Here is a 52,115-nt window from a genome sequence, read left to right as displayed (position 1 = left end):
ACACGCTTTAGTCCGTTGCCCTAAGAGTGTGGAAGGATGACCAACTACTACTGCCCTGTAGTCAAACACCGAAACACATGAACTCTCATCTGTCATTGGCAAAAAGCGAAATTCTCCGAAAGGATGGCTGGTCAGAGATGACTAAAAATAAAAACAAAGAATATTGTTTTGTATTGGATGTAGAAGGAGGAAAATTAGCTCCTACAAGTGTCAACAATGGATGGTACTTAATTAGGAAGAAAAGAGCAAGACTTGTTGCAAAATACCCAATGGTAATTCAACTTCATAAGTCAGTGGAAGATGTAGATTATAAAATGAGGTTGGGGATAGACGATGGTAGTTTACACGTTGGGGTTGAGTTAGTACAAGAATGTAAAACAAAAAACAAGCCAATCTTTAAAGCTACTATTGAACATCGAAAAGATGTATCAAAGCTAATGGAGCAAAGAAGAAAAGTTTGTTGATAAGTATCAAAAAATGATTAACGGAAAGAGTTTACGGCTAGACTTTGCTCAACACGTTATGCAAGGTAAAAACTGGTTACAACAACACTTATCTCAGTATGGTACTTTGCTTTTAACAAGTGGTGGAGATACTGCAAATAGGAGAATAGATCGGGGTATTGAAAAGTCACATTCTAATGACGCTTTAGTTATTTGTGGGTTAGAGATCAATGATACAAACATAAAAGACTGGGGCATTAAACCAATCAGAAAGAAAACGAAAGCAATACATTCTGAAACTTATGGGTTTAGGCATAGAGATAGTGTACAATACACAGACACCAAAAAGGTAACTCATGTTGGCTATATTACTGCAATGTACCCAGATAAGTTGCAAATTAATATCCAAACAAAGGAAAAACACCTAAAAAGAGTAAATGCAAGGAAAAGTGTACTAAAGTGGAGATTTAGAGGGTTGTATTTCCTATGAATGACCACACATGAATACTTTTGTGTATATTTTTGAAGGAGGATTTTTTTATGCATATTCCAACAACAACACTTCATAACGGCGTGAAAATGCCAATGCTCGGTTTAGGCGTATATAAAGCGAAAGAAGGAGAGGAAGTAAAACGAGCGATCCAGACTGCGCTTGAAATCGGTTATCGTTCTATTGATACAGCTGCCATTTATGAAAATGAAAGCGGTGTCGGAGAAGCGATTCGTGAATTTGGAATTGCGCGCGAAGAGCTGTTTATTACAACGAAAGTATGGAACGATGAACAAGGGTATGAAACGACGTTAAAAGCTTTTGATACAAGTTTAAAGAAATTACAGATGGATTATGTTGATTTATATTTAATTCATTGGCCGATACGTGGGAAGTATGTGGATACATATCGTGCGCTAGAAAAATTGTATGAAGAAGGTAAAGTGCGTGCAATCGGTGTGTCAAACTTTCATATTCATCATTTAGAACACTTATTAGCAAATTGTCACATTAAACCGATGGTGAACCAAGTTGAGCTTCATCCAATGTTGGCACAATTTGAACTTCGTAATTTTTGCCTGCAAGAACAAATTCAAATGGAAGCATGGAGTCCGCTTATGCGAGGCGGAGAGGTGTTTGAACATCCTGTGATTCAAGAAATTGCTAAGAAATATGGAAAAACACCTGCACAAGTTATTTTACGCTGGGACATTCAAAGCGGCATTGTAACTATTCCGAAATCTGTTACACCGTCTCGTATTGCAGAGAATTTCCATATTTTTGATTTTTCATTAACAGAAGAAGAAGTGCGCCAAATTGATACATTAGATTGTAATAAGCGTTCAGGAACGAATCCAGATAAATATGATACGATGTAAAAAGCTACCGATTTTCGGTAGCTTTTTCAACGATGAGATTCATATGTATCCAATTTCAAAAGCGCTTGAATGTGTTTATATTGTTCGTCTGTCAATGAATGGGCAGTGCCTGCTTTTACGTTTTCGCGTAATTGGTCAATTGAGCTAGCACCTGGAATGAGAGCTGCAATTGCAGAAGTATACAGGCAATATTGAAGCGCAGTTTCTGTTAGAGAGCGCTCATCTGTTATTTCTTTAATACAAGATACAGCGTGTTTTACTTCATCAAAGTTGTAAGAGAGATAGCCTTTTTCTTTCATCTTAGATAATTTTTGGTTATTGTTGTTAGTTAATAAGCCTTTTGCAAGTGGGCCGCGAGCAATAACGCTAATATTGTGTTCTTGCAAGAATGGGAACCATTCTTCTGGGCGGCGATTGAACATGTTGTATTCCATTAAAATACTTACAATATTAGAGTGCTCTGCATATTGGCGAATGACATTGGGACGGATGGAAGAAATACCGTAATGACGAATGAGCCCTTCTTGTTTTAGTTCTTCAAATGTTTCAATGACTTCGTCGATATTATCTTCAATTGTTCCGCCGTGCAGCTGATATAAATCGATATAATCTGTTTTTAATCGGCGCAGGCTTTCTTTTACTTCCTCTTTTATATATGCCTTAGAAGGATCCCAAGACCACCCATTTTTTTCTTCTGTCCAGCGGTTCCCAACTTTTGTGGCAAGAATGATTTGCTCTCGTTTTCCTTGCAGTGTTTTTCCGATAAACTCTTCATTTAATCCATAATTGTATAAATCGGCTGTATCCAAAAAATTAATGCCTAAATCTAACGCTTCATGAATGATTTGAATGGCCTCTGTTTCATTTGTCCCAAGTGACATGCACCCAAGTCCAATTTCACTTACATATAAATCTGAATTTCCTAATTGACGTGTTTTCATAATGCCCTCCTTACTTTTATTTTACGAAAGCGTAAGGAGTTTCACAAACACTTTACATTTGTCTATTTGTAATCCAGTCATGAACAGTTTTATAACGTTGTTCATATTGTTTTAGCATATGACGAATTTCCCAAGCTTTTCCGACTAGCGTTACTCGATTTGGTAAAATATACACTTTCATTTTTATCTGGCTCCTTTCAATGTGATAGAATGTATGAAGAAAGGCTAGGAAATAGAACAGGAGATGAAGTCTTATGAGTAATCTTGAAGAAAGAACGATTGCAACTGAGCCTATATTTGATGGAAGAGTCATTAAAGTTCGTGTTGATGAAGTAGTATTGCCAAACGGTGAGACGAGTAAACGTGAAATTGTGACGCATCCTGGTGCGGTAGCGATTATTGCAATTACAGATGACGAGAAAATTGTGTTAGTTGAACAGTATCGTAAAGCAATGGAAAAAGAGCTTGTAGAAATTCCTGCTGGAAAGTTGGAGCAGGGAGAAAAACCTGAAGTAACAGCAATTCGGGAATTAGAAGAGGAAACAGGGTACATATGTGATAATATGGAGCTCATTACGTCATTCTACACTTCACCAGGATTTGCAGATGAAATTGTATACGTATATGAAGCGACTGGCTTGAAGAAGAAGGAAGATAAAGCGGATCTTGATGAAGATGAGTTCGTTGAGTTAATGGAAGTATCATTAGAAGAAGCGCTGCAACTAATAAAAGAGCAGCGTATCCATGATGCAAAGACAATGTTTTCCATTCAATATTTACAATTGAAAAAATAAACACTCGCTTTATGCGAGTGTTTATTTTTATTGTATTTTTGCGTATACACATGTATCACATAAACTACCATCAGGAGCAAGGAAATCATTTTCGAGCGTACCTTCTAGAATAAACTCTAGGCGCTCTGCAACTAATCGTGCGTTTGTATTATTCGCATCACAGCGAATTTCAAGACGTTTTGCTCCAAGTTTATCGAAAGCGAATTGAACAGCTCCTTTTAATGCTTCTGTCATAAAGCCTTGTTTTGTATAAGAGCTATGAAGCCAAAAGCTAATAGAAAACTTTGGAATATCCCAATTTTCTGGATGGAGAGTGAGTGCACCGATGAAAGTACCCAATGTTTTCTCGTATAGATGGAACGGTAATGTTTCACGAAGTAAAAACTTTCCATGTGCAGCTCTAACTGCTGATTCTGCTGTTTCTTCAGTTTCGTGTGTAATCGCCATCCATGGCTGCAAGTCTTCTAAAGAAGCTTGGATTGCTTCGTAAACTTCCGCTCCATCACCAGGGAACGGTTTCCGCACTTGTAAGCGCTCAGTCTGAAATAATGTTGGAAAATCTAATAATAGTTGTTTCAAACGAAATCCCTCCTATTCTCTTCTTTAAGTTTAGCAAAGTGGCGTGGAATTTCAATGTTAATTCGTCATACTTTTTTCTTTCTCTCATACATTTTAGTAAGAGAAAGAACGGAGGGACGTAATATGCTAAGGAAATCATCTTGGCAAGATCGTGTAACATATCATGTACAAGAACATGCTTCACTATATGTATTTGTAGCGGTTCTTTTATTAATGGGAGTTATCTTTGGAGCTATTCTTGTGAATAGTTTACAAGTAAGTCAAAAGCAAGACTTGTACTTTTATTTGAGTCGTTTTTTTGGACAAGTTTCCAAAGGGCAATTTGCAAATGCAGGTGAAATGTTTCGAGAAAGTTACTTATCGCAACTGAAATACATTGGCTTTATTTGGATTTTAGGTATTTCCATCATTGGTTTACCACTTATTTTCATTTTATTATTTTTAAAAGGAGTTGTTGTTGGGTTTACAGTAGGTTTTTTAGTGAGTCAACTCGGATGGAACGGCCTATTATTAGCATTTGTGGCTGTGCTTCCACAAAATGTAATTATCATACCGACGTTTCTTATTATGACGACGATTGCAGCTAGCTTTTCATTGCGGATGATTCGTCATCAATTTATTCGGAAAGTAAATGAACCATTGCTACCACTTTTTATGCGCTACACTTGTTTTTTTCTTATTATCGGTGTGGTGTTAGCAGTTGCTTCAGGGATTGAAGCGTATGCATCACCAACTTTTATGAAACAAGTCATGGACACTATTAACAAAAAGTAATTATACTTTGAGAATTATTATCAAATAATCTTGATTATTTTTGTTTTGACAGTTGCCCTTCTTCTGATATAATGGGGTAAGAGTGGCGAGGGAGGGAGTAGTACCGAATGGAAGAGAGAATTGATCGAATTAAGAAGCAATTACATGCAGCGAGTTATAAATTAACTCCACAACGTGAAGCAACGGTTCGCGTGCTGCTAGAAAATGAAGAAGACCATTTAAGCGCGGAAGATGTTTACCTCCTTGTAAAAGAAAAGTCGCCAGAGATCGGACTTGCAACCGTCTATCGGACTTTGGAGTTATTATCCGAGTTAAAGATTGTCGACAAGATTAATTTCGGTGACGGTGTTTCGCGCTATGACTTACGCCAAGAAGGAGCATCACGTTTTCATCATCATTTAATTTGTACGGAATGCGGTGCAGTAGAAGAAATTCAAGAAGATTTACTTGGCGAAGTAGAAAAAAGAGTAGAACAAGAGTGGCGCTTTAAAGTAAAAGACCATCGTTTAACGTTCCACGGTATTTGTGAAAATTGTCAAGAAAAATTAACAGAAGAAAATTAACCTTTTCCTATTTAATTAGGAAGAGGTTTTTTATTTATCATTAGGTATAAATGGTGAAAAGCTTGGCATATGTTGTAATAACATATATTTTGGAGGAATTTACAATGCGCCGAGCAATGAAAGTTATTTTTGATGGCATGAAAGTATTTTTATTGTTTACCAGTTGTACCATTATGTTTTATTTCGCTATACTATGGATAAATGAAGAATATGAAAGTTATCATCGTTATGAAAAACCGAAAGAAGAAATGGTAGAAAAAGTATCTGGAACAGAAGAACCTGTGAAAGATGCTTTCGTAAACAGAATGATTTTTTTCTATGAAAATGGGGAGTAGAGAAGATTGGAAGATCAATTACAAGATTTTATTCATTATATGGTTGTTGAAAAAGGATTAGCTAAAAATACAGTTGTATCATATGAACGCGATCTAAAAAGTTATATGAAGTATTTACAAAAAGTAGAGGAGATTACATCGTTTCATGATGTAACGCGAATGCATATTGTAAACTTTTTGCATCATCTAAAAGAGAATGATAAATCTTCGAAAACGATGGCGCGTCACATTGCATCTGTACGATCGTTTCATCAATTTTTATTACGTGAACGTGTTGTAGAACATGACCCATCTGTACATATTGAAACGCCTCAAGCTGAACGTAAATTACCGAAAGTGCTATCTATTGATGAGGTAGAAGCATTATTACAAACGCCAAAAGCAAAGAGTGCCTTTGGAATCCGTGATAAGGCTATGCTAGAGTTATTATATGCAACAGGATTACGTGTTTCTGAGTTAATTGAATTAAACATAGCTGATGTACATTTAACAATGGGTTTTGTTCGTTGCATTGGAAAGGGGAATAAAGAAAGAATTATCCCTCTTGGCAGCTTAGCGGCCGAAGCGATTCAGCATTATATTGAAAAGGGAAGACCAGAACTATTAGGAAGGAAAACGGCCGAAGCACTCTTTTTAAATCATCATGGCAATCGTTTATCGCGCCAAGGGTTTTGGAAAATTTTGAAGAGACTTGCAAAAGAAGCGAACATTCAAAAAGAACTTACACCGCATACGTTGCGTCATTCTTTTGCAACGCACCTATTAGAGAATGGGGCAGATTTAAGGGCGGTACAAGAAATGCTTGGTCATGCTGATATTTCAACAACACAAATTTATACACATGTTTCAAAAACTAGATTAAAAGATGTATATAAACAGTTCCACCCAAGGGCATGAGTTTTCATGTCCTTTTGCTATTATTGTGAATATACTTCACAAAAACTTCACAAACATTTCGTACATTGTTTTCAGCAGAAGGCTAGAATGTGAACGCATATTTCCTCTATACTAATATAGGACGAAGGAGGAAGTATAATGAAGAAACTTTTAATTACATTATTTATCGCCATGCTAGCTTTAGCTGGTTGCAATACGAAATCGGACGAAAAAGCGAAAAAAGATAAGCCGCTTGAAGAAGTAAAAGTAGCGGTAAAAACAAACCCTGAAACGATAAAGCCAAATGAAAAAGTAGAAGTGCAAGCAATTGTTACACAAGGGAAAGAAAAAGTAACAGATGCAGATGATGTGAAATTTGAAATTTGGAAAGATGGCGAAGAGAAAAAAGAAATGGTAAATGCGAAGCACAAAGGGAACGGTGTTTATACAATCGATAAAACATTCCCATCTGACGGTGTTTACCATATTATTGCACATACAAATGCACGTGATATGCATGTGATGCCAGAAGTAAAAGTAGCTGTTGGAAATGCAAAAGTAACAGAGGAAAAGAAAGCTCATGATAGTCATGAAGCAGGTCATGGTGATCATAAAAGTGAGACAATGATTCATCTTATGGCAGATGGTGTAAAAGCAAATACAGAATCTACAATGAAAGTACACTTAAAACAAAAAGAAGAAGCATTAACTGGTGCGGAAGTTCAACTTGAAATTTGGAAAGATGGTGCAGAAAAGCACGAGTTTGTTCCAGCAAAAGAAGGTAACAAAGGTGAATATACAAGCACTCATACATTTAAAGAAGCAGGCACATATAAAGTGAAGGTTCATGTACGAAAAGGTGATCTTCATGACCATAAAGAAGAAACGGTTGAAGTGAAATAAGGAACAGCTCTTTGAAAGAGCTGTTTTTTTATTTATTATTGATATATATGCCAATTAAAAAATAACAAAAGCCTTTCTTTTTAGGTAGACGAGAGCATCTGGCCATGCATAGAAGCGGTCAGTGCCTTTTCCTGCCACATGCAAGAATTAAAACAAAGGGAGAAAATGAATACAGATCACGTTTTGTTCTGCATAGCGGCGACTTATATGTTGAAAAAACCAATATGGATTAATATATTAGTTTTATTCGCACTTCTGTGCAGAATAGATTACAATGAAAATGTGTAGAAAATATGAAATGTGATAAAAATCCCTTAAAAAGAAAGCGTAAACATGTTATAGTAGCTGTAGGAGATGTCTGACATCTGACTTAGAAGAAGAAGGAAGTTTTTACAGCGATTTGAACATACTACATTAGTAGCATATATAGGAGGTTACAGTTGTGAGTAAATATAAACGTATTTTCCTTATCGTAATGGACTCCGTAGGAATTGGAGAAGCACCGGATGCTGAGAAATATGGCGATAAAGGGTCTGACACATTAGGTCATATTGCAGAGCATATGAATGGATTACAGATGCCAAACATGATGAATTTAGGTCTTGGTAACATCCGTGAAATGAAAGGGATTTCAAAAGTAGAGAAGCCGCTTGCGTATTATACAAAAATGCAAGAAAAATCTACGGGTAAGGATACAATGACAGGACACTGGGAGATTATGGGCCTATACATTGATACGCCGTTTCAAGTGTTCCCAGAAGGATTCCCAAAAGAATTACTGGATGAGCTAGAAGCAAGAACAGGACGTAAAATCATTGGAAATAAACCAGCTTCTGGAACAGGGATTCTAGATGAGCTTGGACAGGAGCATATGGAAACAGGCGCATTAATCGTGTATACATCTGCCGATAGTGTACTGCAAATTGCTGCTCATGAAGAAGTTGTACCACTTGAAGAATTATATAACATTTGTAAAATTGCACGTGAGTTAACACTCGATGAAAAATATATGGTAGGTCGTGTGATTGCGCGTCCATTCGTTGGGGAGCCAGGAAACTTCACACGTACGCCAAACCGTCATGACTATGCTTTAAAACCGTTTGGACGCACAGTTATGAACGAATTAAAAGATTCCAATTATGATGTAATTGCAATCGGTAAAATCTCTGATATTTATGATGGAGAGGGCGTAACAGAGTCTCTACGTACAAAATCCAACATGGATGGCATGGATAAGCTTGTAGATACATTAAACATGGACTTTACTGGTTTAAGCTTTCTAAATCTAGTTGACTTTGATGCACTATTCGGTCATCGTCGTGATCCTCAAGGATATGGAGAAGCATTGCAGGAATATGATGCACGCCTTCCTGAAGTGTTTGAAAAGTTACAAGAAGACGACTTATTACTTATCACAGCTGACCATGGTAATGACCCAATTCACTACGGTACAGATCATACGCGTGAATATGTACCATTATTAGCGTATAGCCCAAGTATGAAAGATGGCGGACAAGAATTGCCACTTCGTCAAACATTTGCTGATATCGGCGCAACAGTTGCAGAAAACTTCAATGTAACAATGCCAACATACGGAAAAAGTTTCTTAAACGAGCTAGGTAAATAAGGAGGAATATAAAATGAATCGTGAATTAATTTCAAAATCTGCATCATATTTAAAAGGTAAATTTTCAGAAAGACCAACAGTAGGACTAATCCTTGGTTCAGGTTTAGGTGTATTGGCGGATGAAATCGAAAATGCAGTAGCTGTACCTTATAATGAAATTCCTGAATTTCCTGTATCTACAGTTGAAGGTCATGCTGGCCAATTAGTATTCGGTACACTTCAAGGAGTTACAGTTGTAGCAATGCAAGGTCGCTTCCATTACTATGAAGGATACGATATGCAAAAAGTAACATTCCCAGTTCGTGTTATGAAAGAATTAGGTGTAGAAACAGTTGTTGTTACTAACGCAGCTGGTGGTGTAAATACATCATATGAGCCAGGCGATTTAATGTTAATTTCAGATCACATTAATTTCATGGGCTACAATCCATTAATCGGACCAAATGATTCTGAAATGGGTGTACGTTTCCCTGATATGTCTGAATCTTATAGTAAAGATCTTCGTGCAATGGCGAAACAAGTTGCAGCTGATTTAAATATTAAAGTACAAGAAGGTGTATATGTGGCGATGACAGGTCCTGTATACGAAACACCTGCAGAAATTCGTATGATCCGTACAGTTGGCGGCGATGCTGTCGGAATGTCAACTGTACCAGAAGTTGTCGTAGCACGTCATGCTGGTATGAAAGTACTTGGTATTTCTTGTATTTCAAATATGGCAGCGGGTATTTTAGATCAGCCGCTTAATCATGAGGAAGTAATTGAAACAACAGAACGTGTAAAAGCAAACTTCTTAGCACTTGTAAAAGAAATTGTAAAACAAATGAAGGGATGAGTTTACAATGAGAATGGTGGACCTAATTGCGAAAAAACGTGATGGCAAAGCATTAACGACAGAAGAAATTAAATTTATCATTGAAGGATACACAAATGGTGATATTCCAGATTACCAAATGAGTTCACTTGCAATGGCAATTTTCTTCCAAGATATGAATGAGCAGGAACGTGCTGATTTAACGATGGCAATGGTAAATAGTGGTGATACAATTGATTTATCAGCGATTGAAGGCGTAAAAGTAGATAAGCATTCAACAGGTGGTGTTGGTGATACAACTACACTTGTATTAGGTCCATTAGTAGCTGCTTTAGGTGTACCAGTTGCGAAAATGTCTGGTCGTGGTCTTGGGCATACAGGTGGTACAATTGATAAACTAGAAGCGGTTCCAGGATTCCATGTAGAAATTGAAAACGAGGAATTTATTCGTCTTGTAAATGAAAACAAAATTGCTGTTATTGGGCAAAGCGGTAATTTAACACCTGCTGACAAAAAGTTATATGCGCTTCGTGACGTGACGGCAACGGTAAACTCTATCCCGTTAATTGCCAGCTCTATTATGAGTAAAAAAATTGCAGCTGGTGCGGATGCAATCGTTCTTGATGTAAAGACAGGTGCGGGTGCATTTATGAAAACGGATGAGGATGCGAAGCGATTAGCAGAAGCGATGGTTCGTATCGGTAACAACGTTGGACGTAAAACGATGGCTGTTATCTCTGATATGAGTCAGCCGCTTGGTGAGGCAATCGGTAACGCTTTAGAAGTGAAAGAAGCGATTGATACATTGCAAGGAAAAGGACCAAAAGACTTAGAAGAGTTATGTTTAACACTTGGAAGTCAAATGGTATACTTAGCGGGACAAGCTTCTTCTTTAGAGGATGCACGTGAAAAGCTAATTGAAGTGATGAACAATGGCAAGGCATTAGAAGCGTTTAAAACATTTTTAGCAGCACAAGGCGGCGATGCTTCTGTTGTGGATGATCCAACGAAACTTCCGCAAGCGCAATATATGATTGAAGTAGAAGCAAAAGAAGATGGTTATGTATCTGAAATTGTCGCAGATGAAATTGGTACAGCAGCGATGCTTCTTGGTGCAGGACGCGCAACGAAAGAATCTGAAATCGATTTAGCAGTTGGTCTTATGCTTCGTAAAAAAGTTGGCGATAGCGTGAAGAAAGGCGAATCACTTGTAACGATTTACGCAAACCGTGAAAATGTAGAAGATGTAAAACAAAAAATTTACGAAAACATGAAAGTGTCTGCAGAGCATCTAGATGCACCGAAGTTAGTACACGGTATCGTCGAGAGATAAAGTGACAATTTGTCCACGAATTATGAGATAAAGAAGCTAAGGAGTTTTCTCCTTAGCTTTTTTTGCATATAATAATAATGGGTGAAACTATGATAAGAATTTGTGCAGTAACAAAAGAAAATGAAGTATTATATGACGTGTCATTAGAAGAAACGAAGCGAGAAGATATCGTATGGTTTTGGCTGGATTTATGTAAACCGACGAAAGAAGAGTATACATATATTTTACAAGATTATTTTAAATTCCATCCCCTTGCGATTGAAGATTGTTTGGAGTACGTACAGAGACCGAAAGTGGATTTTTATGAAGGATATAATTTTTTAGTTCTTCACGCTTTTAGTGAAGAGGGATTAGAGCCGCATGAAATTGATTTATTCGTTAGTGATCAGTTTGTTGTATCTTTTCACTTTTCACATAATAAGGCGATTGAACGGGCGTGGAATAAACTTGGGGAAAAACAGCGCATAAAGAGAAGTACTCTTCATGTGACCCATATGATTATTGACCAAATTGTTGATGATTATTTTTCTCCTGTATATTACATTGAGGATCATTTAAATGCCATTGATGATAATTTAACGGGAGATACAGCTGGTGTTGTATTAGAAGAGGTATTTGATATTCGCTCTGATTTATCAAAATTACGACGAACAATTGTACCAATGCGTGATTTATTGTATCGTATTTTAAATTCAACGCGCTTTTATGGTGTAAATGAACATGAAATTTATTTTAAAGATATTCATGATCATCTTTTAAAGCTTGCCGAAATGATTGAAGCAAGCCGAGAGCTGACAGCTGACATTCGCGATAGCTACTTTTCGCTCAATTCTCATCATATGAATAACATTATGAAGACATTAACGGTTTTTTCAACTATTTTCATGCCATTAACATTTATTGTTGGTGTATATGGAATGAACTTTGATCATATGCCAGAATTAAAGTGGGAGTATGGCTATTATATTTGTTTAGCCATAATGGCCTTTATAGGTGGCGGCATGATGGTCTGGTTTTATAAGAAGGGTTGGTTTAAATAAAAAAACGCCGGAAATTCCCGGCGTTTTTGCTTTAGCCAATGGCATGTAACACAAACATGGCTAAGAAAAGACATGTGATAACATAAAGCGGTTTTGCAACTTGTTTATGTTGACCAAGTGCTACTTTTAAGATTGGATATGCAATGAATCCAAAAGCAATACCATCAGCAATGCTATATGTGAGCGGAATCATAATAATGATTAAAAACGCTGGAAATCCTTCTGAAAAATCGTTCAGAGGAATTTGTTGAATGTTTGTAATCATTAAACCGCCAATAATAATTAAGATTGGAGCGATTGCGCTATCTGGAATCAATTTTACAAACGGCAAAGCAAATAATGAGGCAAAGAATAATCCGCCAGTAACGATAGACGTCAGACCTGTCTTGCCGCCCGCTGTAATACCAGCAGCACTTTCTATTGTAGAAACAGTTGGACTCGTGCCAAATAGACCGCATGTCATCGCTGAAATTGCATTTGCTTGATAAGCACGAGGGAATTTACGCTGATCTTCTAATAAACCGTGCAAAAGTCCCATGTTTTCAAAAATGAGTACCATACTCAATGAGAACGTTGCAATTAAAAATGGTAAAGAAGTCAGTTTTCCGAACGACATTGCGCCAAAAACATCACCATAGTTAGCAAATGAAAATGAGCTATTACCAATTTGACTTGTATCAACAATACCAAATAACCAAGAGATTCCCGTTCCAATTGCAATCGTCCACAAAAAGTTTCCACGTACGTTACGAATAAATAAAACTAAAGCAACGATAAGAGTAAGAAGTGTTGCTAGAACAACTGGACTACTTAATTTTCCCAATGCAACAGCAGTATTCGAATTCGCAACGACAAGGCCGCCCTTTTGCAAGCCGATAAATGCTAAAAAGAGTCCGATACCAACCGTTATCGCTTCTTTTAAAGACTTTGGGATTGCGGTAGAAAGTGTGCGAGCAATTGGTGTAAATGCGGCAACCATAAAAATAATACCAGCGACAAATACCGCTGCTAATGCTTCTTGCCAAGTTAAGCCAAGTGTATGCACAGCAGTGTACGTGAAAAACGCATTTACTCCCATACCTGGTACAAGAATCGCCGGTGCATTTGCCCAAAATGCCATCAATAGACATCCGACAAATGAGCTGAATACTGTTGCTAAAATTCCTGCTTCAAGAGGAATGCCGGCATCTGATAAAATGGATGCATTCACAATCATAATATAAACAATCGTGAAAAATGATGTTACACCAGCGAGCACTTCTTGTTTTGGTGATGTTTGATGTAAGTCTAATTTAAATGTTTTTTCAAGAATTCCTTTCATGTTAAACCTTCTTTTTCATATCCCTCTCCCACCCGTGATATCCTTATGTAAGGTTCACCGTCTATTATTATAACAAAACAATAGTTTTTTACAACAATTAAATGAGAACGTTTTCTTTTTTGCTAGATATATAATTACATATAGGTAAAAACAGCACGTACAGTTGAAATGATTTCTATTTCGCCTGATTGAATAGGGGGAGCACCGCCATGAACAGTAGAATAAGCAACAAATTCTCGCGGCATATGAGAAGACTCTTCAACGAGAGACAAAGGAACGGGATTTATATTTAGATTATATGTACTAGCAATTGTCCTTGCTTTTTCTTGCGCGTTTTGCACAGCAAGTACTAATGCTTGTTTGTAGTAAGCATTCGGTGCAGAAACGCGAAATACAAGTCCTCTGGCGACATTAGCTCCGTTTGCTACTGCTGCTTCTAATACTTCGCCTGCTTTTTGGACATTGAGTACAATAATTTCATATAAATGCTCAACTTGATAACCTCGCAAGACAGGCTTTTCGTTCACGTATTCATACTGCGGTGTAATCGTGTAAGAAAGTGTTTTAATATTTTGCTCTGTAATTCCAAGCTGCTTTAAAGAAGCAAGTAAATTAGTGGAAAGAGCAGCGTTTTCTGCTTGCGCCTGTTTTATATTTTGATCTTCAGTACGAACACCGATTGTAAGTACGACAACATCCGGTTTTGCTTTTACAACGCCTTCACCTTGTACAGTAATCGTTGCTTCTTTGCCATTACGTAACTCATGTGGATAGGGGGGTATACCCATTTGCATGACTGTTCACCTTCCTTTCTTTATTTATATGAAAGAAGGAAGTCCATTTTTTCCTTAAATTTAGAAATATATATAGAAAATCTAAGTAGAAAGAAAACATATACAATTATGGTATTCATGCATTATAATAATGTGTAAATATTATAAAAAAGGATCGAGAACATTGAACGAAAAACGAGAAGCACTAATTTTAAACTTATCTACTTCCTTTCGAAGAATGCTTCGCTTATTACAAACTGATATTAATGAACTTTTTTCTGAATATATGCCATGGAATGAGTTTTCTGTACTGCGAGCGTTATATTGGAAAAGCCCGCAGATGGCATCGCAAATTGCAAGTGAAGTGAATGTTACATCCAGTCATATTACAGCAGTTACAGATCGTCTTGCTCGTAAGGGCCTTGTAATAAGAAAGCGATCTAATTCAGACAGGCGCATTGTGTATTTAGAAATCACCGATAGCGGGAAAGAAGTTGCTGAAAAACTGGAAAATGTTCGAAAAGAATACTATAGAGAGAAGTTTCAGGACTGGAGCGACCAAGAAATTGAAATGGCATTAGAGCTCTTTGATAGAGTCCTATGAAAATAGAAAAGCAAAGTTTGCTTTTCTATTTTTTTATGTGTAAATATATAAATACAAATTTAAAAAATCGACATAAAACCCTCTTTTTTTTAGGCGGGCGAGAGCATCTGGCCATGCATAGAAGCGGTCAGATCCTTTTTCTGCCACATGCAAGGTTTATGAGCGCAGGTCATACTGTATTCTGCATAACAGCTACTTATATGTCAAAAAATAAAATGGATTTATATATTGCATAAAAAAGGGCCTATATTCCTATACTTTACGTACATGGAATAGGAGGCAGACAATGAAGCGTATTGTTTTTTTTGGCATTATCGGTATATGTTTATTATGTTACGGCACTGAGATACGTGCAGCGTCTCCAAATCAAATTGTCCAAAAAGAACTGGAATATATCTCAAATCATAAACCTGTTTTATATTCAAAGTTATGGATACGTTCGATGCAAACGTCTGTATTATTTCATCATAATGATCGCGTTCATCATCAAAATACTTTACATAATATAAAGCATTCATCTCTCGTCGGTATAAAACAAATGTCGCTAACGAAAGCTTCAATTTATATGCCACGAGTTTCTCAATATGTATCAAAATTCGGAAAAGAAAATGTACAAGTATACTATTTAGCTGTGCAGTATGATGTGAAAAAAGAAAACACATATCAAATGAATGGAACGAACTACTTCTTACAAGTGTTTGTACAAGAGTATGGAGATTGGAAAATTGCCGAAAGTATTGTCGCACCGACCGATCAAATTGTGACAAACCACGATGGATTTGGGACAGACGAAGAGAAGAATTATAGTGAAAGAAGAAAGAATATAAAATAGCCTCCGAGGAGGCTATTTTGCATATAAAGAAAGTTTATGTTTTAACACCCATTGTAAAATAGCATATGTCAAAATGCCAAATCCTATAAAATACATATAGTGAAGTGGGATAGATTTACTGCCATCAGTGAACACTTCGCTGCCAAGAAGTCCGAAACAAATAGAAGTACATATTGAGAAATAGATATGAAGTTTTTGATATAGCAATATCTTTCCATTCTGTTCATTAGGTGAACGTGCATACAAATAGGCTCCTAGTGGCAGACAAATAAGTATATAAATTGCCGGACTTAATAGTGTCCATGCAGACGGAATATGGTGATAAGCAGGTCCTGCTTGTATATTTTCTCTATTTGGATCATAAGCGTAGTCAATTGTAAAATGAACAAGTGGAGCTACAGCACTTGTATTTTCTGTATACGCGGAACTTTTATTATAAACATTATTATATTCTATTTGTGATAATTCAACATGCAACGCAAAGAGCGGAAACGCAAGTTGAAAAATATAGAGAGGAAACACTACCATAATATAACTTAGTGCTCCTTGTGAGATTATATTTCCTGTAATCGTTCCAATAAAAAGTGCTAATGTGTATACAGCAATCAGTGTAATAATCGTATACACGAAATAGAGATGAAATAGCGTAAAGGACTGATACTCGGCATGTATCGTTGTGTTGTAGACAATATACATAAGAATCCAATTTATACTTAGTGTACTGACAATATGAATCGTACCAAACAACCATTTTGATAAAAATAAGTGCGAGCGTTTAAATGGCATAGACCATAAAAAATCATTTGTTTGATTATGACGCTCCCAGCCTATTAATATGACAGCTAATCCAATTAAAAGTAGAGCAGGGAAGAATATAGGATTTTCTCCGCTTAAATGATAGGAATAATACGTATCTGTCGTTTCACGTAAATACTTAGCTCTGTACAGCGCGTCTCTATAATATTGATATGGTAAGAGATATAATGTACTAAGCCAGAATAATATAATGACATATTTGCCTTGCTTCCAGTTTCGCATCCACAATGCTTTATGGAACATGTAATTCACCTCAATTTATACGTGTATTTTTATTGGTTAAAACAGTATCGTTATCTTCCTAAGAAAGAAAATTTCCATTTTAACAGACGAGATAGAATGAGATAAGTGATAACTCCTGTGCCTAGAAAACCGATATAATAGCTTCCAAGCGAATTGATTCCTCCTAGTAAACGAGCACCAAGTAAGGCAAAGCACGTTACTGTACAAGCGATAAAGAGCTTTTGTAACTTTGGAAAAAGTAGTATTTTTCCGTTTTGTTCGTTAGGTGACCGAGCATATAAGTACGTACTTAATGGTAATAAAATCAGTGTATATAGAATAGGGCTTATTAATGTCCATGGAGACGGAATAGAGCTAAAGTTAGGCTCATTGATTCTTTTTCCTGTTTTATCTGTATAGGCACGCTGTGGATCGTAATTAAAATAAATTTGAAAATGTATCATAGGTGAAAATGTAGTAAGTTTTTCAACTTTATTCATATATGCATTTTCCTGTTCGTATGTTTTAGAATAAGAGTTATTCGTATGAACGGAAACGAATCCAGCAATCAAAATAGACAATAAGAAAGGTAAAATAAGAACAATTGCAGTTAAAAAGCCTTGTGAAACAACATTTCCAGCAATGGTTCCAATACATAGCGTTAACGTGTAGATTGCAATGAGTATGATGATCGCGTATAAAAAATAATAATGAAACGGTGAAAATACTTGATATTTATTATGAAAAGTTGTCTTTTTCATAATGGCGAAAAGCCCCCAGTTTAATACTAGAACACTCATAATATTACAAACACCAAAAAGCCATTTTGTAAGAAAGATATGTGTTCGTTTGAATGGCATCGACCAAAGGAGATCGATAGATTGATTGTGACGCTCCCAGCCAATGAGTACACAACCTAAAACAATAACAAGTGCCCCTTGTATTACTATAGTTTCTTCCGGGAAAATATAGTTGTAATGAAAACGATAATTCCATTTCATATTATCATGCAAATAGTGTAGTTGTTTTGCACCGGCTAAATAATATTTGCATGATAATACATAGAAGTTAACGAGCCAAAATAACCATATGATATATTTACTTTGCTTGTATGTTTGAAGCCATAATGCTTTCTGAAACATAGGATCGCTCCTTTAAAAAATTTTATATTTGGTAACACGAGATAGTATGAAATAGGTGATGCTCCCAAATAAAAAGAAACCAACGTAGTAATTCAATAATAAGCCAAACGGATTTGAAACCCGCCCACCTATTAAAGCAAAGTAAAGTGTAGTCCCCCATATCCATAGCAAGCGATGTTTTTGAAAAAGAAAGATTTTCATATTATTTTCATTTCGTGTCCGTGTAAAAAGAAATGTGCCAAGTAGTAAGCAACAAATTGCATAAAAGACAGGAACCAGCATTGCTTTGGCAGAATAAAATTGATGAAATGCAGGACCTTTTAGAGTATTTTCAGTATCATCAGTACGACGATGTTTTGGATCATAATCGTAACCAATAGTAAATTTGTTTATAGGAGCGGAAATACTTGTTTTGTCTTTGAGTTCATAAATTGTGTCAACCCTTTTCCCATAACTTTCTTTGTCAATTGCATTCCAATGAGTAGTTAGAAAAGAGAGTCCTAGTGAAAATACGCTACACCCCATAATTAAAAAAGTGATGCTAAAGATACTTTGTGAAATAATGCTCCCTGTAAATGTTCCAATACATAAGGTAGCTGTATAGATTGCTATATACGAAACAATTGCATAGAGAAAGTATCGGTGAAATGGATAAAATGATTGATATTCAAAGTGAATTGTTGAATTATAAATGAGATACATAAATATCCAACTTATGAAAAGAGAACCTGCAATATGAACCACTCCAAAGAGCCACTTTGATAAGAAAATATCACGTCGCTTATACGGCATGGCCATAAGCATATCCTCAGATTGATTTCTACGTTCCCAACCTATTAAAAGACATCCTAAAATAATTACAATAAAGGCTATCCAAAAACTATTAGAGGAATAAAAAGTATATTCATAATAGAATTTTCCTTCCGTATGAAGTTTATGATAAGAATTAAGCTGTTGCTCTGCTGCTTGATAATATTCGTATGGAAAAAAGTAGAGACAACTAAAAAAGAATAGCAATATAATATATTTCCCTTGTTTCCAGTTTCGCATCCATAATGCTTTATGGAACATGTAATTCACCTCTATTTGTATGTGTTCGCTTCGTGATTAGAAATATCGCTATCTTCCATTAAAAGAAAACTTCCATTTTAGTAAGCGAGTTAAAATCATATAACTAATAAATCCTGCTCCTAAAAACGTTATATAGTAAATCCATAAAGCATTTATTGCAAATGTTCGTCCAGCGAGTAATGCAAAGCAAAGGACTGTACAGCCAATAAACCATTTCTGTAGCTGTGGAAACAATAGGATTTTTCCGTTTTGTTCATTAGGAGAGCGTGTATATAAAATGATCGCTAATGGTAAAAATAGAATTATATAAACGAATGGGTTTAGCAATTTCCAAACAGGTGGAATCCATGTTTTCTCCATAGGGTCTACGGTAGGTGATTCCGAGATTTTATGACCGTCACGATCAAATTTCATTTCAGGATGGTAGCTGTAACTAATATGAAATTCATGGAACGGTGCAATGATACTTACTTGTTCTAAGTAATATCTAGTTTTACTCTCAATTTTATACCTATCTTCGGTTGCCCCTCCAGTATGAACAAAAATAAATCCAGACACTAATAAAATTAACCCGTACGGAAGATATAAAATGACCGCAGTTAAAGTGCCTTGTGAAAAAATATTTCCAGTAATTGTTCCAATGAATAAAGAGAATGTATAAATAGCAATTAGCACAATTGTTAGGTAGACAAAATAAGTATGAAACGGACTAAAATCCTGATAAGCATTATGAAAAGATACTTTTTTAATTCCCCACATACTAATCCAGCAAACACAATTTACGATTACAATATTAAAAACACCAAACAACCATTTTGTCAGAAAAATATCTTTTCGCTTAAAAGGCATAGAGAAAAGAAAATCCGCTGATTGATTGTTGCGTTCCCATCCAATTAAAACACAAGCGAGTGCGATGAGCACAATGCCTTGTATTAGGATAGGTTCATCTATTTGAAAAGAATAGGAATAATAATATACATAATCATCCCATTTCATTTTCGACTGTCGAAGCTGTGATTGTGCAGCACTATAATATGCATAAGGAAGTATATATAAACTACTTAACCAAAAGAGTAGCAGTACATATTTCCCCTGTTTAAACGTCCGCATCCACAACGCCTTATGAAACATGTGACCCCTCCTCAAAAGCTGTAACAAATACATCCTCAAGTGACATTGGTAATTCTTCTAATAAGAGCGGTTGTTCTTTATGAAATTTTTCTAACGTAGTTGATACATTGCCTTCGATTAAAACGGTGTATACTTTTCCGGTTTGTTGTAATACTTTCACATTCTTTAAGTTTTCTAGCTTTTGTGGTAGTGAACGTTCATAAGCGACTTGAATTTTTGCATATCGTGATTTTGTATCGTCTAAAGCTGTAATCGATGCGATTGTATGATCTTTTAAAATGATGACTGTGTCTGCGATTTTTTCAATTTCATCTAAGTGATGCGTCGAAATGAGAATGGTAATTTCGCGTTCTGCTACTTCTTCAATTAAAAATTGTAGAATTTGTCTTTTGACGATTGGATCGAGTCCGTTTGTTGGCTCATCTAAAATTATGTATTCTACGCCAGTAGAAAAGGCTAAGATTATTGCTAATAATGCTTTCATTCCGCGGGAGTAGCTGCGAATGCGTTTGTTTGGTAAGTTAAAACGCTCTAGTAATTCATAAAAATAGTCTGCATTGAAATTATGATAGACTGCTTTATAGAATTTTACGATTTCTTTTACTGTATATCCGCTTAATACATTTGTAGAGTCTGGAACAAATACAAATGTTTGTTTCACTTCAGGGTGTTTGTGCACGTCAACTTCGTTATAGGTAACAGTGCCTTCATCTGGATTTAAGATTCCAACGAGTGTCCGTAATAATGTTGTTTTTCCGGCTCCGTTTCTTCCGAGTAAGCCAGCAATGCTCCCTTTTTGTAAAGTAAATGAAATATCTTCTAATATCGTTTGATTATCAATTGTTTTCTTTATGTTCGTCACCTTTAACATGCGTATTTCCTCCTAATTCTTTATAGTATGAATCAATCCAATCGTGAATTTTTTCTTTTGAAATACCAAGATACGAAGCTTCTAGTAACAATTGATGGAATTGTTTTTCTACCATAGCGATTTTCCTTTCATCTTGTGCGGGAGTAATGGATTGCGAGACGAATGTTCCTTTGCCGCGCAGCGTTTCGATAATTCCTTGTCGCTCTAATTCTTGATAAGCCTTACTCACTGTGTTCGGATTAATTACAAGTGAAGAGGCAAGTTCACGAACGGAAGGGAGTTTATCGCTAGATTCGAGCATCCCTCTTAGAATTAGCTCTTTAACATTATGAACAATTTGTTCCCATATCGGAGTGTTGCTTCTTGGATCTAGTTGAATGTGCAAGAGCAAAGTCTCCTTTCTAATAAAAAGTATGAGTGTACTAATAGGTGTAATACACTTAATACAATATATAGTACATTATCATTTGTCAATCATATTTTTAGAAAATTATGGTATAAAACCCCTTCGTTTGGAAAAAATAGGTGTGATATAGAATGGAGGGTTAGTCATGAAGCGATTAATAGGAATACTTGTTTGTTTCATGTTATTGCTTTCCGCTGTTCCAGTTGGTTTTGCACAGTCTGAGAAAAAAGAAGTGGAAGCGGAAACAAAACCAAAGCTAGCGGAACAAGCATCGTCAGCAATTGTGATTGAGCAGGATACAGGGAAAGTTTTGTTTGACAAAAATCCAAATGAAAAGTTGCCGCCTGCTAGTATGACAAAAATTATGACCATGTTACTCATTATGGAACAAATTGAAAAAGGAAAATTAAAACTGACAGATAAAGTGAGAACAAGCGAACACGCTGCTTCTATGGGAGGTTCACAAATTTTCCTTGAACCTGGTGAAGAGATGTCAGTCGATGAAATGTTAAAAGGCATTGCCATAGCATCTGGAAATGACGCATCAGTTGCCGTTGCTGAACACATTGCTGGATCAGAAGAAGGATTTGTAGATAGGATGAATAAAAAAGCAAAAGATTTAGGACTAAAAAATACTCATTTTCAAAATCCAACAGGTCTTCCGGCAAAGGATCATTATTCAACGGCATATGACATGGCCGTTATGGCAAAGGAATTGATGAAATACCCATTAATCCGTAAATATACAGGGAAATATGAAGATTATTTACGTGAAGATACGGATAAGAAATTTTGGCTTGTAAATACAAATAAGCTTGTCCGTTTCTATCCAGGTGTTGACGGTGTGAAAACGGGATTTACAACAGAAGCAAAATATTGTTTAACAGCATCGGCAGAACGCAATGGGATGCGTGTCATTTCTGTCATTATGGGCTCTCCAACATCAAAGGAACGAAATGCGGAAGTAACCAAGCTTCTTGATTATGCATTTAGTCAATATATGACGAAAAAGATGTATACAAGAGGTGAAAAAATTCAAACGGTAAAAGTAGGAAAAGGAAAAAAAGAAACAGTCGACTTAGTAGCTTCTGAAAATGTTTCCCTTCTAATGAAAAAAGGAGAAACAATGAAGAATATAAAAAAAGAAGTAGTTGCTGAGGAGAAGGTGAAAGCTCCAATTAAAAAAGGAGATGCCTTAGGTACACTTGTTATTAAAAAAGGGAATGAAGTGCTACTCAAACAAACAATTGTTGCAAAAGAAGATGTTGCAGCAGCGAGCTGGTGGGAGTTATTTAAACGAAGTTTTGGGATGTTTTCGACATCGAAATAGCGGCAATATAGTTGCCGCTTTCTCTTTTGTTTATTTTGCTGTGATTTCGATAGTGAGAGATGGTTCTATATGAATCCATTTTCATCTTTCAAAATATAGATTGCGGCTATGCAGAAGAAAAGGAGCCTGCACTTGCTTTCTCCCTTTGTTTTACCTTGTATGTGGCAGGAAAGAGCACTGACCGCTTCTATGCATGGCCAGATGCTCTCGCCCACCGAAAAAGAATGGTTTTATGTCGGTTTTTTAATTTGGATTTATATAGAAGGTTCTTTTTATGACGAAATAGTACTTCTTTTGTCAGGTAGAAGGATTCTACATTTCTTTTAGAGAAAAACTTCTTATATATTTTGCGTGTATACGCGAATTTTGAATGTAAGGAGGAAAAAGAGTGAGTCTTTCCATCCATTTAGAAGTAAAGCGTGACGTCTTATGTGTTCGTTTAGCAGGCGAGCTGGATCATCATACTGCCGAAGAGTTGCGAGCGAAAGTAACTGATATGATTGAGACGCATCATGTTCATCATATTATTTTAAATTTAGAACAATTAGCATTTATGGATAGTTCTGGCCTTGGTGTTGTATTAGGAAGATATAAACATGTCAAAAGTTTAGGCGGCGAAATGGTTGTTTGTGCAATTTCGCCTGCTGTAAAGCGCTTATTTGAGATGTCAGGGCTATTTAAAATTATTCGTTTAGAAGAAAATGAAGCGCATGCGCTCGCAACATTGGGGGTGGCATAGATGAGAAATGAAATGAACCTTCAATTTTCTGCATTAAGTCAAAATGAATCGTTTGCTCGCGTTACAGTTGCCGCTTTTATTGCGCAGCTTGATCCAACGATGGAAGAGTTAACGGAAGTGAAAACCGTCGTGTCTGAGGCAGTAACGAATGCCATTATTCATGGATATGAAGGGAATTCAGATGGCATTGTGTATATTACGGTTATTTTGGAAGATGGTATGGTAAAGTTAACAATTCGTGATGAAGGGATTGGAATTCTAGATTTAGATGAAGCAAGGCAACCCCTTTTTACAACTAAACCCGAATTAGAGCGTTCTGGAATGGGATTTACCATTATGGAAAATTTTATGGATGAAGTAGAGGTTATTTCTAATGAATCTTTCGGGACAACGATCCATTTGACGAAGCATCTATCAAAAAGTAACGCTCTATGCAATTAAGGAGAATTGCCTATGGACATAGAGGTCAGAAGTGAAAAAGGAAAAGGGCAGTTAAAGGATCAGGAATTAAAAGCATTAATTAAAAGAAGTCAACAGGGCGATCAAGGAGCGAGAGATTTAATTATTCAAAATAATATGAGGCTTGTTTGGTCCGTTGTACAACGCTTTTTAAATCGCGGTTATGAGCCGGAGGACTTGTTTCAAATTGGCTGTATTGGGTTGTTAAAATCTGTCGACAAATTTGATCTATCTTTTGATGTAAAGTTTTCAACATATGCAGTTCCAATGATTATTGGAGAAATTCAGCGTTTTTTACGTGATGATGGAACAGTGAAAGTAAGTCGTTCGTTAAAAGAAACGGGAAATAAAATTCGTAAAATGAAAGATGAATTATCAAAAGAGTATGGCCGTGCACCGACAATTACCGAAATAGCAGAGGTGTTAGAACTAACGCCAGAAGAAGTTGTAATGGCGCAAGAAGCAAGTCGGACACCATCGTCGATACATGAAACGGTGTATGAAAATGATGGTGATCCTATTACTATTTTAGACCAAATTGCGGATCGCTCTGAAACAAAGTGGTTTGATAAGATTGCGTTAAAAGAAGCAATTCGTGAATTAGATGAGCGTGAACGGTTGATTGTCTATTTGCGGTATTATAAAGACCAGACACAATCGGAAGTAGCAGAGCGTTTAGGGATCTCTCAAGTACAAGTATCGAGGCTGGAAAAGAAAATATTAAAGCAAATGAAAGAACGAATAGGCGAATAGTCTATTCGTTTTTTTATTTTAAAAAAGTTGTATTAGAAAAATTTCCAATATCCATACTACAACTACGAGGAATAGTTAAGAGGTGATTGGAGTGGAGCAAACGATATATGTAAAGATGAGGAATCGTCTACAAGTGTCGCCTGCTTATGAGATTAAAATTGGTGACGTTGCACAAGTAGTTGGAGAGTCACGTATTGTAGATGAGATAAAACGACAGGTTATATACAAAATTACAAAGAAAGATAAAACGCATGTTGTAATTGATGTGATGAAAGTGATTCAGGCTATTTGGCAGTATTCTAGCAGTTTAGAAATTAATTTGCTCGGTTCAGCACAAACGATTGTTGAAATTGTATACGAAAAAAAACAAGTAAATCCATTTTTTTTTGGAATGGTGTGGTTATTACTGTTTGTCGGGGCGGCTCTTGCAATTATTTATTTTCATGAAGACGTTAGTATGCAGCAAGTGCATCAACGTTTGTATTACATGATTACAGGAGAAAATAACCAAAAGCCACTTTTATTTCAAATCCCATATTCGTTAGGGCTTGGACTTGGAATGATTCTTTTTTTTAATCACGTATTTCAAAAGCGTATTAATGAGGAACCAAGCCCATTAGAAGTTGAAATGTTCCAATACCAGCAATCTCTCGATCAATATGTAATGATGAACGAAAACAAAGAAATGATAAAGAACATCCAAAATGATTGAATGTATTGGGGTAATCTTTATTGGATTTGCTGGTGGCATTGCTGTTGGAGGAGGATACGTTGCATTTTTAACTGTATTAGGTATGATTCCAAGGCTCGCTCAGTTAACGAAAAGTGGTCATCGTGTGCCATATTATGAATGGGCTGTTGTGAGCGGTGCACTAAGCGGTACGTGGTGCAGTTTACGTGATGTTACATTGCTGGCTTCACCGTATTGGCTTTTACTCCTTGGATTGTTATGCGGCACATTTATCGGAATGCTTGCTGCTGCTTTAACAGAAGTGCTGAATGTACTTCCAATATTAGCGAAACGTGTTGGGGTTGATGGGAAAATTGTTATTCTTCTTATCGCACTTGTTCTTGGTAAGGTGGTAGGATCTTTATTTCATTGGATTTATTTTGTGAAATAGGAGGTATGTCAATGGCGCTGCATAAATTAAAGGATGATTATACGAATAACGTGAAAGAGTATCATCCAAAACCTAATTATATGATGAATTGTATGAAGGCTTTTGTTGTGGGAGGGCTTATTTGTACATTAGGTGAAGCTTTGATGAAGATGTATATACACTATTTTGATTTTACGGAGAAAAATGCGGGAAATCCGGCAATCACAACGCTAATATTACTGTCGGCTATTTTAACAGGACTTGGTGTATATGATAAACTTGGCCAATTTGCAGGAGCTGGGTCAGCAATCCCGGTTACTGGATTTGCAAATGCAATGGTGAGTGCAGCAATGGAGCATCGCAGCGAAGGAATTGTTCTTGGAATTGCCACAAATATGTTCAAAATTGCTGGAAGTGTAATTGTATTTGGAGTTGTTGGGGCGTATGTTGTAGGTCTCATTCGGTATACATGGAAGCTCCTCCAATGATGGAAGTTTCATCTTATGTAAGTAAAGGAGAAGGTAGATGAGATTAACTGGGAAACAAACGTGGCTATTTCAAAACGATGTATATGTGAATGCGACAGGTACGGCTGTTGGACCGGATGAGGCAAAGGGGCCGCTTGGAGATAGCTTTGATATTACATATGATAACTTGCATTGCGGAGAAGAGAGCTGGGAGTTAGCGGAAAGAAGGTTAATGAGAGAGTCGATTCAACAAGCATTGCGAAAAGAAAAGATGCAAGCATCTGATATTGATTTTTTTTTAGCTGGAGATTTATTAAATCAAACAGTTACGGCAAATTACGTTGCTAGAGAGCTTTCGATTCCATTTTTAGGCATGTTTGGAGCGTGTTCGACTTCGATGGAGACGCTAGCTGTTGGCGCAGCATTTATTGATGGTGGATTTGCAAATCGCGTGTTAGCAACAGTCAGTAGTCATAATGCCACTGCTGAAAGGCAATTTCGTTATCCAACAGAGTATGGAGGGCAAAAGCCAACTACAGCGACATATACTGTTACAGGAGCTGGTACAGCTTTAATTAGTCGGGAAAGAAGTGCAATTAAAGTCACATCAGCAACTATTGGAAAAGTTCAAGATTTAGGTATAACAGATCCGTTTGATATGGGAGCTGCAATGGCCCCCGCTGCAGCCCATACAATTAGGCAGCATTTTGAAGATTTAAACAGAAGTGCTGTAGATTACGATTTGATTGTGACAGGTGATTTATCGGGAGTTGGAACACCAATTGCGCGGCAACTTTTGTTAGATGAAGGCTATGATTTAGGGAATGTTTATAATGATTGCGGTTTAATGATTTATAGGGATGACCAGCAAGTATTTGCGGGAGGAAGTGGCTGTGCTTGTTCCGCAGTTGTAACATATGGACATTTAATGAAAGAAATGAACAAGGGGAATTTGGGGCGGATTTTTGTCGTGGCAACAGGTGCTTTGTTAAATCCGATTATGATTCAACAAAAAGAATCGATTCCAACGATTGCACACGGTATCGTATTTGAAAGAATAAAAGGGGTGTAATATGTGGAATTTATATATGCATTTTTAGTTGGGGGAGCGATTTGTGTTGTCGGACAACTCCTGTTAGATTTTGCGAAATTAACACCTGCACATGTTATGGCGATCTTCGTAGTAGTTGGTGCTATTTTAGATGGTTTTGGCATTTATGACAAACTGATTCAGTTTGCAGGAGCGGGAGCGACTGTTCCGATTTCAAGTTTTGGTCATTCTTTATTGCATGGTGCGATGGAAGCAGCAGAAAAGCATGGTTATCTTGGGATTGGAATGGGAATGTTTAAGTTAACATCTGTTGGAATTTCAGCAGCGATTTTGTTTGCATTTTTAGCAGCACTTATTTTTAAACCGAAAGGATAAATAAGATGAGAAGAAGGGTTATTTTGGTGACAGACGGAGATGAATATGCACAGCGAACAATCGAGTTACTGGCAAAAGAATTTGGTGGACGATGCATTTCGGCCACGCAAAGTAATCCAACGAAATTAACGGGGAGAAAGATTGTTGAGCTTATCATGCAAACACCACATGACCCGGTTTTTGTTATGTTTGATGATAGTGGATATATTGGGGAAGGATCAGGAGAAAAAGCATTAAAATATGTGGCAACGAATAAACAAATCGATGTGCTTGGCGTGTTAGCTGTTGCTTCTAATACGCATCATTGGGAATGGACACGTGTTGATCTAAGTGTCGATCGAGAAGGGCGATTAACTGAATATGGCGTTGATAAATTTGGATTGGCGGATATTGAAATAGGAAGAATAAACGGTGATACCGTTTACTGTTTAGATCAATTACATGTTCCGATTATTGTTGGAATCGGTGATATTGGGAAAATGTACGGCAATGATGACTGGAAACGTGGGTCGCCAATTACAAAAAAAGCAATTCAATTAATTTTAGAAAGGAGTGGGTTTTATGACCAACACAAAAAAGACTAGTATACCAATTTCTTCATTTTTAAGTGACAATGAAAATTATTTGAAGCAAACAGTTGGACTTGGCGTTACCTTTGATGTGGGAATTCGTAAATTTCATATTTTAGATAAAGAAATTGGTGTTTTGTTTGTGAATGGTTTATGTGATACGAACTATATCATACACATTCTCGAAGAGGCTATTGATACGAATGAAATACAAAGGTATGGAGAAGGTATGGTAAAGTTGTTAGAAAATCGTCTTATTCATCAGCAAGTAAGTAAAGTAAAGACGATGGATGATGTTATATTGCAAGTTTTATCAGGTTTAATCGTTATTTTTGTTGAGGGAGAGACAGAAGCATTTGTAATCGATGTTCGCAGCTATCCAGGACGAACTCCGACAGAGCCGGATACAGAGAAAGTTGTTAGAGGTGCGCGCGATGGATTTGTTGAAAATATTATTGTAAACACAGCTCTTATTCGGAGACGTATTCGTGATCCTCGTTTGCGACACGAAATTATCCGGGTGGGAGAGCGGTCACACACAGATCTTTGCGTTGCATATATACAAGATATTGCGAATCCTGATTTGGTGAAAATAATAAAGCAAGAGATAGAAAATATTCAAATCGACGGTGTAACAATGGCCGATAAAACAATTGAGGAGTTTCTTGTGAAACAAGGCTACAACCCTTTTCCGCTTATTCGTTATACAGAAAGACCGGACGTCGCTGCGAATCATTTGTTAGAAGGACACGTTTTACTTTTGACAGATACTTCTCCTAGTGCAATTATTACACCGACAACATATTTTCATCATGTACAGCATGCAGAGGAGTTTCGGCAAAATCCTGCCGTTGGAACATTTTTACGCTGGGTTCGTTTTCTAGGAGTTGTATTTTCTCTGTTCTTATTGCCGCTTTGGCTTGCATTTGTAATGGATCCTGCTTTATTACCAGAAAAGTTAGCGTTTATTGGACCGAATAAAGTGACTAATATACCAATTGCTTTGCAGATTATTTTAGCGGAAGTAGGGCTGGAATTTCTGAGGATGGCATCAATCCATACACCAACGCCGCTGTCATCAGCAGCTGGGTTAATTTCAGCTATATTAATTGGTCAAATCGCAATCAATGTCGGTCTATTTGTACCGGAAGTTATTTTATATACTGCCATTTCTATGATTGGATCATATGCAACGCCAAGTTATGAATTGGGATTAGGGAATAAAATAGGGAAATTATTCCTTATTGTATGTACTGCTTTATTTCAGGAAATAGGATTTGTTGTCGGAATGACATTGTTAATTTTATTTTTAGCATCTATTAGAAGTTTACAAACGCCATACCTTTGGCCGTTTCTTCCATTTGATTGGGGAGCATTGGTGAAAATTTTAATTCGCCCATCTATTTCTAGTTTAAAGGTACGTCCTAGCATCGTCCATCCTCAAAATATAAAGAGGCAAAAATGAGCAGAAGAATAAATTCTGCTCATTTTTGTTATAAATTTATCTGGTTTTAACAAAAACATAACATTTCTTTTGTACACTAGAAGTACATATGATGTATGGAAGGGGAGATTACATGATTAAGTTATTTGTTAGCGATTTAGATGACACACTCGTTTATAACATGAATCGGATTCATCATGACGATGAAAAAGCATTATGCTGGTTAGCAGAGAAAGGTACAAATATTTGTTTTGCTTCTGGTCGTTTTACCCACCGCATTCACGCTGTTGTGAAACAATTCGCTTTCCCTTATTATACAACAGGATTAAATGGCGCCGTTTTATTTACGAAAGAAGGAGAAATGTTAAACGAATCAACTTTTGATGGAGAGGTTGCCCGGGAAATATATAGATATATACATGAAAAAAAGTTGGCGGATATTGTATGTGCAAAAGAGCATCGATATACAAAAAAGAAAAATGAACATCATCGTATGTTTGAAGAATATATTCAAGGGAAAATCACAGAAATAGAGGCGTTAGAGGAAGAGTTCGGACAAACTATTCATCCGGCAAAATTATTTGTTTATGGGGAAGAAGAAAAAATTACAATGTTAGATCAAGAGTTGCGAAACGAGTTTCAAGGCGAGGCAGAAGTCGTAATTTCAGGGAAAAGATACGTGGATATTATGCCAATAGGGATTAGTAAGGGAAGTGCACTGCAGCTTCTAATGGAACATTTACAAGTTGAAGCGCATGAAGTAGCGTGTATTGGAGATTCTTTTAATGATGTTTCCATGTTTTCTGTGACGCCGCATTCTTTTACACTGCATCACGCTCATCCATATGTGAAAGAAAAAGCGAGTCATGTTGTTCGTTCAGTAAAAGAAGCGATTATGAAACTACCATTGTTAGCATAAGAAAAAAGCTCGTTATAAACGAGCTTTTTATTACTTAAATAGTGATTTAATAAAATCAATAAAACTAGAGAATACGCCTTTTACCTTATCTAAAAAGCCTTGACCTTCTTCAGAACCTAGAAACGCTGAAACGTGTTCTTTTGCTTTATTTAATTGGTTACTAACTTGATTCCAATCAATATTTAAGTTTTTCATTTTGTCAAAGAGTGCTACTAAATTATCAAGTTGTTCATCAGTTAATGTAATTCCAAGCTGATCTGCAATCTTTTTAATGAGTGAGCGTAAATCTTCTTTTGTTTTTGGTTGTTCTTTTGCAATCTCTTCTTTAACTTTTGCAACAAGTTGTACAGCTTTGTCATTTCCGATTTGGTCACCAAGTTTTGCTGTTTGAACCATTTCTTCATTAGCTACTTTTTTAACTTCTTCTGGAATTTCTTTTTTCGATGCTGTCTCGTAAGCTTTCATTAAGCCTGTTAAAGCGGCAGTTCCTGATACTTTAAATGGTGCTGTAATGTAAATGTTCGCATCTTTTACACCTGCTGTAATTAATGCGTTTGTATACATTGCATCTGTTACCCAATTGATATTATGCGCTTGTACAACAAGACCAGATCCTTTTTTTGTATACGTAATCATAGAAGAAGAAATTGCTTTCGTGCCGATTTGAGCGTTTGGTACAACCCCATCTAAATATTTATGTTCTTCCGCATTTGATACCGTAATAATTTGCGCATCTTTTGGCGCTTTCATTTCTTGGAGAAGCTGTTGTTTTTGTTGTTCTGATAAATTTTCTCCTAATGTAACAATAGACTCTCCCTCAATAATGTCTGCATATGAAGCTGTTGGAATCAAAAAGACCATTACAGCTAATAGCAGTGCTAACAATTTCGTTTTCACGAAAAATCGCTCCCTTTCTCTTTCTGAAATTTTCGGGCAACAAAGTAATTATAGTATATTTTTTGTATTTGTCATCCGTCTTAAGAATGATTTGTGAAAGAAACAGTAGGATTGTCGGATTTTATAAAGGTTTTCACAATAATATTTTTGTTTATTACAGTGATTGTGGTAATATAAGGCTGAGATTGTTGAAAGGAGCTTGTTATACATGAAAACTTTAGGATACATATTAATGGAAAACGGTGAAAAAATCGAATTAGAATTTTTCGCAGAAGAAGCACCAAAAACGGTAGAAAACTTTAGAAAATTAGCTAATGAAGGATTTTATGATGAATTAACATTCCACCGCGTTATTCCTGGTTTCGTATCTCAAGGGGGCTGCCCTATTGGAAATGGGACTGGTGGACCAGGCTATTCAATCCCATGTGAAACAGATGGTAACCCTCACAAGCATACAGTAGGTGCACTTTCTATGGCGCACGCTGGAAGAAATACTGGAGGAAGCCAGTTCTTTGTTGTACATGAACCACAACCGCATTTAGATGGCGTTCATACTGTATTCGGAAAAGCAACAAGCGGCATCGAAACAGTATTAAATATGCGTCAAGGCGATGTTATGAAAGAAGTTAAAGTTTGGGAAGAGTAAAATGTAAAGAGGGGGCAAAGTGCTCTCTCTTTTTTATTTTAAAAGAATTTGTAAGGTAAGACTAGTAAAAGGTACGTATATGGGAAATTGCGTATTATTTGTGTCATTTAAATTTTTTAACATATAAGTTGCTACAATGCGGAAGTGTGATTTGCACTTGCTTTCTTCCTTTGTTTTAAATATTGCCCGTGGCAGGGAAAAGGCCCGGACTGCTTCTATGCATGGCCAGACGCTCTCGTCCCCTTAAAAAGAAAGAGGGTTTTTTTATTTATATGGGTACGAATCATACAATGTTATTAGCATAATATAAACAGAATATCAACATTTGACTTCCTCTGCCCGTCTTTGTATGATAATAAAGTTGTTTTAGGCAAGCCTTCTCAGTAGGTTAGAAATGTTGTAAAATAGACATGATATGAACATGCTGATTAAGGGGATATGATTTGTAACTTTTGTAAGAAGGGATAAATTTCATGTTAATTCGTTTTAAAAAAAGTTATGAAAAAATTGCAATGGGACTTCTTTCTTTTATGCCAATGGAAAAAGATATAAAGCGATTGCAAGCGACGATGAAGGATTATGAACAAATTGATAATTGGCAGCTTTACTTATGGAAAGAAGATGAAGCGATTGTTGGGATTATCGGGACGGTAAAACAAGCAGAGGATGTATTAGAAATACAGCATATTAGTGTGAATCCTTCACATCGTCATGCTGGAATTGGAACAAAAATGGTGCAAGAATTACAAATTATGATGCCGGATATTACGGTATGCGGAAATGACCAAACATCTAGTTTTTGTGAGAAATGTAAAGAAATTGAACAGAACGTGTATTAATAAAAGCAGAGATAACATTATCCCTGCTTTTTCTTTTTTAATTGCATATTTCGTTCGGCGATCACATCTTCACGATTGCGACGGGAGTGTTTATGAATAATGTCCTCGCTTGGTGTGAAAGAAGTGTCTTTCCAAGGAAATCCTTTCGTTTTGCATAATTGTATACATATGTTTTCTAAATTCGAATCAGCAAACGGGAGAAATAATGTTGTATAAGATTCATGATTTTGTATGATGTGCAAGCGCTCGTCAAGAAGCAATAGTAGTTTTGAATAGTTTAAACCTAATGCCTCTATATGCTGTTTTTCATTTTGTAAAATGAATAGCGCACTTTTCATCATTTTCTGGGCGCCTTTCCAATTACAGCGTCTATGGTGATATAAAGCGACGGCAATTTGGATAAGTCCAACCCAATGCTGTTCTCGCTCTCCGCGTGGTTTTGCCTTCCAATGTTCTTCTAAAACTTCGTGACATTCAAAGTAATCATAATCACTATGAAAATGAATTAAAAACTGTATGTATGCTCCGTGATACATGCTTTTCACTCCTATTCTAAGCAGCGTTGTATATAGTGTAGCATAAATATAAAGCGACTAGAGAGTGCTCTAGTCGCTTTATGTCAGTTAGCAGAAACAAGCTGCGCCGACAATAATTAATAAAATAAACAACACAACTAGTAGAGCAAATCCGCCGTGGAAACCTCCAGAAATATGCTGTCCCATAGTTTGTAACCTCCTACAATGTACTCATTACACTGTTATCATATGAAGGGGATGGGCATTGTGGCCTAGGTATACGTCTATTTTTAATTAATTTTTTGAAAAAGGTTGGATAGTGTATGAGTATGCACTATACTTAGGATGTTACAGAAAAAATGTGGTGGGATGATTTGTGCAATATAATTTTAAAGTTGAGGCATTTGAAGGCCCTTTAGATTTATTATTACATTTAATTAATCGTTATGAAATTGATATATATAACATTCCTGTAGCGGAAATTACAGAACAATATTTATCATATATCCATGCGATGAAGGAATTACAGCTTGATGTTGCAAGTGAATATTTAGTTATGGCTGCGACGCTATTACAAATTAAAAGCAAAATGTTGCTTCCGAAGTATGAAGAGGATGTAGAGGATAGCAGTGAAGAGTTTATCGAAGATCCTCGACAAGAATTAATGGAGCGCTTAATTGAGTATAAGAAATACAAGCAAGTTGCTACTCAATTAAAAGAGAAAGAACAAGAACGAGCGCAGTTATATACACGGCCACCTCTTGATTATATGATGTTTCAAAAAGAAGAGGATGAAAAGCTGCCGATTGACGTTACGTTATATGATATGTTAGCAGCGTTTCAAAAGCTCATGCGTCGAAAGAAAATACAGCGCCCAGTAACGGCTACAGTTACTAGGGAGGAAATCCCCATTGAACAAAGAATGGAAGCTGTTTTAAAGCAATTGGACCTTGCAGGCGGTCGCCAAAGTTTCTATGATTTATTTGTAGATGATAATCGAGATATGGTCGTTGTTACATTTTTAGCAATTTTGGAACTCATGAAACATCAGAAAATTGTTATTGAGCAAGAGCATAATTTTGATGAAATCTTTTTAAAGAAACAATAGCTGTAATCTTTGACCGAACGCAATATATTGATGTTCGGTCTTTATGACGTATATGGAGATAAAGAATGTGAGAAAGGAGCTTTTAGCGTTGGATAGACAAGAACAAAAGGCAGTTATAGAGGGACTGCTATTTGTAGCAGGAGATGAAGGAATCTACCCAGAACAAATTGCAAAAGTATTAGAGGTAGAAGTGAAAGAGATAATAAAGCTTGTAGAAGAACTGCAGGAAGAATATGAACAATTGAACCGAGGTTTGCAAATTGTTCAATTTGCAAAAGTATATCGTTTTACAACGAAAAAAGAGCACGCCCCGTATTATCAAAAATTGATGGATGCACCAACAGCTGCATCTTTATCGCAAGCAGCGTTAGAAACATTAGCGATTATCGCCTATCGCCAGCCAATTACAAGAACAGAAATTGAAGAGATTCGCGGTGTGAAAACAGATCGAGCCCTGCAAACGCTTGTATCTCATTTATTAATTAAAGAAGTAGGACGTGCAGAAGGGCCGGGACGTCCCATTTTATACGGCACAACAAAAGAATTTTTAGATACATTTGCATTACAAACATTAGATGAACTACCTTCTCTATCAGAAGACGGAGAAGGAATGAATGAAGCGGATTTATTCTTTGGTTCTTTACAAGAAATTTCGAAGTGAAGCTTGGCATTTTGCCAAGCTTTTTTTGTATATGAAATCCAAGCTGCGTCATACTAAATAGAAAAAGGAGAAGGTGTATGAAAGATGTGCGTATCGCTCTTTTTCTATTTGCAGCAATATTATGTATAACTTTAAATAGTGCATCCCCTACGCGTCAGTATGCTTCTATACATACGGCTTCCTCCTTTTCAAGTCAGCGTACGCATTTAGGTAAGATGACGGTAAGTTTTTTAAGAGTTGGACAAGGAGACGCAACAATTATTTCTTTACCGAACGGGAAAACAATTTTAATTGATGGTGGACCGTATGAAGCTGGGGAACCTATTATTGATAAATTAATGAGAAAAGGAATTAAACGTCTAGATGTTGTCATCGGTACACATCCTGACATGGATCATATCGGAGGGTTAATTCCAATTATTGAACAAATGCCGGTTGCGCTTGTGCTAGATAGCGGGAAATTATATAGTTCGTTTACATATCATACGTATATAAGAAGCATTAAAAAAAGAGGAGTTCCATTTTTACGTGTAAAAGAAGGACAATATATTCCCCTGGATCCTCATATTGCTATTCAAGTATTAAATGATGGTAAATCAAAACGAGAAAATAATGAGTCATCTATTGTATTGAAAATTCGTTATGGTAAGGCTGATTTTTTATTTATGGGGGATGCTGATACACACACAGAGGAAGAAATTATAAAGAAATATGATGTACATGCAGATGTATTAAAAGTTGGCCATCACGGTTCATATACATCAACGAGTGAACAGTTTATAACGGCTGTTGCGCCGCAATTTGCTATTATTTCATATGACAAAAAAAATCCGTACGGTCATCCTCATCGAAGTGTGATGAAACGTTTAAATCGGCATGGTGTCACTGTACATACTACTATAAAAAGTGATGTTGAAATTGAAACAGATGGTGAGAACATTACTATTCAGCATAAGCTACCTTTACCGCTGTTAAAGTAATATAAGTATAATGCAGTGACGTTCTACAGTTTTTCTTGATATCCATTTAATAAAACGTGTTTATGTATTATATAATGTAGTTTTACGAGTGTAGTTGCTTGCTTTGTTTATACCGTCTGTTAAAAGTCTTTTTACAAAGCACCTTCAACAGACGGTATATGTTGTTAAAATAGTTCTGCAATTTGAATTTAGTTATAAAAATAAATAATGTAATTATCGACTTCTTCATCTATTGTAAATTTGGTCTTTTGAATAAACAATTCTATATATTATAATTATAGTAGGGAAAATAAATTATCTTTTTCTTATAGTATAAATTCACTTTAAATGTATAGACAACTACTCGTGTGTATATTATGATTGGGGTAGATAAATGAGTAATAATACAAGTGGGGATTACACGAGAAAGGATCGATGAAAATGAAAACGCAGGTTGTCATCAATGCCAAAATTTATACAGGTCGTGAAGTTTTAGAAAGAGGTTTTATTCGTTACACTGATCAAATTCAAGATCTGGGATTGATGGCTCAGTATGTACCGCAAGAAAATGAAACGATTCATGATATAAAAGGGAATATAGTCATTCCAGGCATGATTGATGTTCATATTCACGGTGGATACGATATTGATGCAATGGATGCAAATAGCGACGGATTAGTAACTCTTGGTAAACAGATGTTACAAGAAGGGGTTACAACTTTCTTTCCAACAACAATGACACAGTCTCCTGAAGCAATTGAAGCGGCGTTGAATGCTGCAAAAGAAGCAAAGGAAAAAGGTGCACATTTCGAATATATTCATTTAGAAGGCCCATACGTTTCAAAAAAACGTGCAGGTGCACAACCGCTGGAATACATTGTCCCTGCAAATATTGAGCAATTTAAACAATGGCAAAAAGTAAGTGGAAATTTAATTAAACTCGTAACATATGCTCCTGAAGAAGAAGGTGCGCGTGAGTTTGAACAATATCTTGCAGAAACAGGTGTTATCGGTACGATGGGACATACAGATGCAACGAATGAACAATTAACTGGTAGAAACATTACACATGCAACACATCTTTACAATCAAATGCGTGGTTTGCATCACCGTGAACCAGGTGCAGTTGGTCATGTGTTGTTAAATCCAGATGTAATGGTCGAAGTGATTACAGATGGCATTCACATTCATCCGGATATGGTGAAATTAGCCTATAAATTAAAAGGCCCGCAAAAAATGAGCGTCATTACAGATGCGATGCGTGCAAAAGGTTTAGCAGATGGATTATATGAACTTGGCGGACAACCAGTTATCGTAAAAGGTGGTAGTGCACGATTAGAAGATGGCACATTAGCAGGTAGTATTTTGAAAATGGATGAAGCATTGCGTGGCGTAATAGCGTTTACTGGATGCTCCATTGAAGAAGCTGTTCTTATGACATCAGTTAACCAAGCCGAGGAATTTGGTTTAGTAAATAAGGGGGCTTTAGAAACCGGAAAAGATGCGGATTTTGTTATTATGTCTGAGGATTTATACGTACAAGATACAGTTCGATTAGGAATTCATATGAAAGAGGGGGAATAAATGAATATCGTTGTTGTGAAAACGCCAGAAGAATTAGCAGAAGCAGGTTATAAAGTAATTGAAAAAATTGTAAAATCAAAAGAAAACCCAGTGTTAGGAATGGCTACAGGAAGCTCTCCATTAGGAGTTTATGCATTAATGAGAAAAAATAAACTTGATACAAGCCGTGTAACCACTGTAAACTTAGATGAGTACGTAAATTTACCATATGAAGACAAGAACAGCTATCATTATTTTATGCAAGAACAGTTGTTTAATCATCTTCCGTTTAAAGAAACTTATGTACCAAATGGAATGGCAGGCGATCTACAAGAAGAATGTAAGCGTTATGAACGTATTATTGATGCCAATCCAGTTGATTTACAAATTCTTGGAATCGGTGAAAACGGTCACATCGGATTTAATGAGCCGGGAACATCTTTTGATTCTGTAACTAATATTGTGAAGTTAACAGAATCTACCCGTCAAGCAAACCGTCGTTTCTTCGAAAAAGAAAAAGACGTGCCAACACATGCTATTACAATGGGAATTGGTAGCATTATGAAAGCGAAGCAAATTTTACTTGTCGCTTCTGGATTGAAAAAAGCAGAAGCAATGAAGGAAATGTTGCAAGGGGAAGTAAGCGAAGGGTGTCCGGCTACAGTTTTACAACGTCATCCGAATGTAACCGTAATCACAGATCAAGAAGCTCTATCTTTATGCAGTGAGGCGATTGCTGATGAACATCGACAAGTATTCACCATTTCCGATCTATTATCAGATTCAAGAGTGGGTGAAGCAACTAATTGAATACGGTGAATGGAAGCCGGGAGATAAAATTCCATCTGAAAATGAATTATGTGATAAGTTTGAAGTAAGTCGAATGACAATCAGACAGGCGATTAATAACTTAGTTGAACAAGGTTATTTATATCGAAAGCGTGGAATTGGCACTTTTGTACAACTTCCGAAAGTTGTACAAAAGTTGCAAGGTTTGACAGGCTTTACAGAGGATATGCTCTCTCGTGGAATGAAACCGAGTAGTGCGTTATTAAGCTTTCGCCTTGTTCCGGTTACTGCTAAAATAGCAGATAGGCTTAGAATTCAAGAGGGAGAATCGGTATACGAAGTAAGGCGTATCCGCTTAGCTGATGAAGAGCCAATTGCGTTTGAGACAACGTATTTGTCACCATCTCTTGTGAAAGATATTAATGAAGAAATTTTGCAGCAATCATTGTATGAGTACTTAGAAAAAAGACTAGGTTTTAAGCTAGTTCGTGCTACACAATCTATTGAAGCGTCTATTGCAACAGACGAAGAGGCAGAGCATCTTCATATACCGAAGAAAGCGCCAGTGCTTGTAATGAGACAATGGTCATATGCAGAGGATGATTTGCCCCTGGAATATGTGAAATGTATTTACAGAGGAGATCGTTATAAATTTATTACGAATATTTCACGCAATAAGTAAAAGTAGTGAAATAAAAATACGACTCATCCTTATAAGGAGGGAGTCGTATTTTTATGTTCTTCATTATAACGAAGAACATATTCAATCGCATCTTTGACAGAAGGAACAATATGTGATGCATGCTGCCTAACTTCACCGTCTGCACCAGCCATTGCAAAGCTATGATGTGTTAAAGCAAACATAGGAATATCATTATAAGAATCACCAATACAAGCTATTTCATTAGGTTGAATGTTAAATTCATTTAATAAAACAGAAATAGCGGAACCTTTGCTAATGTTTGGGGGCATTACATCTAAACATTGCTCGGCAGAAATAAAAGTACTTACTTTTCCTTTGAAATGTCCCTCAATTTGTTTTTGAAGAATAATTAAATCTTCTTTTGTACCACCGACTGAAATTTTATTTGGGAAAATTGTTGTATCAATTTTTTCGAGCAAGTTTGGTTCTTCAACGGAAGTCATTTTCACCTGCTTTTCGAGTTCATGAATAAATGGTGTTTTTTCCTCAATGTAATAATTATGTTCATCACTTACATAACGAAAGAATGGTTCTTTGTTTGTTATAGACAACAGTTCGGGTAAAATAGTAGAATCAAATGCTGCAGATAGTAGTTGTTTATTTTCGTGTGTATATACAAATACTCCATTCACACTAATTCGATGAAAGTTAATATCAACTTTATTCATTAAATCGGCAATCTCATTATCAAGTCTTCCAGATGCGAAACAAAGAATTATATTTTGGTCAGCAAGGCTACGCAGTGCATGTACATCTTGGGTATCGATTACACCTCCATGTTGCATCATTGTGCCATCAATATCGCTTATAAACATTTTAATCATACTATTTCTCCTTTCGATTAGACGTATGTCCTTACATTATACGCATCTCGTACATTCATGTCTAAAAAATGACATTTCTAAAATGGCAGATGTTTGACATTGACGAAAAATAAGATTGTTCTGTAACATGAAAGTAGACGTTTTACGCGCGGGGGTGGTGTTGTATGGATAATTGTCTCGAAATTAAAAAAGTTTTAAATAATAATGTTATTATTGCTGCTCATCCAGAACATGAAGAAGTAGTTGTCATTGGAAAAGGAATTGGGTTTGGGAAAAAAGTAAATGAGATGTTACAAACAGAACAAATTGAGAAAATGTTTGTGTTAACAAATGAACGTGAGCGCGAACAATATAAACTTCTTGTTCCGCATGTGAGTGAGAAGTTGATTGAATTAATGAACGATCTTATGTTTTATATTCAAGATCGAGTAGAAACACCGTTAAATGAGCATATTCATATTGCTTTAACGGATCATATTGCTTTTGCAATAAAGCGGTTAAAGCAAGGGTTTACAGTTGATAATCCATTTTTAGTGGAAACAAAAGTGTTGTATCCAAAAGAATATAAAATTGCAGAAGAAGTTGTAGAATTAATTAATTCCCGCTTAAATATTCATCTTCCTGAAGGAGAGATTGGATTTATTGCCCTGCATATTTATAGCTCTGTTACAAACTCTGAATTATCTTCTGTTAATCAAAATTCTAAATTAATTGCCCACCTTATTTCTTTAATTGAAACAAACTTACAAATCGAGTTAGACAAAGAGAGCATTCATTATTTACGTCTTGTTCGTCATCTGCAATATGCAATTGAACGGGTAAAGAATGGTGAAAAAGTGGAAGAATCACAAAATTTTGCAGATCTTTTAAAAGCTGAATTTCCAGAGTGTTATAATTTGGCTTGGAAACTTGTAAAAGTTATGCAAAAACAATTGCAACTGCCTGTGTATGATGCAGAAACGATTTATTTAACGATGCACTTACAGCGATTAATGAAGGTTGAACAAGTTTAAATTTTGTCGAAAATGTAAACGTTAAAAAAAGTTATTGAATCGCTTACAATTGTTATGTATAATCAATAGTACAAAGTTCTACTAAATTCGACAAATGAATAACAGTACACAAAGAAAACGTTTGCTTTAATTTGTGAACTTATTACGTATACCTATTTTTGACACGTGTTACTGATTCGATCAGGCATGAGTGGAGAAAAGTTAGGAATGTAAGCTAAAGAAAGGGACATACTACCCTTTGTATAGCTATCGTTCTATCTTTTTTTCCTCATGCCTTTTGGCGTTTGTCGAAAGTACCAATTATATAAGAGAGGAAGGATATTTATGTTTAAGAAGATCTTTGGTGTTCTTCAAAAAGTCGGTAAAGCGCTTATGTTACCAGTTGCCATTTTACCGGCTGCAGGGATTTTGCTTGGATTTGGTAATGCATTCCAAAACCCGCAATTAACAAATCATATCCCTGCGTTAAAAGCAGATTGGTTTGTTCTAGTTGCAAAAATTATGGAACAATCCGGTGACATTATTTTCGCAAACCTTGCACTATTATTCGCAGTAGGGGTTGCCATCGGGTTAGCAAATGGAGACGGAGTAGCTGGGTTAGCAGCATTCGTTGGATATTTGATTATGAACAAAACGATGAGCGTGTTCTTAGGAGTAGACAAGTTAGTTCAAGTAACAAGCAAAGCTGGAGATCCAATTAAAACTGGTTTTGCAGATCCATCTTATGCAAGTGTATTAGGCATTCCAACACTTCAAACGGGAGTGTTTGGTGGTATTCTCGTAGGGATATTAGCAGCATATTGTTATAATAAGTACTTTAATATTGAATTACCATCATACTTAGGATTCTTTGCTGGTAAACGTTTCGTACCAATTGCAACAGCAACATTCTCTTTAATTTTAGGGATTTTAATGTGCTTTATTTGGCCGACAATTCAAGGCGGTTTGAATTCATTCTCGCATCACATGATTGATACAAATAAAACACTAGCAGCATTTATATTCGGTTTAATTGAGCGTTCTTTAATTCCATTTGGATTACATCATATTTTCTATGCGCCATTCTGGTTTGAGTTTGGTCAATATACAAATGCAGCAGGTGACGTTATTCACGGTGACCAAAAGATTTTCATGGCACAATTAAAAGATGGTGTGGAGTTAACAGCTGGTACATTTACAACTGGTAAATTCCCGTTCATGATGTTCGGTCTTCCAGCAGCAGCGTTAGCGATGTATCATGAAGCACGTCCAGAAAATAAAAAAATAGCAGCTGGTATTTTAGCTTCTGCTGCGTTAACATCTTTCTTAACTGGTATTACAGAACCGATTGAGTTCTCATTCTTATTCGTAGCACCTGTATTATTTGGAATACATGCAGTATTTGCTGGTTTATCATTTATGACTATGCAAATTTTAAACGTTAAAATCGGGATGACATTCTCTGGTGGTTTAATTGACTTTATCTTATTCGGTGTATTACCAAACCGTACAGCATGGTGGTGGGTAATTATTGTTGGTCTAGTACTAGCAGTGATTTACTACTTCGGATTCCGCTTTGCAATTCGCAAATGGGATTTAAAAACACCAGGTCGTGATGTAGTATCAGATACTGATGTAGCAGGAACTGTAGAAGCAGGCGAACTTCCAGGTGAGATTTTAGTAGCACTTGGCGGAAAAGAAAACATCGCTTCTTTAGATGCTTGTATTACTCGTTTACGTGTGCAAGTAAAGGAACAAAAGGATGTAAACAAAGATCGTTTAAAAGAGCTTGGAGCAGCAGGTGTTCTTGAAGTTGGTAACAATATTCAAGCTATCTTCGGCCCAAAATCTGATACATTAAAATCACAAATTCAAGATATTATGGCAGGTCGTGCAGTGCATGTTAAAAAAGAAGCACCTGCGAAAGTAGAAGCACCTGTACAAAAAGATGCAAATGAAGTAATTACGATTCCAATTGAAGGTAAAATCTTACCAATTACTGAAGTGCCAGACCAAGTGTTTTCTGGAAAAATGATGGGGGATGGTTTTGCGATCGAACCAACAGAAGGAACAGTAGTATCTCCTGTAAATGGTGAAATTGTGAACGTATTCCCAACAAAACATGCAATCGGTATTCAATCAGAAGGCGGAAAAGAAATTTTAATTCACTTCGGTATTGATACAGTAAAATTAAATGGAGAAGGCTTTGAAGCGTTAGTTTCTCAAGGAGACAAAGTAACACAAGGCCAGCCGTTATTAAAAGTAGATATAGCGTTTGTAAAAGAAAATGCACCTTCTATTATTACGCCAATTGTTTTCACAAACTTACAAGAAGGACAAAAAGTTGAAATCAAAAAGCAAGGTAATGTCAAGAAAGGTGAAACAAACGTTATTGACATTCATTAAGATTTAGACGCAAAATGTTTATAATTATAATGGGCGATGTGGTTGACCGAGCATTGCCCATTATATACAATATAGATGATGTTATACTCACATCTAGACAACTTCAAATATACTGTAGTTTAAAGGAGATAGATCATTATGGAAAAAATCTTTAAAGTAACTAGTGACTCTGGAATTCATGCTCGTCCAGCAACTTTACTTGTAAACACTGCAAGCAAATTTGGTGCAGATATTAACTTAGAGTATAATGGCAAAACTGTAAACTTAAAATCAATTATGGGTGTTATGTCTTTAGGTATTCAACAAGGCGCAGAAATCAAGATTACTGCAAATGGTGATGATGCAGCTCAAGCAGTAGCAGCTATCGAAGAAACTATGAAAAACGAAGGATTAGGAGAATAATGACTCTTAACATTAAAGGGATTGCTGCATCAAGTGGTATTGCCATTGCAAAGGCATTCCGTTTAGAAAATCCTGAATTTAACCTTGTAAAGAAAATGATTTCGGATGAAGCTGCGGAAATCGCACGCTTAGAAGCTGCGCTTGAGAAATCAAAATCTGAATTAGAAGCAATTAAAAATCATGCTTTTGCTGAGCTTGGTGCTGATAAAGCTGCTATCTTTGAAGCACATTTACTAGTATTAAATGATCCAGAACTAGTAAATCCAGTGAAAGATAAAGTGAAAAACGAGAAAGTAAACGCTGAATTTGCGATGGATGAAGTTGCGTCAATGTTCATTACTATGTTTGAGAGCATGGATAACGAATATATGAAAGAACGTGCAGCGGATATTCGTGATGTGACAAAGCGTGTTATTGCACATCTACTTGGAATTAACTTCTCAAACCCTAGCACAATTTCTGAAGAAGTAATCATTATTGCAGAAGATTTAACACCATCTGATACAGCGCAGTTAAACCGTGAATATGCAAAAGGTTTTACAACTGATATTGGTGGACGTACATCTCACTCTGCAATTATGGCTCGCTCTATGGAAATACCAGCTGTTGTTGGTACAAAAGTTGTTATGGAACAAATCCAAAACGGCGATATCGTAATTATCGACGGTTTAGACGGAGAAGTAATTGTAAACCCATCTGAAGAAACACTTCGTGCTTATGAAGAAAAGAAAGCACAATTTGAAGAACAAAAAGCAGAATGGGCAAAATTAAAGAATGAAGCAACAGTTACAGCTGATAATCAACATGTTGAGCTTGTAGCAAACATCGGTACACCGAAAGATGTAAAAGGTATTATTGATAACGGCGGTGAAGGCGTTGGCTTATATCGTACAGAATTCTTATACATGGGCCGTGACAATCTTCCAACAGAAGAAGAACAATTTGAAGCATACAAATCTGTTCTTGAGGGTGTAGGAGAAGGTCAGCCAGTTGTTGTTCGTACACTTGACATTGGTGGCGATAAAGAACTTCCATACTTACATTTACCAAAAGAAATGAACCCGTTCTTAGGCTACCGTGCAATTCGTTTATGCTTAGAAGAACAGGATATCTTCCGTACACAACTGCGTGCTTTGCTTCGTGCAAGTGTATACGGCAACTTAAAAATTATGTTCCCGATGATTGCAACTCTTGATGAATTCCGTCAAGCAAAAGCAGTTTTATTAGAAGAGAAAGAGAAACTTGTACAAGCTAATGCAGCTGTTTCAGACGCTATTGAAGTAGGTATGATGGTTGAAATTCCTGCTTCAGCGGTATTGGCTGACCAATTTGCAAAAGAAGTAGATTTCTTCTCTATTGGAACGAACGACTTAATTCAATACACAATGGCAGCGGATCGTATGAATGAACGCGTATCATACCTATATCAACCATATAATCCAGCGATTTTACGCCTTGTAAAAATGGTTATTGATGCAGCTCATAAAGAAGGAAAATGGGCTGGTATGTGCGGTGAGATGGCAGGAGATGCTCTAGCAATTCCATTGTTAGTTGGATTAGGATTAGATGAGTTTAGTATGAGTGCAACATCTATTCTTCCAGCGAGAACACAAATTCGCAAACTTTCAAAAGTGCAAATGGAAGAATTAGCACAAAAAGCTTTAAACATGTCAACTGCTGAAGAAGTAGTAGAACTTGTAAAAAGTATTTAATGAAAAAACCTGGGACTGATTTGAAATCGGTCTCAGGTTTTTTTATACAATTTATTTTTTCACCTTGTATTCTTGTATAAATACAAGGTGAAAAAATGGCATAAAACCCCTTTCTTTTGAGGGGAGGACGAGAGCATCTAGCCGTGCATAGAAGCGGTCAGGGCCTTTTCCTGCCACAGGCGAGGTTTCAAATAAAGGGAGCAAGCGAGTATAGGTCATGTTGTAGTCTGCATAGCAGCGACTTATATGTCGGAAAATTAATATGGATTTATATATCTAATTGTTTTCGAGTCAATCAACCTGCAGTATAAATAAAACCAGGAAAGCTATTGCTTTCCTGGGAAGTGCTTACTTTTATTAGAAAGCGATAGCTACAACATCAAATGGGCAAACACGTAATAAACCTGAACCAGTAATGTTTCCTCCTGAGAAAAGTGCTACGCCATTTGAGAAGCCTTCAAATACAACGTTATTAAAAGTACCGTTATCTCTGATTGTTAATAGAGCGATTTGAGTACCGATTGAAAGATTTCTAAGAACGTTGCAAAAACGATTTCTATTACCAGTACGGCGGTCACCAGTACGGCGGTCGCTACGTAAACGGCGGTCGCTGCGTAAACCGCTACGGCAGCCATCAAATCCAAAACATCCTCCGAACATAATTCTCACCCCCTTCACATTAATAAGATATGCTCTAGGTACATGCTTTGCTTGGACGTAGTAAAGAATTTTTTTAGATTTTTTCCTATTTTTCAGGAAAGGAATAAATGTTTTAGGTAGATTGTTGTTATTCCTCTTATAACATATGAGAATAGGGAAATGAGAGTTTGGACAAAAAGCGGATATGTATATAAAAAAGACTGCCTCTTTTTTATAAAGGCAGTCTTTATATTTTTTTGCTTTTATATAAAACGATGATATATACAGGAAGTGCTAATAGTAATGGTACAAAGGAGCGAGAGGCATACTGATTAATTTCTGATTGAAGCGTTGTTTCTTTTGAAAACTGTAGCATCGCAATATTTGTCATATCCCCAACGAAGTACAGAAGCAGTACGGTGACTATGTAGCACAATATGGCGATAAAGCTTCCATATAAATTCAACGAAAATCCCTCATTTGTTATCAATTTGTTACTATTGTATCACAATTGTAACAAAAAAGCACCTTTAGATTCCAACTCGTTATTCTGGGGTAGTAATCCTCACTTAAGATTCAGAGAGAGGAAGATAGGTAGAGGATTACTGTTGTCATGTGTACAATTGGTGAGAGGTTCCATAAGTGAAGGATGAAAAAAACCTCCACTGATGGAGGTTTTATTTTGCCCATTCTGTTACTTGTTCTACGCTCATGCGTGGTGCTGGGTGTCCTGCTAATGTAGATTCACCGATTGTAATTAACATAATTGGAATGTAACGATTAGAAACGTTAAACTCCTCTATTAATGCTTGTGAGTTGAATCCTCCAATTGCACATGTATCCCAACCAGTTGCTTTTGCTGCAAGCATAAGTTGCATTGCTGCTAAAGATGCGTTTGAGAACGCTGCATCACGCGGGTATTGTTCACGTTGATATGCACTTTCAATATTTTGAGCTAAACGATTTTTTGCTTCTTCCTGCATAAGTCCTTGTTCTACAAGTGGACCGTATACAGAATCAACACTTTTATATGCTTCTAGGTCGCCTAATATAGCAACAACTGCAGAGGCATCTAGAATTTGTTGTTGATTATATGCGATTGGATGTAAACGACGTTGCACATCTTCTCCTTGGAATACAAGGAATTTCCAATGTTGTAGATTCCATGCTGATGGTGCTTGGCCAGCAGCTTTTAAAATGTCATTTAGTTCCTCTTTAGAAATTTCTTTTTCAGGGTTGAAAGCACGATTAGATGTACGTTCGTATAAAACAGTAAAGAAATCTTGCTTTGTCATTATAGTTCCTCCAAGCTTCGTTTCTAATTGTAAATCATTTCGAACGAAAAAAATGTTCTTTACTTACATTTTGTAAGTTGGTACTGTAAAAGGATATAATATATACATTTCTATTGTCAAGTCTTTTAAAAAAAGATATGGATAATAGAAGATATTCGCACAGACGTCTTATCTATTGTTGACATACAATAAAAAGATGAAACAGTGCTTTGATGGGTTTATATAACGTGAAACTGCCAAACGATGGTTTGTTGAACAAATCAAGTTCTTAAGAGTAACTCTGTAGTAGAGTGTAAGAATGGGATAAATGAAGTGAGTGAAGACCTAATGGTGCACATTCTACGTTTTTTGCTGGAACATACAGTTTTTCAAAATGTATTACAGGATCTTGATATGAATGTATTGTATATTGAAGAAGGGCATAACGATCGGCAGACAATTACAATGTTAAAGCCAAAGTGTATGTTTTTGGCACATAGTTTTAAAGAAGGAAAAATATTGTTTGAAAAAGTTCAACCGCAAATTGTCATTATATACATCTCGCAAGCTTCTCAGGTTGATTTTGTAAAAGAACTCTTCACTTCAGATAAATCGTTTATCATTGTATGGAGTGAAGAAGTAACATCTCAATTTGTTGACCTTATTAAACTTGGTATACGAAACATTGTATTATCTCCAATTACGCCGCAATCTGTACTTGCTGAAGTGCAAAAGAGTGTGTATGAGTTATCATTAGTAAAACAAGTCATGTTACAGCAAGAATTACTTCAAATGATATTTGATTTTCAGAATGATTTATTCCTTATTTTAGAAGATGATGAAATTATAGATTGTAATACGAATTTTTTGCGTTTTTTCGGATATGAAGATCTTATGTCATACCATGAGCATCATATGACATTTGCAGAACATTTTGCCCAGGAGAATGGGTATTACATTGCGGAAAATAATACAATGTGGATTGATGATTGCTTAACGCATTCAAGAAAAATTAAAATGTATAATGAGGTTGGAGAAGAAAGAGTATTCTTGTTACGTCTTGCTCCGTTACCAAATGATGTATCGAGATTTATCGCGACATGTACAGATATTACAGAGCTAGAAGAAGAATATAAAGAGCAAGAGCGTTTAGCAACAACTGATTCTCTAACAAATATTTATAATAGGATAAAGTTTCAAAGATTATTTTCAGAAGGTTGGGAAACAGCTATACGAATGAACCAATCATTTGCTCTTGTTTTATTTGAACTGGATAATTTTAAAAAAGTAAATGACACGTATGGGCATGATTTTGGAGATTTAGCATTGGTACAATTGACGGAGCTTGTAACAGCAAAATTACAGCCGCATCATGTTTTTGCGCGGTGGAGCGGAGAAGAATTTGTTATTTTTTTGTCTCAAACAACAGAAAAAGAAGCATTTCAAATTGCAGAATCGCTTCGTTTTTTTATTGAAACAAAAAAACTTTCTGGAATTTCAAAGATAACCGCAAGTTTTGGTGTCGCTGCATTTGAAAATGGAATTTCAAAAGAAATGTTAATGCACCGAGCAGATGTTGCATTATATGAAGCAAAGAAGAAGGGGAAAAATCAAGTTTGCTTATATCGAAAAGAAAAAATGTAATATTTTTTCGCAACAAATTGTTGCGATTTTTTTTTATTAACGGATAATGGGGAAGAGGGGGAGTAAATATTTAAGATGCGATGGAGGATTTTTAGGAATGAAGACGTTATGGAGCACAATTATTTTTTTACTTTCTGTTTTATTAGTAGGAAGCTATTTCTTTTTTAAAGTACCTGCTAAAAAAGAAGCACAATCAATAAAAACAACTGCCCCTGCTAATACAACGAAAGAAAAACCAAAAGAAAAAGAAATTGATTATACTACTGTTACCCAAAAATTAGATCAGTATCTAAAAGATAAACAATTTAATGGATCAGTCCTTGTTTCCTATCAAGGGCGTACAATCATAAATAAAGGGTATGGCTTTGCGGATGTTCAAAAACAAATTGAAAATACACCGCAAACAAAATATCGAATTGGTTCTATTACAAAAACGACAATTGCTGTATCGATTTTACAGCTGCAAGAACAAGGGAAGTTAAATATACAGGACAATGTACATACGTATATTCCATCTTTTCCTGCGAATAAAAATATTACATTATATCATTTATTAACGCATACATCAGGACTCCCTGAACACGGGAAAGGGAAAGTTAATGCGGCATCCCGACTTAATTTAGTAACGTGGCTTGGACAACAACCAACTGCTTTTCAACCGGGGCAAGGCTGGCTATATACAGATTATAATTATATGTTACTAGCTTATATTGTAGAAAAAAGCTCGGGACAATCTATAGCACAATACGTTACAGAGCACATCTTTATTCCAGCAGGAATGACAGAGTCAGGTATGGGAGAAGCGCCGGAAGGAGATGTAAATGTTTCAAAAGGCTATAAAAAGAAAGAGAATGAGCTTGTATTAGCCCCAAAATTAGTCATGAATTGGTTATATGGATGCGGTGAGATGTATACAACAGTACATGATATGCAAAAGTTAGACGAAGCAATTATGACAAGTAAGCTTATTTCGTCTGAAAGTTTAAAATTAATGTTAACACCACCCGCAGACAGAAAATACGCATTTAGCTTATATATATATCCAGATTATTATCACAATCATGGTGTACTTTCGGGATGGAATACATTTAATAACTTTAATTGGGATAAAAAACTATTTGTCACTGTATTTTCAAATGTGCAAAATGGAATTAATGATGAGTTTAATACCGAATTTCGCAAACTTGTGAGTGATTTGTTAGAAAAAGAGGAGATGAAAAAATGAAGCAGTTATTACCACCAACTTCTATTGGTTTTGTCGGTACTGGTGTTATGGGAAAAAGTATGGTGCGTCATTTACTAAAGGCAGGCTATACGGTGTACGTATATAATCGTACAAAAGAAAAAACTGCAGATTTAATTGAAGAAGGTGCACATTGGTGTGATTCTTCAAAGGAAATTGCAAAAACAGTAGATGTCGTAATGACTATGGTTGGATATCCGCATGATGTAGAGGAAGTATACTTTGGTGCAAATGGAATTCTTACTCACGCAAAACAAGGAACGATTACGATTGACTTTACAACATCAACACCAACTTTGGCGAAACGTATTTACGAAGAAGGAAAGAGCAAGGGGATTTATGTATTAGATGCTCCTGTATCGGGTGGAGATATTGGAGCAAAAGAGGGGCGTCTTGCAATCATGATTGGCGGAGACGAAGAAGTATATAAAGCATGTTTACCATTATTTGAACTGTTAGGAAAAAATATTATGCTGCAAGGAAAAGCAGGTAGTGGTCATCATACAAAAATGTGCAATCAAATTGCGATTGCATCTAATATGCTTGGTGTATGTGAAGCACTTGCTTATGCAAAAAAGGCAGGGTTACATCCGGAAAAAGTGCTACAAAGTATTTCTACTGGTGCAGCAGGCAGCTGGTCATTAAGTAATTTAGCACCTCGTATGTTACAAGGTGATTTTGAACCAGGATTTTACGTGAAACACTTTATGAAAGATATGAACATTGCCTTAGCAGAAGCAGAGCAACTTGGATTATCTGCACCTGGCTTAACTCTTGCAAGAGAATTATATGAGCAATTGATGCAAGATGGTGAAGAAAATAGCGGAACACAAGCATTATATAAACAGTACATAAAGGAGTAATTGTATGAGTTTAGAAAAGTTCGATAATATTATTCGCACAGTACAGTGTACAGAAACGACTTTTATTAATGACAAGCAACTAGCTGCGTTTAAAAAGAAGTATAACTTTGAACCGGTATTTGAATATGGCAGAGATGCAACAGGTCGTTATGTTATTCGAACAACGAAAGAAATGTTAGAAGAGATGGAATTTTATTTAGCACTAAAATATGAGCGTGATCTTATTGATTTATATATGAATGCAGAAGTAGACGGGAAATTTTATGTTTCGGTTAGCTATGGAGACGATGCGCTTCATTTACAGGAGCTGTTTCAATTTTTAGAAGAGAATAAATAAAAAGTCCTCACATGAGGACTTTTTTTATTTAGGAAAGGCTTGTTGCCCGGCGTGCTTTTTCAATTGGAAAGGGAATCACTTCAGCCATTCTGTTTCGAGTAAATCGTTTTGTGCGAGCATGACGTAATATATAGAAGGCAAACAGTATACCAACAGGAACCGCACCATATAAACCAAAAAATAAAGCGCTTACAGTAGATGCGACGAAACCAATCATACCAATTTCTAACTCATCCATAATAGCCCCCACGACAGCAGGTATAGCCCCGCAAACGACACCAAAAAGAATTGCTAAAATTAATTCCATGTATTCC

Annotated in this window: 62 protein-coding genes; 43 read left to right on the top strand and 19 right to left on the bottom strand. The window is 36.2% G+C overall.

Annotated features, from left to right (window positions below; translation table 11 throughout):
• The first annotated feature begins 137 nt into the window (after positions 1-137).
• Genes V7024_RS00450 through V7024_RS00440 form a run of 3 tightly spaced genes read left to right on the top strand, consistent with a single transcriptional unit; the run spans position 138 to position 1,811 of the window.
• Positions 138-464: an RRXRR domain-containing protein gene (locus V7024_RS00450; RefSeq protein WP_335514124.1), complete on the top strand. Its 327-nt coding sequence runs from the start codon at positions 138-140 to the stop codon at positions 462-464.
• A gap of 13 nt (positions 465-477) precedes the next feature.
• A complete protein-coding gene (locus tag V7024_RS00445) occupies positions 478-933 on the top strand; it encodes a hypothetical protein (RefSeq protein ID WP_335514121.1) in 456 nt (151 codons plus the stop codon).
• A gap of 50 nt (positions 934-983) precedes the next feature.
• On the top strand, positions 984-1,811 hold the full coding sequence (locus V7024_RS00440; protein ID WP_335514119.1) for an aldo/keto reductase: 828 nt from the start codon (positions 984-986) through the stop codon (positions 1,809-1,811).
• Between the two features lie 26 nt (positions 1,812-1,837).
• Here V7024_RS00440 and V7024_RS00435 read toward each other — a convergent pair whose 3' ends face one another.
• Entirely contained in the window at positions 1,838-2,752 is a 915-nt protein-coding gene (locus V7024_RS00435) for an aldo/keto reductase (RefSeq protein ID WP_335514116.1), read from the bottom strand.
• Positions 2,753-2,804: 52 nt separating this feature from the next.
• A complete protein-coding gene (gene mciZ / locus V7024_RS00430; RefSeq protein ID WP_020059434.1) occupies positions 2,805-2,933 on the bottom strand; it encodes a Z-ring formation inhibitor MciZ in 129 nt (42 codons plus the stop codon).
• A gap of 73 nt (positions 2,934-3,006) precedes the next feature.
• Here mciZ and V7024_RS00425 point away from each other — a divergent pair, with 73 nt between their 5' ends.
• Positions 3,007-3,546, top strand: coding sequence for an NUDIX hydrolase (locus V7024_RS00425; RefSeq protein ID WP_335514111.1), 540 nt, complete (start codon positions 3,007-3,009; stop codon positions 3,544-3,546).
• A 27-nt stretch (positions 3,547-3,573) separates the two neighbouring features.
• Here V7024_RS00425 and V7024_RS00420 read toward each other — a convergent pair whose 3' ends face one another.
• Positions 3,574-4,125 carry a GNAT family N-acetyltransferase gene (locus tag V7024_RS00420; protein WP_335514108.1) on the bottom strand — a complete coding sequence of 184 codons (552 nt, stop codon included), beginning with the start codon at positions 4,123-4,125 and terminating at the stop codon, positions 3,574-3,576.
• A 123-nt stretch (positions 4,126-4,248) separates the two neighbouring features.
• On the opposite strand from V7024_RS00420, the gene spoIIM reads away from it, so the two are divergent.
• The 9 genes from spoIIM (at position 4,249) to corA (ending at position 12,390) form a co-directional block, all read left to right on the top strand.
• A complete protein-coding gene (gene spoIIM, locus V7024_RS00415) occupies positions 4,249-4,899 on the top strand; it encodes a stage II sporulation protein M (RefSeq protein WP_020059431.1) in 651 nt (216 codons plus the stop codon).
• A gap of 107 nt (positions 4,900-5,006) precedes the next feature.
• Positions 5,007-5,462, top strand: a complete 456-nt coding sequence (fur, locus tag V7024_RS00410) for a ferric iron uptake transcriptional regulator (protein ID WP_035429393.1) — start codon at positions 5,007-5,009, stop codon at positions 5,460-5,462.
• 104 nt (positions 5,463-5,566) lie between these two features.
• Positions 5,567-5,797, top strand: a complete 231-nt coding sequence (locus tag V7024_RS00405) for a YqzK family protein (RefSeq protein WP_098914632.1) — start codon at positions 5,567-5,569, stop codon at positions 5,795-5,797.
• A gap of 6 nt (positions 5,798-5,803) precedes the next feature.
• Entirely contained in the window at positions 5,804-6,694 is an 891-nt protein-coding gene (xerD, locus tag V7024_RS00400) for a site-specific tyrosine recombinase XerD (protein ID WP_098914631.1), read from the top strand.
• Positions 6,695-6,832: 138 nt separating this feature from the next.
• Complete coding sequence (locus V7024_RS00395; protein ID WP_335514099.1) at positions 6,833-7,576, top strand: FixH family protein; 744 nt, start codon at positions 6,833-6,835, stop codon at positions 7,574-7,576.
• Between the two features lie 442 nt (positions 7,577-8,018).
• Entirely contained in the window at positions 8,019-9,203 is a 1,185-nt protein-coding gene (gene deoB, locus V7024_RS00390) for a phosphopentomutase (protein WP_335514096.1), read from the top strand.
• 13 nt (positions 9,204-9,216) lie between these two features.
• Positions 9,217-10,038, top strand: coding sequence for a purine-nucleoside phosphorylase (locus V7024_RS00385; protein WP_335514093.1), 822 nt, complete (start codon positions 9,217-9,219; stop codon positions 10,036-10,038).
• A gap of 7 nt (positions 10,039-10,045) precedes the next feature.
• Complete coding sequence (locus tag V7024_RS00380) at positions 10,046-11,350, top strand: pyrimidine-nucleoside phosphorylase (protein ID WP_335514091.1); 1,305 nt, start codon at positions 10,046-10,048, stop codon at positions 11,348-11,350.
• Positions 11,351-11,427: 77 nt separating this feature from the next.
• On the top strand, positions 11,428-12,390 hold the full coding sequence (gene corA / locus V7024_RS00375) for a magnesium/cobalt transporter CorA (RefSeq protein WP_154713292.1): 963 nt from the start codon (positions 11,428-11,430) through the stop codon (positions 12,388-12,390).
• A gap of 31 nt (positions 12,391-12,421) precedes the next feature.
• On the opposite strand, the gene V7024_RS00370 is transcribed toward corA, so the two are convergent.
• Both V7024_RS00370 and V7024_RS00365 read right to left on the bottom strand, forming a co-directional pair.
• Entirely contained in the window at positions 12,422-13,711 is a 1,290-nt protein-coding gene (locus V7024_RS00370; protein WP_335514083.1) for an NCS2 family permease, read from the bottom strand.
• Between the two features lie 134 nt (positions 13,712-13,845).
• Positions 13,846-14,505, bottom strand: coding sequence for an SIMPL domain-containing protein (locus V7024_RS00365; protein WP_335514081.1), 660 nt, complete (start codon positions 14,503-14,505; stop codon positions 13,846-13,848).
• 163 nt (positions 14,506-14,668) lie between these two features.
• On the opposite strand from V7024_RS00365, the gene V7024_RS00360 reads away from it, so the two are divergent.
• Complete coding sequence (locus V7024_RS00360) at positions 14,669-15,088, top strand: MarR family winged helix-turn-helix transcriptional regulator (protein ID WP_335514078.1); 420 nt, start codon at positions 14,669-14,671, stop codon at positions 15,086-15,088.
• Positions 15,089-15,374: 286 nt separating this feature from the next.
• Complete coding sequence (locus V7024_RS00355) at positions 15,375-15,920, top strand: hypothetical protein (RefSeq protein ID WP_335514074.1); 546 nt, start codon at positions 15,375-15,377, stop codon at positions 15,918-15,920.
• Positions 15,921-15,932: 12 nt separating this feature from the next.
• Here V7024_RS00355 and V7024_RS00350 read toward each other — a convergent pair whose 3' ends face one another.
• Genes V7024_RS00350 through V7024_RS00325 form a run of 6 tightly spaced genes read right to left on the bottom strand, consistent with a single transcriptional unit; the run spans position 15,933 to position 21,558 of the window.
• Entirely contained in the window at positions 15,933-16,979 is a 1,047-nt protein-coding gene (locus tag V7024_RS00350) for an ABC transporter permease (protein ID WP_335514071.1), read from the bottom strand.
• 50 nt (positions 16,980-17,029) lie between these two features.
• Positions 17,030-18,100, bottom strand: a complete 1,071-nt coding sequence (locus V7024_RS00345; protein ID WP_335514068.1) for an ABC transporter permease subunit — start codon at positions 18,098-18,100, stop codon at positions 17,030-17,032.
• 12 nt (positions 18,101-18,112) lie between these two features.
• Complete coding sequence (locus V7024_RS00340) at positions 18,113-19,171, bottom strand: ABC transporter permease subunit (RefSeq protein ID WP_335514065.1); 1,059 nt, start codon at positions 19,169-19,171, stop codon at positions 18,113-18,115.
• A gap of 48 nt (positions 19,172-19,219) precedes the next feature.
• Positions 19,220-20,302 (bottom strand): ABC transporter permease subunit, encoded by a 1,083-nt coding sequence (locus V7024_RS00335; protein ID WP_335514061.1) that lies wholly within the window; start codon positions 20,300-20,302, stop codon positions 19,220-19,222.
• Complete coding sequence (locus tag V7024_RS00330) at positions 20,292-21,173, bottom strand: ABC transporter ATP-binding protein (RefSeq protein WP_335514059.1); 882 nt, start codon at positions 21,171-21,173, stop codon at positions 20,292-20,294. Before V7024_RS00330 ends, V7024_RS00335 begins: the two co-directional genes overlap by 11 nt.
• Positions 21,139-21,558 carry a GntR family transcriptional regulator gene (locus V7024_RS00325; RefSeq protein WP_335514056.1) on the bottom strand — a complete coding sequence of 140 codons (420 nt, stop codon included), beginning with the start codon at positions 21,556-21,558 and terminating at the stop codon, positions 21,139-21,141. The genes V7024_RS00330 and V7024_RS00325 overlap by 35 nt, the downstream gene beginning before the upstream one ends.
• Positions 21,559-21,724: 166 nt before the next feature.
• Between V7024_RS00325 and V7024_RS00320 the strand changes: the two genes are divergently transcribed.
• The 12 genes from V7024_RS00320 to V7024_RS00265 all read left to right on the top strand — a co-directional run bounded on the left by V7024_RS00320 (position 21,725) and on the right by V7024_RS00265 (position 30,785).
• Positions 21,725-22,909, top strand: a complete 1,185-nt coding sequence (locus V7024_RS00320; RefSeq protein ID WP_335514053.1) for a D-alanyl-D-alanine carboxypeptidase family protein — start codon at positions 21,725-21,727, stop codon at positions 22,907-22,909.
• A gap of 388 nt (positions 22,910-23,297) precedes the next feature.
• On the top strand, positions 23,298-23,648 hold the full coding sequence (spoIIAA, locus tag V7024_RS00315) for an anti-sigma F factor antagonist (protein ID WP_098914605.1): 351 nt from the start codon (positions 23,298-23,300) through the stop codon (positions 23,646-23,648).
• Positions 23,649-24,089: an anti-sigma F factor gene (spoIIAB, locus tag V7024_RS00310; protein WP_020059410.1), complete on the top strand. Its 441-nt coding sequence runs from the start codon at positions 23,649-23,651 to the stop codon at positions 24,087-24,089.
• Positions 24,090-24,101: 12 nt separating this feature from the next.
• Positions 24,102-24,860, top strand: a complete 759-nt coding sequence (gene sigF / locus V7024_RS00305) for an RNA polymerase sporulation sigma factor SigF (RefSeq protein ID WP_335514049.1) — start codon at positions 24,102-24,104, stop codon at positions 24,858-24,860.
• Positions 24,861-24,951: 91 nt separating this feature from the next.
• Entirely contained in the window at positions 24,952-25,572 is a 621-nt protein-coding gene (locus V7024_RS00300; protein ID WP_098914601.1) for a stage V sporulation protein AA, read from the top strand.
• The gene (locus V7024_RS00295; protein WP_335514045.1) at positions 25,565-25,981 is read left to right on the top strand and encodes a stage V sporulation protein AB; all 417 of its coding nucleotides are present in this window, start codon (positions 25,565-25,567) and stop codon (positions 25,979-25,981) included. The genes V7024_RS00300 and V7024_RS00295 overlap by 8 nt, the downstream gene beginning before the upstream one ends.
• An 11-nt stretch (positions 25,982-25,992) precedes the next feature.
• Positions 25,993-26,448 (top strand): stage V sporulation protein AC, encoded by a 456-nt coding sequence (gene spoVAC / locus V7024_RS00290; RefSeq protein ID WP_098914589.1) that lies wholly within the window; start codon positions 25,993-25,995, stop codon positions 26,446-26,448.
• A gap of 37 nt (positions 26,449-26,485) precedes the next feature.
• Entirely contained in the window at positions 26,486-27,499 is a 1,014-nt protein-coding gene (spoVAD, locus tag V7024_RS00285) for a stage V sporulation protein AD (protein ID WP_335514040.1), read from the top strand.
• 3 nt (positions 27,500-27,502) lie between these two features.
• The gene (gene spoVAE, locus V7024_RS00280; RefSeq protein WP_098914585.1) at positions 27,503-27,853 is read left to right on the top strand and encodes a stage V sporulation protein AE; all 351 of its coding nucleotides are present in this window, start codon (positions 27,503-27,505) and stop codon (positions 27,851-27,853) included.
• Between the two features lie 5 nt (positions 27,854-27,858).
• Positions 27,859-28,437, top strand: a complete 579-nt coding sequence (locus V7024_RS00275; RefSeq protein ID WP_335514035.1) for a stage V sporulation protein AE — start codon at positions 27,859-27,861, stop codon at positions 28,435-28,437.
• A complete protein-coding gene (locus V7024_RS00270; RefSeq protein ID WP_335514032.1) occupies positions 28,415-29,887 on the top strand; it encodes a spore germination protein in 1,473 nt (490 codons plus the stop codon). Before V7024_RS00275 ends, V7024_RS00270 begins: the two co-directional genes overlap by 23 nt.
• Positions 29,888-29,978: 91 nt before the next feature.
• Positions 29,979-30,785 carry a Cof-type HAD-IIB family hydrolase gene (locus V7024_RS00265; RefSeq protein ID WP_438824423.1) on the top strand — a complete coding sequence of 269 codons (807 nt, stop codon included), beginning with the start codon at positions 29,979-29,981 and terminating at the stop codon, positions 30,783-30,785.
• Between the two features lie 30 nt (positions 30,786-30,815).
• On the opposite strand, the gene V7024_RS00260 is transcribed toward V7024_RS00265, so the two are convergent.
• Positions 30,816-31,682: a DUF1002 domain-containing protein gene (locus V7024_RS00260; RefSeq protein ID WP_335514027.1), complete on the bottom strand. Its 867-nt coding sequence runs from the start codon at positions 31,680-31,682 to the stop codon at positions 30,816-30,818.
• Between the two features lie 208 nt (positions 31,683-31,890).
• Here V7024_RS00260 and V7024_RS00255 point away from each other — a divergent pair, with 208 nt between their 5' ends.
• Both V7024_RS00255 and V7024_RS00250 read left to right on the top strand, forming a co-directional pair.
• Entirely contained in the window at positions 31,891-32,328 is a 438-nt protein-coding gene (locus V7024_RS00255) for a peptidylprolyl isomerase (protein ID WP_335514024.1), read from the top strand.
• A 473-nt stretch (positions 32,329-32,801) separates the two neighbouring features.
• Entirely contained in the window at positions 32,802-33,167 is a 366-nt protein-coding gene (locus V7024_RS00250) for a GNAT family N-acetyltransferase (RefSeq protein ID WP_335514021.1), read from the top strand.
• Positions 33,168-33,184: 17 nt separating this feature from the next.
• Here the strand turns inward: V7024_RS00250 and V7024_RS00245 are convergent, their stop codons facing one another.
• Both V7024_RS00245 and V7024_RS00240 read right to left on the bottom strand, forming a co-directional pair.
• Entirely contained in the window at positions 33,185-33,703 is a 519-nt protein-coding gene (locus V7024_RS00245) for a DUF309 domain-containing protein (RefSeq protein WP_335514018.1), read from the bottom strand.
• Positions 33,704-33,790: 87 nt separating this feature from the next.
• Positions 33,791-33,877, bottom strand: a complete 87-nt coding sequence (locus V7024_RS00240; RefSeq protein ID WP_196810697.1) for a YjcZ family sporulation protein — start codon at positions 33,875-33,877, stop codon at positions 33,791-33,793.
• Positions 33,878-34,058: 181 nt separating this feature from the next.
• On the opposite strand from V7024_RS00240, the gene V7024_RS00235 reads away from it, so the two are divergent.
• The 6 genes from V7024_RS00235 (at position 34,059) to V7024_RS00210 (ending at position 39,444) form a co-directional block, all read left to right on the top strand.
• Complete coding sequence (locus V7024_RS00235) at positions 34,059-34,790, top strand: segregation/condensation protein A (protein WP_335514015.1); 732 nt, start codon at positions 34,059-34,061, stop codon at positions 34,788-34,790.
• 88 nt (positions 34,791-34,878) lie between these two features.
• On the top strand, positions 34,879-35,451 hold the full coding sequence (gene scpB / locus V7024_RS00230; RefSeq protein WP_098915159.1) for an SMC-Scp complex subunit ScpB: 573 nt from the start codon (positions 34,879-34,881) through the stop codon (positions 35,449-35,451).
• Between the two features lie 77 nt (positions 35,452-35,528).
• Positions 35,529-36,431: a ComEC/Rec2 family competence protein gene (locus V7024_RS00225; RefSeq protein ID WP_335514012.1), complete on the top strand. Its 903-nt coding sequence runs from the start codon at positions 35,529-35,531 to the stop codon at positions 36,429-36,431.
• A 420-nt stretch (positions 36,432-36,851) separates the two neighbouring features.
• Positions 36,852-37,994, top strand: coding sequence for an N-acetylglucosamine-6-phosphate deacetylase (gene nagA / locus V7024_RS00220; protein ID WP_335514154.1), 1,143 nt, complete (start codon positions 36,852-36,854; stop codon positions 37,992-37,994).
• Positions 37,995-38,783, top strand: coding sequence for a glucosamine-6-phosphate deaminase (locus V7024_RS00215; RefSeq protein ID WP_335514009.1), 789 nt, complete (start codon positions 37,995-37,997; stop codon positions 38,781-38,783).
• Positions 38,713-39,444 carry a GntR family transcriptional regulator gene (locus V7024_RS00210; RefSeq protein ID WP_335514006.1) on the top strand — a complete coding sequence of 244 codons (732 nt, stop codon included), beginning with the start codon at positions 38,713-38,715 and terminating at the stop codon, positions 39,442-39,444. Before V7024_RS00215 ends, V7024_RS00210 begins: the two co-directional genes overlap by 71 nt.
• Before the next feature lie 29 nt (positions 39,445-39,473).
• On the opposite strand, the gene V7024_RS00205 is transcribed toward V7024_RS00210, so the two are convergent.
• Positions 39,474-40,289, bottom strand: coding sequence for an HAD family hydrolase (locus V7024_RS00205; protein WP_335514003.1), 816 nt, complete (start codon positions 40,287-40,289; stop codon positions 39,474-39,476).
• A 164-nt stretch (positions 40,290-40,453) separates the two neighbouring features.
• On the opposite strand from V7024_RS00205, the gene glcT reads away from it, so the two are divergent.
• The 4 genes from glcT to ptsP all read left to right on the top strand — a co-directional run bounded on the left by glcT (position 40,454) and on the right by ptsP (position 45,801).
• Positions 40,454-41,302, top strand: a complete 849-nt coding sequence (glcT, locus tag V7024_RS00200; RefSeq protein ID WP_335514000.1) for a glucose PTS transporter transcription antiterminator GlcT — start codon at positions 40,454-40,456, stop codon at positions 41,300-41,302.
• Positions 41,303-41,626: 324 nt separating this feature from the next.
• Positions 41,627-43,687 (top strand): glucose-specific PTS transporter subunit IIBC, encoded by a 2,061-nt coding sequence (gene ptsG / locus V7024_RS00195; RefSeq protein ID WP_335513996.1) that lies wholly within the window; start codon positions 41,627-41,629, stop codon positions 43,685-43,687.
• Between the two features lie 138 nt (positions 43,688-43,825).
• Positions 43,826-44,089, top strand: coding sequence for a phosphocarrier protein HPr (gene ptsH, locus V7024_RS00190; RefSeq protein WP_020059386.1), 264 nt, complete (start codon positions 43,826-43,828; stop codon positions 44,087-44,089).
• Positions 44,089-45,801 (top strand): phosphoenolpyruvate--protein phosphotransferase, encoded by a 1,713-nt coding sequence (ptsP, locus tag V7024_RS00185; RefSeq protein ID WP_335513993.1) that lies wholly within the window; start codon positions 44,089-44,091, stop codon positions 45,799-45,801. Before ptsH ends, ptsP begins: the two co-directional genes overlap by 1 nt.
• A gap of 357 nt (positions 45,802-46,158) precedes the next feature.
• Here ptsP and V7024_RS00180 read toward each other — a convergent pair whose 3' ends face one another.
• The 3 genes from V7024_RS00180 to V7024_RS00170 form a co-directional block, all read right to left on the bottom strand.
• Entirely contained in the window at positions 46,159-46,461 is a 303-nt protein-coding gene (locus V7024_RS00180) for a DUF3915 family protein (RefSeq protein WP_335513989.1), read from the bottom strand.
• Between the two features lie 226 nt (positions 46,462-46,687).
• On the bottom strand, positions 46,688-46,906 hold the full coding sequence (locus V7024_RS00175; RefSeq protein ID WP_028411060.1) for a hypothetical protein: 219 nt from the start codon (positions 46,904-46,906) through the stop codon (positions 46,688-46,690).
• Positions 46,907-47,117: 211 nt separating this feature from the next.
• The gene (locus V7024_RS00170; protein ID WP_335513985.1) at positions 47,118-47,735 is read right to left on the bottom strand and encodes a nitroreductase family protein; all 618 of its coding nucleotides are present in this window, start codon (positions 47,733-47,735) and stop codon (positions 47,118-47,120) included.
• 330 nt (positions 47,736-48,065) lie between these two features.
• Between V7024_RS00170 and V7024_RS00165 the strand changes: the two genes are divergently transcribed.
• From V7024_RS00165 to V7024_RS00150, 4 genes are all read left to right on the top strand, one after another.
• Positions 48,066-49,358 (top strand): sensor domain-containing diguanylate cyclase, encoded by a 1,293-nt coding sequence (locus V7024_RS00165; protein ID WP_335514151.1) that lies wholly within the window; start codon positions 48,066-48,068, stop codon positions 49,356-49,358.
• A 97-nt stretch (positions 49,359-49,455) separates the two neighbouring features.
• On the top strand, positions 49,456-50,583 hold the full coding sequence (locus V7024_RS00160) for a serine hydrolase domain-containing protein (protein ID WP_335513982.1): 1,128 nt from the start codon (positions 49,456-49,458) through the stop codon (positions 50,581-50,583).
• Entirely contained in the window at positions 50,580-51,464 is an 885-nt protein-coding gene (locus V7024_RS00155; protein ID WP_335513979.1) for an NAD(P)-dependent oxidoreductase, read from the top strand. Before V7024_RS00160 ends, V7024_RS00155 begins: the two co-directional genes overlap by 4 nt.
• Before the next feature lie 4 nt (positions 51,465-51,468).
• Positions 51,469-51,801 (top strand): DUF3909 family protein, encoded by a 333-nt coding sequence (locus V7024_RS00150; RefSeq protein WP_098914545.1) that lies wholly within the window; start codon positions 51,469-51,471, stop codon positions 51,799-51,801.
• A 28-nt stretch (positions 51,802-51,829) separates the two neighbouring features.
• On the opposite strand, the gene V7024_RS00145 is transcribed toward V7024_RS00150, so the two are convergent.
• On the bottom strand, positions 51,830-52,108 hold the full coding sequence (locus V7024_RS00145; RefSeq protein WP_306194015.1) for a hypothetical protein: 279 nt from the start codon (positions 52,106-52,108) through the stop codon (positions 51,830-51,832).
• Positions 52,109-52,115 lie beyond the last annotated feature (7 nt).

The organism is Bacillus sp. JJ864, from assembly GCF_036963045.1.
Lineage (GTDB): Bacteria > Bacillota > Bacilli > Bacillales > Bacillaceae_G > Bacillus_A > Bacillus_A pseudomycoides_C.
This window is presented reverse-complemented; position numbering and strand designations above follow the sequence as displayed.

Coding starts and splice junctions, on each gene's coding strand:
- V7024_RS00320 (WP_335514053.1), top strand. CDS start 21,725: ATGAAGCGATTAATAGGAATACTTGTTTGTTTCATGTTATTGCTTTCC.
- ptsG (WP_335513996.1), top strand. CDS start 41,627: ATGTTTAAGAAGATCTTTGGTGTTCTTCAAAAAGTCGGTAAAGCGCTT.
- V7024_RS00275 (WP_335514035.1), top strand. CDS start 27,859: ATGAGAAGAAGGGTTATTTTGGTGACAGACGGAGATGAATATGCACAG.
- V7024_RS00210 (WP_335514006.1), top strand. CDS start 38,713: ATGAACATCGACAAGTATTCACCATTTCCGATCTATTATCAGATTCAA.
- V7024_RS00355 (WP_335514074.1), top strand. CDS start 15,375: ATGAAGCGTATTGTTTTTTTTGGCATTATCGGTATATGTTTATTATGT.
- glcT (WP_335514000.1), top strand. CDS start 40,454: ATGGATAATTGTCTCGAAATTAAAAAAGTTTTAAATAATAATGTTATT.
- V7024_RS00270 (WP_335514032.1), top strand. CDS start 28,415: ATGACCAACACAAAAAAGACTAGTATACCAATTTCTTCATTTTTAAGT.
- mciZ (WP_020059434.1), bottom strand. CDS start 2,933: ATGAAAGTGTATATTTTACCAAATCGAGTAACGCTAGTCGGAAAAGCT.
- spoVAD (WP_335514040.1), top strand. CDS start 26,486: ATGAGATTAACTGGGAAACAAACGTGGCTATTTCAAAACGATGTATAT.
- ptsP (WP_335513993.1), top strand. CDS start 44,089: ATGACTCTTAACATTAAAGGGATTGCTGCATCAAGTGGTATTGCCATT.
- V7024_RS00435 (WP_335514116.1), bottom strand. CDS start 2,752: ATGAAAACACGTCAATTAGGAAATTCAGATTTATATGTAAGTGAAATT.
- spoIIAB (WP_020059410.1), top strand. CDS start 23,649: ATGAGAAATGAAATGAACCTTCAATTTTCTGCATTAAGTCAAAATGAA.
- fur (WP_035429393.1), top strand. CDS start 5,007: ATGGAAGAGAGAATTGATCGAATTAAGAAGCAATTACATGCAGCGAGT.
- ptsH (WP_020059386.1), top strand. CDS start 43,826: ATGGAAAAAATCTTTAAAGTAACTAGTGACTCTGGAATTCATGCTCGT.
- V7024_RS00445 (WP_335514121.1), top strand. CDS start 478: ATGATTAACGGAAAGAGTTTACGGCTAGACTTTGCTCAACACGTTATG.
- V7024_RS00150 (WP_098914545.1), top strand. CDS start 51,469: ATGAGTTTAGAAAAGTTCGATAATATTATTCGCACAGTACAGTGTACA.
- V7024_RS00450 (WP_335514124.1), top strand. CDS start 138: ATGACTAAAAATAAAAACAAAGAATATTGTTTTGTATTGGATGTAGAA.
- V7024_RS00255 (WP_335514024.1), top strand. CDS start 31,891: ATGAAAACTTTAGGATACATATTAATGGAAAACGGTGAAAAAATCGAA.
- V7024_RS00225 (WP_335514012.1), top strand. CDS start 35,529: ATGAAAGATGTGCGTATCGCTCTTTTTCTATTTGCAGCAATATTATGT.
- V7024_RS00155 (WP_335513979.1), top strand. CDS start 50,580: ATGAAGCAGTTATTACCACCAACTTCTATTGGTTTTGTCGGTACTGGT.
- spoVAC (WP_098914589.1), top strand. CDS start 25,993: ATGGCGCTGCATAAATTAAAGGATGATTATACGAATAACGTGAAAGAG.
- corA (WP_154713292.1), top strand. CDS start 11,428: ATGGGTGAAACTATGATAAGAATTTGTGCAGTAACAAAAGAAAATGAA.
- V7024_RS00215 (WP_335514009.1), top strand. CDS start 37,995: ATGAATATCGTTGTTGTGAAAACGCCAGAAGAATTAGCAGAAGCAGGT.
- V7024_RS00250 (WP_335514021.1), top strand. CDS start 32,802: ATGTTAATTCGTTTTAAAAAAAGTTATGAAAAAATTGCAATGGGACTT.
- V7024_RS00405 (WP_098914632.1), top strand. CDS start 5,567: ATGCGCCGAGCAATGAAAGTTATTTTTGATGGCATGAAAGTATTTTTA.
- V7024_RS00345 (WP_335514068.1), bottom strand. CDS start 18,100: ATGTTTCAGAAAGCATTATGGCTTCAAACATACAAGCAAAGTAAATAT.
- V7024_RS00395 (WP_335514099.1), top strand. CDS start 6,833: ATGAAGAAACTTTTAATTACATTATTTATCGCCATGCTAGCTTTAGCT.
- spoIIM (WP_020059431.1), top strand. CDS start 4,249: ATGCTAAGGAAATCATCTTGGCAAGATCGTGTAACATATCATGTACAA.
- V7024_RS00440 (WP_335514119.1), top strand. CDS start 984: ATGCATATTCCAACAACAACACTTCATAACGGCGTGAAAATGCCAATG.
- V7024_RS00330 (WP_335514059.1), bottom strand. CDS start 21,173: ATGTTAAAGGTGACGAACATAAAGAAAACAATTGATAATCAAACGATA.
- nagA (WP_335514154.1), top strand. CDS start 36,852: ATGAAAACGCAGGTTGTCATCAATGCCAAAATTTATACAGGTCGTGAA.
- V7024_RS00170 (WP_335513985.1), bottom strand. CDS start 47,735: ATGACAAAGCAAGATTTCTTTACTGTTTTATACGAACGTACATCTAAT.
- V7024_RS00335 (WP_335514061.1), bottom strand. CDS start 20,302: ATGTTTCATAAGGCGTTGTGGATGCGGACGTTTAAACAGGGGAAATAT.
- V7024_RS00365 (WP_335514081.1), bottom strand. CDS start 14,505: ATGCAAATGGGTATACCCCCCTATCCACATGAGTTACGTAATGGCAAA.
- V7024_RS00180 (WP_335513989.1), bottom strand. CDS start 46,461: ATGTTCGGAGGATGTTTTGGATTTGATGGCTGCCGTAGCGGTTTACGC.
- V7024_RS00350 (WP_335514071.1), bottom strand. CDS start 16,979: ATGTTCCATAAAGCATTGTGGATGCGAAACTGGAAGCAAGGCAAATAT.
- V7024_RS00265 (WP_438824423.1), top strand. CDS start 29,979: ATGTATGGAAGGGGAGATTACATGATTAAGTTATTTGTTAGCGATTTA.
- V7024_RS00205 (WP_335514003.1), bottom strand. CDS start 40,289: ATGATTAAAATGTTTATAAGCGATATTGATGGCACAATGATGCAACAT.
- V7024_RS00145 (WP_306194015.1), bottom strand. CDS start 52,108: ATGGAATTAATTTTAGCAATTCTTTTTGGTGTCGTTTGCGGGGCTATA.
- V7024_RS00425 (WP_335514111.1), top strand. CDS start 3,007: ATGAGTAATCTTGAAGAAAGAACGATTGCAACTGAGCCTATATTTGAT.
- V7024_RS00160 (WP_335513982.1), top strand. CDS start 49,456: ATGAAGACGTTATGGAGCACAATTATTTTTTTACTTTCTGTTTTATTA.
- V7024_RS00245 (WP_335514018.1), bottom strand. CDS start 33,703: ATGTATCACGGAGCATACATACAGTTTTTAATTCATTTTCATAGTGAT.
- sigF (WP_335514049.1), top strand. CDS start 24,102: ATGGACATAGAGGTCAGAAGTGAAAAAGGAAAAGGGCAGTTAAAGGAT.
- V7024_RS00385 (WP_335514093.1), top strand. CDS start 9,217: ATGAATCGTGAATTAATTTCAAAATCTGCATCATATTTAAAAGGTAAA.
- V7024_RS00370 (WP_335514083.1), bottom strand. CDS start 13,711: ATGAAAGGAATTCTTGAAAAAACATTTAAATTAGACTTACATCAAACA.
- V7024_RS00380 (WP_335514091.1), top strand. CDS start 10,046: ATGAGAATGGTGGACCTAATTGCGAAAAAACGTGATGGCAAAGCATTA.
- V7024_RS00295 (WP_335514045.1), top strand. CDS start 25,565: ATGATTGAATGTATTGGGGTAATCTTTATTGGATTTGCTGGTGGCATT.
- V7024_RS00340 (WP_335514065.1), bottom strand. CDS start 19,171: ATGTTCCATAAAGCATTATGGATGCGAAACTGGAAACAAGGGAAATAT.